Genomic DNA, 55,897 nt, shown 5'->3' on the forward strand with positions numbered 1-55,897 from the left:
GCGAGCGCGTCGAACTGGACCCAGTTCGTCACGGTCCAGACGGTGACCGCGCGCCCCTCGTCGTGGGCCCGCTCGAGTACGTCGATCGCGGACCCGTCGTCCGAAACGCCGGCGGCCGCCGCGGCCGATTCCGGGCCGCGGATCGCGGACCGCGGCGGGTGGATCGCCTCGCAGTCGTAGCGCCGCGCGATCTCGAGGCCGGCCGCCGGATCGTCCCGGACCAGCGGCGCGGCGGCGTACGCGGTCGTCACGTCGCGAAGCGCCGCGATGGCACCCTCGCAGAACGACGAGAAGAGCAGTTTCCCGCCGAAGGCGTCGCAGTCGGCGACGACGCGCTCGACGAACGGCCGCCACGCGTCCCGTCGGCGGTCGCGTTCGGCCGGCTCGAGCGCCTCGCCGACGCGCAGGGACCCCGTTCCGGGGCGCTTCAGTTCGACGGTGACGCCGACCCGCTCGGGAACGGCGTCGAGGACGTCCGCGAGCGTCGGAATCGTCGCGTCGGTGCCGAGTACCCGCGTCTCCCGCAGCGCCTCGAGCGACGTGTCCCGGACGAGCCCGGTGGCGTCGGTGAGCGGGCGACCGTCGCGGACCCCCTCGAGGCGCTCGTCGTGGACGACCACCGGCGTCCCGCAGGCGGCCGGCTGGACGTCGATCTCGATCATCGCGGTCTCGTCGTACGCGGCCGCCCGTTCGACCGCGGCGACGGTGTTCTCGGGGGCGATGCCGGCGTAGCCGCGGTGGGCGATGACGGCGGGGCGGCGCATACCGGATCGACGGCCGGGCGGGTAAAGGAAGCTGCGGGGCGACGTGGCGCTTCCCGGCCGGTCTTTCATCCGTTCGCTCCGCGAACCTCCACTATGACCGACCTCACGCTCGCGGACGTCGAGCGCGCCCTCGACCGCGCGGCCGACCTCGAGACCGAGGAGGCCGTCGCCGTGTTGCGGACCGCCCGCCAGGACGTTCGGAACCTGGCGAACGATCCCGACGTCGACGAGGAGCGGCGACGGGAACTCGAGACCCGGCTCGAGCAGCGGATCCGCGAGGTGAAAGCGCGCGACGCCTACGACAGCGGGTTGGGATCGGCGATGAATCCGACGGAGGACGACGCGCCGTAGCGGGGGTCCGGACGTCGACGCGCCTCCGCCGTCCGCGTCCGAGAACCCGGCGAGAACGGCCGATCTCCGGCCCTTTTATTCGGGTGCCGTCCGGAGGGGTGCGTATGCGAATTGCACTACTGGGCGGCACCGGCGATATCGGCGAAGGACTCGCACTGCGGTTTGCCCGCGATACGGACCACGAGATCCTCATCGGCTCGAGGGACCCGGAGAAGGCCCGCGACGCGGTCGCGGCGTACGAAGACGAGCTGGCGGACCGCACCGACGAGGTCGACATCAAGGGCTTCGCGAACGAGATGGCGGCCGACCGGGCGGACGTCGTGATCCTGAGCGTCCCGCCGTACTACGTCGGCGACACCGTCGAAGCGGTCGCCGACAGTCTGGATTCGGAGACCGTCCTCGTGACGCCCGCCGTCGGCATGCAGGGCGACGAGGACGGACTGCACTACCACCCGCCGAGCGCGGGCAGCGTCACCGAACTCGTCGCACAGCGGGCCCCCGACGAGGTTCCCGTCGTCGGTGCCTTCCACAATCTCGCCGCCGACGCCCTGTCGACCCTCGACAACGAACTCGACCTCGACACGCTCGTCGTCGCCGACGACGACGACGCGGGAGCCACCGTCCTGACGATCGCCAACGAGATCGACGGCCTGCGCGCGCTCGAGGCCGGCCCCCTGGCCAACGCGGCCGAAGTCGAGAGCGTGACGCCGCTGGTCATCAACATCGCGAAGTACAACGAGGAGATGCACGACGTCGGCGTGAAGTGGATCTAGGCGACCCGAGCGCGATCCGTTCCGTCTTCCATCTTCGGTCTTCCGTCGTTCGTCTCTTCTCGGCGTTTCCGTTCACCGACGCCGGCACGCTACGCCGGTACGTTGTACGCTGTTCCTCGCGCACCCGTACTCGAAAGCGGACGCCGGCGCGACAGCGGACGCTCCGCGGACGGGTGAAAAACCGAAAGAAATCGCTGGTGGTCGTCCCTACGCGCCGGCCGACTCGAGCGCGTCCTCGATGTCGTCACGCTGGGTGACGCCGACGAAGCGTTCGACGATGCCGTCGTCGTTCTCGATAACGAGCGTCGGGAGCGACCGAACCTGATACTCGTTGGCGACGTCCTGTTGTTCGTCGACGTTCACTTTCTCGACCTCGAATCGGCCCTCCCAGTCGTCCTCGAGCTCCTCGAGGATCGGGTCCTGGGTCTTGCAGGGGCCACACCAGTCAGCGTAGAAATCCTTGAGTGTGACAGTCATACGGTTCAGCGCTAGTTGCCACGCGCCGCGCATAAGGGTTTCCCACTGGGGTTCGCTTGCCGCAAGCGGGGACACGACCGGCGGGAGCGGCGTCCGTCGGGCCGCAATTCCCGGTGGGTTCTTTCGGGTTCCGGACGCCCCCACACGGAGTCGCCTCGACGAGCCGACCCAGTCGTTCGCAGTCGTTCGTCGACCGCGTCGACGGCACAGACCGCGGTGAATGGAGCCGACGCCGCGTGAGTCCCCGCGGTCCGCATCGCCGAATCGTTCGACGGCCCCTCTTATCGAACCCTCTCCGGCAGTAATTTTTTATCCTAATATGGTAATAACGAAATGCTGTGGCAATTGGTGATAGTCATCCACAACCAATCGAGCGAACGAGACGCGGGCGCGGCCGACGAGTCCTCGCGGTTGGTTCGGGGTGGTTGGAAACCGGACACAGCGATCAGGAGGTAGCTGCAACGAATGAGAGACGGAGCCGATAGACGGACGGAGACAGGAGCAGTGTTCGCGAGCCTCGTATTGGTGCTCGGGCTCGTCAGTATGGCGGGAATCGGCGGCGCGGCCCCCCAGCCGGCGCGGCCGGTCGACGGATCACTCGAGACGAACGGTGTGACCGACGCCGCGTCGGTCCCGTCGGCATCAGCGAGCGATGGGAAGACGATCGGGGTGAGCGACCGACGGTCGGTCCGGGTAGCCGACCGAAACGGGACCGAAATAGTCGATCGAAACGCGATCCGGACGGGCGCTCGCATCGCCGAACTGAACCTGACGCCCACAGCGCTCGATGCGGCTGACGGGACCGCGGGCGATCCGACGGTGTACGTCGGTTCGAACGACGGCAACCTGTACGCGCTCGACACACGGACCGGCGAGATCGAGTGGTCGTTCGAAGCCGAGAGCAAGGTGCTGAGTTCCCCGACTGTGGCCGACGGGACGGTCTACGTCGGCGACGATGAGGGGTTCGTCCACGCGATCGACGCGGCCGACGGGACCGAGCGGTGGAGCTTCGACTCGGAGAAGGAGTTCGGCGAGGTGTTCTCGTCGCCGACGGTCGTGGACGGAACGGTCTACGTCGGAGCGTACGACAGCATCTGGGACGAAGACACGCTGTACGCGCTGGACGCGGAAACCGGCAGCGAGCAGTGGTCGTTCGATACCGGCGGCGACGTCTACTCGTCCCCGACGGTCGTCGACGGGACGGTCTACATCGGTTCGAACGACAACAACGTGTACGCGATCGACGCCGACGACGGGACCGAAGAGTGGCGCTTCGAAACGGGCCACTTCGTCCGATCGGCCCCGACGGTGGTCGACGGGACGGTCTACGTCGGCTCCTACGACGGCTCCCTGTACGCGTTGGACGCGGCGAGCGGCGCCGAAACGTGGTCGTTCGACACGGGCGACGACGTCTACGCCTCGCCGACGGTCGCTGACGGGACGGTCTACATCCGCTCGGACGACGTGTACGCGGTCGACGCCGCCGACGGAGACGCGGAGTGGTCGGCGGGAGCTGGCTCCTGGGGCGGTTCCTCGCCGACGATCAGCGGCGGGACGGTCTACGTCGGCTCGGACGACGGTAACCTGTACGCGCTCGACGCCGAAAGCGGCAGCGAGCGATGGTCGTTCGGAACGGGCGATCGGATTCGCTCGACGCCGGCGGTCTTCAACGAGACGGTCTACGTCGGCTCGCTCGACGGACGCGCGTACGCCGTCGACGCCGACGACGGGAGCGAACGCTGGGCGGCCGAGACGGGATCGTCGATCTACTCGTCACCGACGGTCGCCGAGCGGCCGGCGGACGGCGACTCGAGCGACTCTCGCGTCGCGCTCGGCACGCTCGGTCACCACGAGGGCTGGGACGGAAGTTCCAACTCGCCGGTGAGCGGCACGGTCGTCGACGAGTTCGATCGACCGATCGCCGGGTCAAACGTCGAGGTTCGGAGCGAGAGACGCGGTACCGTCGGGACGACGGAAACGGGAGACGACGGGACGTGGTCGCTGACCCTCGACGAAGGCACGTACGACGTCGTCGCCGCCGCCGACGGAGCCAGCGAGACGCGGACGGTCCGGCACGTCGGAGCAGAAACGACGACGACCCACAGCCTCTCGCTGTGTGACGGGCGGGACGTCAGATACGGTCCCGAATCGCCGTCGATCGTCGAACCGGTCGCCTTCCGATCCTGCGTCGACGGCGATGCCGGTGCCGACGACACCGAGTGGGACTTCGGCGACGGGACGACGGCGAACGGCCACGCCGTCTCGCACCGGTACGACGAACCCGGGACATACAACGTCACGCTGACGACCGACGGAGAGACGGTGACGACGTCGGTCACGGTGGCTGACGCCGATATCGTCATCCGCGAGTATCAGGACGCGTTCGGCGGGCGAATCGTGGAGTCGGTCGTCGAAGAGAACCTCTATCGGATTCGGGTCGGGTCGGTCGAACCGGTCGAATCGGTGACGGTCGAACTCGACGGCGAAACGTACGAGGCGACCCGAATCGACGAAGCGGAAGGCGTCTGGGAGACGGCCGTCAATACGTCGACCCTCGAGGACGACGCGACGGTGACGATCACCGCCACCGACGTCGAGGGCAACGAAGTCACGGAGACCTCGTCGCTCGAGGTTATCACCATCCCGGACGAGTTCGTCTTCCTCCTCGACGTCGGCGACAAGGGGCCGGTACCCGCCATCGCCGAACGGGTCGAATACGAGGGGACGTCCGGCAGCTTGATCCCCGCGACGAAGCTCGGCCTCTTCGAGATCACCGTCGTCGACGACGCGAACGAGTACGACGAACTCGGGCCGCTCACCCCGTGGCGGACGGATCTCGGGTTCAACCTCACGGCGAAGATGGGGATCGGAACGACGATCCCGGCGGGCACGCTGAACGTCGACGGTGATATCAACGGTGAGACGAGCGTCGCCGGCAACACTGTGCGCGGCGGCGGCGGGGCCAAAATCGCCTACGACGGCAGCGGGCTCGCGAACGGCTCCAAGGTCTACTTCTTCGCGGGGCTCAAGCGGTCGATCCCCCTGTCCCCGCCGGCGCTGCCCGACGGCGTCGAGGTCGTCATCGGCGGCGACGTCCGCACCGAATTCACCACCGACGGTGAGGGTGACTGGGACATCACCGCCGGCGCCGGCGTCTCGGGCGAGACGCCGGTACAGACGAACGTTGCACCGGGAGTCGATCTCTCCGCTTCGGCTGGGCTCAAAGTCGACTCGAAGGCGACGTTCGACACCCCGCCGGGACTCGAGTTCAAGCGGGGGACGATCGGCGTCCAGGGGTTCGTCAGAGGAAAACTGGACGCGACGGTCTACTCGCAGAGCGTCGCGATCACCTGGCCGAAAGCCGAGGCCGAGTTCGGCTCGAGTTCCGCGAGCGCCGCGAGCCGTCACTGGTTCGCCGACGACCGGGCCACCGAGACCGAGTTCGGCGACTGGGAGGTCGAGAACAAACGCGGCGAGAACCCGCTCCCGTCGGTCGCGACCGTCGACGAGTCCGCCGGGACGCTCGACGTTGCATCGGGAGCGGAGCGGACCGGTACCGAACGGCTCACCGGTCGACCGTACGAGGACACCGAACCGGCCGTGACCTCGGTCGGTAACGAGACGGTCGTCCTCTGGAGCACGCAGCGGGAGAACCGATCGGTCCTCGAGGGACGAGATCTGGTCGTTCGCACTCACGACGAATCGGGCTGGAGCGAGCCGACGAACCTCACCGACGACGATCGGCACGACGCGTCGCCGACGATCGCGGCGGGCGGCGGCGACGAGCTCCTCGCCGGCTGGACGAGAACCGACGCGGATCTCGAAGACGTAAACGCCTCGGCACCGGAGGAGGTCTATCCCCATCAGGAGATTGCCGTCGCGCACTACGACGGCTCCGGCTGGAGCGAGCAGACGCTCCTGACGGACAGCGACGAACTCACGCACGGCCCGACCGTCGCCGGTCGCGACGGGACGTGGCTGGTCGCGTGGGAACGCGATCCCGACGGTGACGTGTTCACCACCGACAACCGGTCGGTCGAGTACGCCGTGCTCGACGGAACGAACGTGACCGAGCGCGGGGTCGTCGACGACGCGATGTCCCCCGCAGTCGGGTCGTCCGACGGGGGATTCGAGCTCTCGTACTACGAACCGCAGGAGAACGGTACCGAGCGCGGGGCGGTCGTTCGCGGGACCGTCACGGATGACGGCGCGTTCGACGAGCGAGCGCGGTACGACAGCCGGGAGTACATCGACCACGACACTGACGGCGGCCGGCTCGCGTGGGCCGACGGGTCCCTCGACGATCCGAACCTGTCGTACGACGACGGAACCGGCGTCGAGAATCTATCGCTGAGCGCGAACATGAGCGACGTCGAGGAGCTCTCCCTCGAGGTCGAGGGCAACGACACGCTGCTGAGCTACCGCGGCCGTCCGGAGACCGACAGGGCATCGGATCTCGTCTATCGGATCGCAAGAGGCGGCGAGTGGATCGCCGACCGTCGCGTCGCGGGCGGGCAGGACGACGAGCTCGCGCTCTATCACTCCGATACGGACCTCTCGGGGAACTCGTTCGATACGGTCTACGCCGCATCCGAGTTCGGTCCGGACACGAAAAACGACGTGTTCGTCGCGTCCCACGACTTCCGGGCCGACTACACGGTCACGGCTGACGCACCGACCAACGTGACCGCGGGCGACCCGGTCACTGTCGAGTACGCAGTGCGGAACGTCGGCGAAACTGAGAACAACGAGTCGGTCCCCGTCACCCTCTCCACGGACGGTGGCGAGGTCGCGACCGAAGCGGTAGGGCCGCTCGCCCCGAACGAGACGGTCAGCGGAACGTTCAACACGACCGCAGACGACAGCGGGACCTTCGACGTCACCGTCGGGTCGTCGGCGACCGACCGAGCCGCGGCCGAGATCGAGACCGGCCGCGAAGGCTGGCTCCCGCGGACGACGTCGGTAACGACCGGTACGCCGGCCCTCTCCATCGAGGACGCCGACGCGACCGTCGACGCGAACAATTCGAGTCAGGGAACGATCGCGGTGACCGTCGCGAACGACGGGGAGATCCCGGCCGCGGACGTCCCGGTGACGCTCGAGTACGGCAACGAGTCGTACGAACTCGCCGTCGACGACGTCCCCGTCGACGGGACTGGAACGGCCACGCTATCGGTCGATCCGACGACGGTAAACGGGTCTTCCCTCGGCGAATTCGTCATCGACCCCGACGGCGAACTGGACGAGCGGACCGTCGCGGACCCGACCTACCGGACGCAGTTGTTCACCGCCGACCTGGCGCTCGTCGGCTCGCCGAGCTACGTCGAGGCCGACGGGGATCTCGAGGCGACCGTCGACGTCGCAAACCGCGGCGAACTCGCGACGAACGCGACGGTTCGCGCTATCGACGCCGATCCGGGCGGGAACGAAACCGTCGAGTACGGCACCGCGACGGTCGAACTCGACGGGACGGCACCGTCCGAGACGACGTTCGAAACGGTATCGGTTCCGCTCGAGGGCGTCGCGGAAGGCGACGCGATCCGACTCGTCGCCGACTCGTCGGCGATCGATGCCGACCGCTCGTCGGCCGGACTCGAAGACGCCGTCGGACCGATCGTCCCCGAACGCGGTCCGGTCGCGGTCGCCGTCACCGATCCGGCCGGCGATCCGATTCCGAACGCGACGGTCCTGATCGACGACGTGGGCGCGACCACCGACGCGAACGGGACCGCGGCGTTCGAGACGCCGACGGGCGACGGCGAGCTCGCGGTCAACGCGTCCGGCTTCCGGGCTGCGACGGCGAACGTGACGGTCACGGGAGACGAAGTCACGGCCGTGTCCGTTACCCTCGAGCCGATACCGGCCGAACTGACGGCACTCGACGCGCCGGACCGCGTCGCGGTCGACGGAAACGCGACGGTCTCGGTGACCGTCGCGAATCCGGCTCCGATCGAACGGGACGTGCCACTGGCGCTCGCCGCGGCCAACGAAACCGTCGACGAGTCGTCGGTCACGGTGGGTCCGAACGCCACCGCGAATCACACGCTCCGGTGGAACCCGACGTCGAACGCGACCGATCCGGTCCCGATAACCGTTTCCTCGCCCCACGACGAGGCGACGACCGAGATCCGGGTCGAGAACGGGTCGGCGTTCGCTGACGATCTCGCCGTCGCAGGGCTGGCGGTGTCGAACGTCTCCGTCGACGAGGAACACGTCGTCCTCGCGAACAACGGCTCGAGCGAACTCGACCTCGGCGACTGGATGATCCGTGATCGCGAGAGCGGCGGCCAAGTCGCCCGCGGACTTGATCCGTTCGCGTTCCCCACCGACTACACGCTCGAACCGAACGCGACCGTGACCGTCTGGACCGGCGACGGGACGAACTCCGAGACGGACCTCTACTGGGGGTACAGCGTTCACGTGTGGAACGCCGAGGGTGACGTCGTGATCCTCGAGACGCCGGGCGGCGAACGCGTCCTCGAGCACGCCTACGGCGACCAGGCGGACTGAGGCCGACAGGTCACGGGTGCGGTCGCCCGCGGCCCCGGTGTCGGTCCTCCGCCGAATGGGACCTCGAATCGCGCGAAACTGAGCAGTCGCGTCTCGAGAGCGGGCGACGACGGAGTCTCGGTATCGTCGAATTGCGCCCCGGAAGTCCGCCTGTCGAGGCCGCGGGAAGCAGTAATCCGCCCGTCGATGCCGCAGGAAACAGTCAGAGTTCGCGTTCGGCCCACCGATCGAGATCGACGCCGACCAGGGGACGAAGCGCCCGCCGGTCCGCGTCGGGCAACGACCGGCACGCACGTTCGTAGTCACGACGGCAGTCGGTCACGTACTCGAGCGCGTCGGCCGCGTCCGCGAGCGCGAACAGGTTCCATCCGCCGGTCTCGCCGGACGCGTACTGTTCGCCGTCGAGCAGAAACTGCTCGAAGCGGAAGTACGCTCGCCCGAGTTGCTCCGCCCGTTCGACCGTCGCGGGGTGGTCGCCGACGACGGCACAGAGTCCCGTGAGTGCACCGAAGAGGACGGCCTGTCGGTCGACGATCGCGCGGTATCGCTCGAGGGTCGGATCGGTTCTGATCCCGCCGAGGGGCGCTTCCATCAACCCCATCGCGCGATCCGTCCAGTAGTCCACGGCGTCGTCACCGAGGCGGTGGACGAGCCGGGTACAGAGCGGAAACATGACCTGCCAGGTGGCGACGACCGTCCCGCGGGCCCCCTCCGCGACGTCGTCGTCGACGACGTCGTCGAAGATGTCGTAGTACTCGCCGACGCACAGCGAAAATTGGAGGACGGTCTCGCGTCGCTCGTCGTCCATCGTGGACGCGTTCGCGAGTCGGTCGACGAGAAACGCGAGTTCCCACTTCGGCCGGCGCGTCCGCTTCGGCAGCGCGGCGTTCGGCGTGAACGCGATCAGCTCGAGCTGCTCGCGGAGCGGGCCGTGCGGTACTTCGGCGAGCAATTCGGAGACCGCACGGTCAATCGTCTCGTTCAGCCGCTCTCTGTCCGACTCGAGCGTCCGGCGGTCGGCGTCGGAAACGTCCAGTGGGCGGTGTAACATACCGTGATCACGGTCCGTCGGGGAGAGCACCGACGCGATCGGGGCGTCCGCCTCGAGAGGGGAGCGTTACCAACCGCACGTGCCACAACAGAGCGAGCAGTCGCCACACTCCACTCTCCCGTCGCTGCAGACCGTGTGGGCAGTGTACTTGCCGTTCATGTCGTCGTGCTCGGTGCAGACTCGACCGCAATCGCAGTCGTGGTCGGTGCAGATGTCTTCGTGCCCCGAACAGGAGTTACACGACGCCGGCTCGACGGAAGATTGCGGGCGGAAACCGTCGTAACCGGGGCTTAGCACGACCGACTCCCCGTCGCGTTCCGCGGTCGCCCCGGCGACGTCCGCGTCCGGGTACAGACGAACGGTGATGGGGCCGTCGAACGTCTCGTTTTCCAGTTTCGCGACGAACCCGACCACCGCACCCGCCTCATCGTGACGGACTTCGGTGACCGTGATCCAGTCGGTCGAAAACGAACGGGCGGCCGTCACGTCGTCGACGTTCAGCGCGTCGTACGACGCCGACTCGATGTATCCGTGCTTCGAGAGCTCCCGCAAGAGTGCCGTTCCGTCCGCCGTCTCGAAGGCTTCCCGAGCCCGCGTTTCGGTCGCGTTCGAGCGGGCGAGTTGCCCGACGCTGTTGCTCGCTGCACCCGCGGTTCCCGTCGCGCCCGCACCGACCGCCGCGGTCGCACCCGCGGCACCGATCGATCGCAGGATGCTTCGTCGCGCCGGCGTTTGCTGATCTCTACTCCGCTGGCCACTTCCGTCAGATGTCACCATAAGCCATGGTCAATAGTATGCATAATAAACGTTTCGTCGAACTAGACAGTATCGAATGCCGTAATGACTCGTTTTCGTTCACTTCCGTGCGATGACGGACGGTCCATCGCGGCGGGAACCGACGACCGCGACCGGTGAGAGTCGTGGCTTTCGTTGCAGCCACCGTGTGGCTCTCTTCCGACCGATCGGATCGCCCGCGAACCACCACCGCCGGTCGAAAGGTTTAGTTCCGGGGACGCATAGGCACAGGTATGGACAAAGGACAGAACACTGGCGGGCTGATGTCCAGTGCCGGACTCGTCCGGTACTTCGACTCCGAGGACTCGAACGCCATCCACATCGACCCCAAGACGGTCATCGCGTTCGGCGTCATGCTGGGCGTGCTGGTCCAGCTGTTGACGTTCGTCGCGTAACGCGGCCACCGACCTTCTTTCGACAGCGACTCGAGTAGCGGCTGCGCTGGCCGGCGGCCTGACGGCGTGGCGAACGGACATGCGAGTGCCGTGGCGCGAGCTTTTTGACGACACCGTTCATACCGGTGGCCATGTCACTGACTGCGGGCGTCGTCGCGGTCCAGGGCGACGTCGAGGAACACGCGGTCGCCATCGAACGCGCAGCGCGGGCCCGCGGCCGCGACGTCACGATCCACGAGATCCGCGAGTCGGGAATCGTCCCCGACTGCGATCTGTTGGCGATGCCGGGCGGCGAGTCGACGACCATCTCCCGACTGGTCCACAGCGAGGGGATCGCCCCCGAAATCAGGGATCACGTCGCCGCCGGCAAGCCTCTGCTCGCGACCTGTGCCGGCCTGATCGTCGCCTCGAGCGACGCCGGCGACGACCGGGTCGACGAACTCGGGGTGATCGACGTCGGTGTCGAGCGCAACGCCTTCGGCCGGCAGAAGGACAGCTTCGAAGCGCCGCTCGACGTCGCGGGTCTCGACGACGAGCCGTATCCGGCGGTGTTCATTCGCGCGCCGGCGATCGATTCGGTCGGCGACGCCGACGTGCTCGCGACGTGGGACGACCGCCCGGTCGCGGTCCGGGATGGCCCGGTCGTCGGAACCTCGTTCCACCCGGAACTGACCACCGATAGCCGACTCCACGGGCTGGCTTTCTTCGAGAACGAGGCCGCGTCGGTGCCCGCGCTCGAGGACGCGCAGTAGTCGGCTCGAGGAGCGCGGCACGCAGTGAGCGGTGCGGGACGAGAGGGCAGGCGGAGAGGTTCGAGGGTAAGCGACGCCTCGGCCGCCGCTCACGCCCGCAGCCGGGTCGAAACGGGTGACTGTTTTATCCCGCCGCGCGATGTGTGCTGGAGGTGTATGGCGAGCGGACACGACGCGGCGTACGAGATCGCTGCCGACGACGAGACGGTTCACAGCGCGTGGAACAACGACCTCGAGCCGGTGCGGACGGTCGAGCCCGGCACTGTCGTCCGCTTCGAGTGCAGAGACTCGACGGGCGGACAGCTCGACCCGGACTCGACGGTCGCCGACGTCGCCGACCTCGACGTCGAGCGGGTCCACACGCTGACCGGCCCCGTGGCGATCGAGGGGGCTCGTCCGGGCGACGTCCTCGCGGTCGAACTGCTCGCAGTCGAACACCGGGGCTGGGGGTACACGCTGGTCCTCCCGGGCGAGGCGGACCTCGGGCTCCTGGCCGACGAGTTCCCGGAGCCGGCGTTGCACGTCTGGGAGTTCGACGGCGACGTCGCGCGGTTCGCGAACGACATCGAGGTGCCGCTCGATCCGTTTCCCGGCGTGGTCGGCGTCGCGCCGGCCGAGGACGGCACGCACGAGACGTTTCCGCCGAGATCGGTCGGCGGGAACATGGACATCAAACAGCTCACGGCGGGCTCGACGCTGTATCTCCCCGTCGCGGTCGACGAGGCGCTGTTCAGCGTCGGCGACGGCCACGCCGCGCAGGGGGACGGCGAGGTCTGCGGGACCGGCATCGAGGCGCCGACGGCCGTCACCTGCCGATTCGACCTCCGGTCGGACCTGTCGATCGACCAGCCCCAGTTCGAGACCACGGGGCCGTTCACGCCGACCGGCCGGAACGAGCCGATGTACGGGACGACTGGCATCGCGGACGACCTGATGACGGCGACCAGAGCGGCCGTCCGGAACATGATCGACCACCTGCACGACGAACGCGGGCTCGACCGGAACGACGCCTACATCCTGTGCTCGGCGGCCGTCGACCTGAAGATCAACGAAGTGGTCAACGCCCCGAACTGGGTCGTCTCCGCGTACCTCCCGGAGCGTCTCTTTCCGGACGAGCAGCGTCGGGCGGCGTGACGAGCGACCGGTGGTAGGCATTTATTCGTCGGGACCGTATCGACGGTATGCGTCGGTATCGACACACCGAACCATCGGGCGATCGAGGGGCTGAGACATCGGGCGGTCGAGGTCCGGCGACGCCAAGCGATCGCCTCGAGAGGACAGCCCCGCACGTCGAACGGACGATATCGCGATGACGGACCCGTCGGGGGACGGACTTCACGACGGCGAGTCGATCGAACAGGGGACGACCGAGCACGCGTCGCAGGGGTCGCTTCCCGAAGGCCTCTCGCGACGGCTCTTCGAGGCCTATCCGGTCAGTATGCTCGTGATCGATTCGACTGGCGAGATCGTGTCCGCGACCGAGCGCGCGTCGGAAACGCTCGGACTCCCGCACGATGAACTCGTCGGTCGAACGTACGATCCGTCCGAGTGGCCCCTCCACTACGACGACGGGACGCCCGTCCCGGCGGCCGACCACCCAGTTGCGCGCGTCTTCGAGACGGGCGACCCTGCGTTCGGGTTCGAACACTGGATCGAACTCCCGGACGGAACCGAGCGATGGTTCTCGAGTAACGCCGCGCCGCTGTGCGACGCGGACGGCAGCGTCGAGTACGTCGCCTTCGCGTTCGAGGACGTGACGCCGTTGAAACGGCGCGAGAAACGACTGACGAGCGACCACGTCAGGCTGCTCGAGTTCCGCGCGGACGAGCCGGCGGTCCCGCCCTCGCTTCGGGTCGACCGCGGCGAAACGCAGATCGAGATCGACTCCGTCGTCTCGCTGCCGGACGGAACCACCGTCCAGTACATGGGAACGGCGGACCTCGCTGCGAGCGACTTCGTCACCGCGATCGAAGAGGTCCCCCACTTCCTCGACGCGCGGTTGCTCAGTTCGATCGCCGGGCACAATCGCATCGAAGCGCACTCGGAATCCGCGACGGTCGCCCGCGTCTTCTCGGCGCTCGGCGGTCGCCCTCGCGAGATCATCGTCGGGCCCGACGAAGTCAGGTTCCGCGGCGAGCTACCCGGCGACGTGGATCACCGGCAGGCCGCGGACGAGATTCGACGGTTCCACCCCACGGCCGAACTGGTGTCCGAGGAACTCGTCTACTCGCCCCATCTGCTGTACGACATCGTCGCCGACGCGCTCACCGATCGGCAGTCGGCCACGCTCGACGCCGCGTACTTCAGCGGCTACTTCGACACGCCGCGGACCAGCACCGGTGACGAGTTGGCGGAGCGGTTCGGTGTCACCCGGCAGACCTTCAATCAGCACCTCCGCAAGGCGGAGCGGACCGTCTTTCAGCACCTCTTCGAGAAGTCCGGCGCGGAGGGGCGCTGACTAGTCAGCGTCACCCCTTACTAGGCTACCCGCGATACAGAGTCGCAATGAGCAATGACACAGCCCACTCCGGTTCCCCCCCGTCCCGGCCGCTCGGGGAGGACAGTTCCGGATACGACCCCATCACGGACACGTTCCACAGCCGATTCGACGGCGGCTCCGCCGCGGTCGTCGTCGCGATCATCGAAGCCGTTGGCGACGTGACGAACCGCGAACCCGACGCGATGTCGCCACTCTACGACACGGTCGATCCCGAAGCGCTCACCGACCTCGTGACGTCCGCTCGAGACCACCCCGTCGACGTTTCCTTTTCCTACGAAGGCTGTTGGGTGACGGTCTCGAGCGACGGCCGCGTCGTCGTCGAACCGCCGGCGGACTGACGGCGTTCGCGGGACACAGTCGCCGTTTCCGGGTCCACGTCAGTCGTTGGATCGTCGGGTCGACGGGCCGCTGGGTCGTCGGTACCACTGCGCCGTTCGCCCCGACTCGCGCTCGAGGGACGGAGCCGACGGCGTCAACGGCGTCGTGCATGCATTCGCGACCGGACATGTTTTCTCCCTGCCGGTCAACGGTATGGATATGCAGGCATCCATCGACGCGGTTCGCGTCGCAGGGACGCCACAGGGGCCGGTCCCCGTGGTCGTCCTCGCCGTCGAGGGAGAGGACGACGTCGTCCCGATCTTTATCGGCTTCAACGAGGCGACCAGCATCGCCCGGGGACTCGAGGCCGAAGACATCGGACGGCCGCTGACCCACGACCTTCTGCTGGACGTCATGGAGGAACTCGGCAGCCGCATCGATCACGTCGTCGTCAACGAGATCTCGGAGCGCGAAGACGGACAGGGCGGGACCTACATCGCCGACATCCACCTCGAGACGGCCCGCGGCGAGACGGTCGTCGACGCACGCCCGAGCGATTCGCTCGCGCTGGCCGCCCGGACCAACGCGCCGATCGAGATCACCGAAGACGTCTTCCAGGACAGCCGAGACGACAGCGAGAAGTTCGCCGAACTCGAAGACATCCGCAACGTGTCGGGTGACCTCTAGATGGACGACGTGCTCGAGGAGTTGTTCGCCGTGATCGAAGCCCGGAAGGAAACGCTGCCAGAGGGCTCCTACACCGCCTCGCTGTTCACCCACGAGAAAGGCGAGAACGCGGTGCTGGAAAAGCTCGGCGAGGAGACGACCGAACTCGTCCTGGCCGCGAAAGACGACGACCGCGAGGAGATCGCCCACGAGGGGGCCGACATCGTCTACCACCTGCTCGTCCTGCTCGCGATGAAGGACATGGAGCTGTCGGACCTCGAGGCCGAACTCGAGGCGCGGCGGTGACGGTGGCCGCGATCCGACGCCGGTTCTGAGATTTTTTAGTTCTTAGTGGTGGATTCGCGCCCGCGCCCGCTCCCGTGCACGCGAACCCGGGATCGGTCCCCGGTCGGCGGGGCGCGAACGTGTACCTTCTTTGTGGGGTAGGTTCCATACCCACTCGTTGTGATAGCGACAGGTTGGGCCGCCGACCGACCGCGAACGGAGTGAGTACCCGTGTCCGACGACACCACCACCACCGACGAAACGGCCGATGACGCCGCCGGCGGGGCCGATTACCGGCAGGTCTCGTTCGTCGCGCTCGCGGCCCTCGCGCTCGTGCTGGCGGCCGCGTTCGCACCCGGAATGGCCGGCGATAGCGGCTCGAGTCCGGGATTCGACGTCGACTGGGACGGCGGGGACGGAAACGGGCCGGAGTTCGATCTCGACGGCAGGGACGGCGGTGACGGCGGCTCCGGCGACGCCCCCGATATCGAGTTCGACTGGCGGCAGTTGCTCGAGTGGTTCACCGTCGACCGCGACGACACGGCGGTGACCGAGAGCGACCCACAGTGCAGGATCATGCTCGATCGGGAGCCGGTCCCCGGACGCCAGGTCACGGCGATGATCCGATACGAGGGCGAACCGCTCACCGGGACGCCAGTGTGGTTCGACGAGCAGAGAGTCGGCGAAACCGACGAGAACGGGCGGGTAACTGGCGAGGTCCCGTACGTCAAGGAGCTGACGATCCGCGTCGGAGCGGGAACGGACGCGACGTGTCGAGCCGGCACGTCCACGTCGTCGTCGACCGCGACGAAGCACATCGCCTCGACGGGCCTCACGGCGTCGGTCGCGTCGGTCGCGTCCGTCGCACCGACGGAACGAACCGCTTCGAGCGCCGCGCTCGGAGCGGCGACCGCGCAGGCCGACGGGTCGGCAAACGCCTCGAGAACGTACCCGATCGACGCCACGGTCCGGCTCGACGTCGACGGCGATCCCTACCCCGGCGAGCGGATCACCGTCGAGGCGACGATCAGGGACGAGCCGATGCGCGAGGCGACCGTCGCCGTCGACGGGACGACCGTCGGCGAGACGGACGCCGACGGCAGGGCCGCAGTGACGGTTCCCGACGACGGCACCGACTCGTTCGAACTCGAGGTCGCCCGCGGCGACTTCGCGGGGACGACGACCGTCGACGTACTGGCGCTCGAGGTGGCGTTCGTCCCCGACGGGATCGCACCGATTCCCGGCAGCGGCGGCGCCGTCGAAGCATCGATAAACGGAACGCCGGTCGAGGACGCGCAGGTGGCAGTCGACGGCGAACCCGTCGGAACGACGAACGAGGACGGGCGACTGGCGATCGACCTGCCGCGCGATCCGACGGCGACGGTGACGGTCAGTACGGAGCGACAGACCGCGAGCGTGTCGCTCGTCGGCGAGTACGGCGCAGCCGCGCTCGTGCTCGCGGTCGTCGTCGCCGGACTGGCGGCGCTCTCGTACCGCGGGTACGGTCGCCGCGGGCCGATCGCCGTTCTCGGGAGCGCGGCGGCGCTCGTCGCAGTGCTCGTCGCCGAGGCGTTCTACGGGCGAGTCGGCGGACTCGTCGCGCTCGGCGTCGTCGCCCTGCTCGGACTCTGGATCGCTCGCTCGCGATCCGACGGGGGGTGGCTCGACGGCGGCGTCCGCGACCTCCCGTCGATCCGCGACCGACTGGACCGACTCGCGTCGTGGCTCGTCGCCGTCGCGTTGCGATGGGTCGACCGACTCGAGGCGCTGCTCGAGCGCGGGCGAGCGCTGGCCGGTGCCGTCGCCGAGTGGCTTCGATCGATGCCCCGCTCGGGGCGAGCCCTCCGGGAACGGTTCGCGGACTGGCTGCGAACGCTCCCGGGACGCGCGCGGGCCCGACTCGTGGGGACGATCGCGGCCGCGCAGACGCTCCCGCTCCGGGCGGTCGCAGCCGGTCTCGGAGCGGTCGTGCTGATCGCGGGCGGCGCCGTCGTCGACGGTGTCCGCGGGGCCGCGCTCGTCACGGCCGTCCTCGCCGTCGCCGCTGCGGTCGTGTTCCGATCCGACGAGACGGCGACCGAATCGACGGAACCCGCCGGGGACGAGGGCGCTCGAGCGGACGAGGAGCGGACTGCGGCGGGTCGGGAATCGGACGATGCGCTCTCGTTTCGCGAACTGTGGCGATCGTTCGCGCGGCGGGTCGCACCCGGCCGGTGGCGCACGAGCACGCCCGGTGAGATCGAACGACGCGCCCGCGCGGACGGGTATCCCAGCGAACCGGTCCGCGAACTGACGACGCTCTTCCGCGAGGTCGAGTACGGCGGTCGGCCCCGCTCGAGGGACCGTCGCGAACGGGCGGCCGACGCCTACGACGCGGTCGAGCGCGCTCGAGACGCAACGAGCGCCGAGGCCGACGACGAGCGCGAACCGGCGTCGGAGACGACGGAGGGAGAGCCGTGAGACGCCGTCGCCAACTCGTCGTCGCCCTGTGCGGGCTGGTCGTCGTCGCGGTCGGCGCGGTGCTCGGATTCTACGGCGCCGAGGAATCCGGCGGTGCCGGCGGCCTCGTCGTCCTGATCGCGCTCGTCGCGTTCGGCCTCGGGGTCTGGAAGATCCGCGGCACGCCCGGTACGTCCGGCGGGGACCGGGATGCGCCGACGGTTCCCTGGGCACCCGACGAACCGTTCGCGAACCCGGCACCCGAGCGAACCGACCGCGACCCCGCGCTCTCGAGCGACGCGCTCGCCGGCGTGATCGAAGCGGCCGGCGAGGAGGCTCGCGATGCGGGAACCGTCGCCGACGGCCTCGCGGTCGTTCGGCCGCCGCTCCGGGAGGCGTTGCTGGACGCCCTCGAGCGAGGGGGGTGGTCGCGGTCGGACGCCGAGGCGGCGCTCGCGGACGGGAGCTGGACCGACGACCGAGTCGCCGCCAGCGTGCTCGCGGCGGCCGTCGATCCGCCGACTCGGCCGCTCCGCGAGCGCGTTCGGGCGTGGCTGTACCCCGAACGCGTCGTCCGCCGGCGGGCACGACGGGCGACGGGCGCGGTCGCCGAGGTCGCCGACGACGCCCTGCCGACGGTGCCGGGCCAGACCGCGCCGCGGAGCGTCCCCGTCCTGCAGCCGCGACTCGAGGACCTCCAGCGCGGCGCCGACGGCCGGCTGCAGCGCGCCGTCGAACCCCGTGCAACCGCTCGCGGACCGGGGCCGACCCGCCCACGGGTCGAGGACGACGCCGAGCGAACGGACGCGCAACCGGAGGGCGACGAACGGAGCGAGACCGGCCCCCGCGCTGCCGAGCGGAGCGACGACGACCGACCAGCCGACGAACGGTCGGCGAGTCGCGATGGGACGATCGGCCGACAGGTGCGCTGGCGGGGAGCGATCGCGGCGACGGTCGCGCTCGCCGTCGCGGGCGTCGCCGACGGGAATCCAGTCCTGCTGTTCGGCGCGGTTATCCCGCTCGTCTTCGTCGCCGCCGGCTCGCTCTCTCGCGTGCGGCTGCCCGACGGACTCGTCGCGACCAGAACGGTGTCGCCGACGCCCGCGCCGCCGGGCCAGCCGGTCACCGTCGCGCTCGACGTGACCAACCGCTCCGACCGAACGATCACGGACCTCCGGATCGCCGACGGCGTCCCCGCGGATCTCGCCGTCCTCGAGGGGTCGCCGCGGGCCGGCGCGACGCTCCGACCCGGCGAGCGGGTTCGCGTGGAGTACCTGGTGGTGGCTCGCCGCGGCGAGTACGCGTTCGAGTCCCCCCAGTGCAGAGTTCGGGGACTCGGAGCCACCGCGGTGGCGACGACGGCGCTGCCGGTAGCGGGCGATCGATCGGTCGTCTGCCGACTCGACGCCGACGCGCCGCCGATCGCGGAGGACGGGACGGGGCGCGTCGGGCAGCTCACGACCGACGACCCGGGTGAGGGGACCTCGTTTCACTCGACCCGGGAGTACCACCCCGACGACCCCGCGGACCGCATCGACTGGCGTCACTACGCCAAACGCGGGACGCTCGCGACGGTCAACTACGAGCGGCAGGTCTCGGCGACGGTCGTGCTGGTCATCGACGCCCGCGCGCCGAACCGCGTCGTCGCCGGCCGCGGGCAGCCGACCGCCGTCGAGTACGGCACCTACGCGGCGACCCGCGCGCTGTCGGACCTGCTGAAGCGTGGCCACGACGTCGGCGTCGCCGTCCTCGGGCTGGACGGCCCCGGGCCGGCCGGCTGCCACTGGCTCGAACCCGCGAGCGGCCCCGAACAGCGCACCCGCGCGCTCGACCTCCTCCGGTCGGTGACCGACGGCCAGTCGGCGACCGGCTCCGATTCGGGTCCGTACCGATCGGACGTCCGACGCCGAGGGCGGACGAGCGAACAGGTCCGCAAGGTGCTCGAGCTCGCCCCCGCGAGCGCACAGCTCGCCCTGTTCTCGCCCGTCCTCGACGACCCGCCCGTCGGTGCCGTCGAAACCTGGCGCGGCGCGGGACTGCCGGTCGTCGTCTGCTCGCCCGACGTCGTCCCGGAGAACACCGTCAGCGGCCAGTACGAGCAGACACGACGGCGGACGCGGCTGGCCCGCTGTCAGGCCGCCGGTGCTCGCACGGTCGACTGGCGACGCGGGACCCCGCTGCCGCTGGTCATCGAACACGCCTTCGCCGCCGACGCGCGGCTCTCGAGCAGCCGACTGACCGGTGGCGGCTCGAGCGGTGGCGGGAGCCGCGACGGCGCGAGCGGGGCCGAGGCGGCAGCCGACGACCGAGTCGAAACGGGGGGTGTCGAGTAGATGTCCCTCGCCGGCCCTCGCCTCGACCGACCGTCCGCGATCGGCGACGAGGGCCGCCCGCGGGCCGCGAGCCTCTGGATCGCCAGTCTGGCCGTCGTCGCCGTCGTCGGTATCGTCGGCGTCGTGATCGGTGAATCCTCGCTGTTGCCGACGCTCGCCCTCGTCGTCGGGATGACCGTCGCGGGCATCGGCCTGCTCGAGCGCGACGGGTTCGTCATCCAGTTCGTGGCACACGGCTGCCTGCTGACGTTCGGCTCGGCGTTCGCGCTGGTCCTGTTCGCGGCCCCGTTCGTCACCCCGTCCGGGCTCGCGGTCAGCGGCTGTGCGCTCGCCCTCGCGGGAATCGGAGCGGCCTGGGCCGACATCGGCGGCGACGATCTGACGCCGGCCGCGACGGGAACCGGGATAGCGTACGCATCGATGGTGATCGCGGCCGTGGTCCTCGCGATCCTGACTCTCGTCGCCGTCGTCGGGCGGACGGTGCTGACCGGAATCGTCGGCGTCTCGTCGCCGGTCGGGTCCGTCGTCGGCTTCCTCCTGATCGTCGCGGCCACCGGCTGCCTCGTTCGACTGGCACTGCGGTGGCTCCCGGTTCGCCAGATGACCCCGCGGGACCGACGCCCGACGGTCGAACGCCGACTCACCGCCGTCCGGCGAGGCCTGCTGTATACGGTCCTCGGGTCGGTGGCAGCGATCGTCGGGATCGTCGTCCTCTCGGCTACGGGCGTCTTCGACGTGCTGACGGCGCTGCCGCTCCTCGCGGCGGCGTTCGGGGCGCTCTCCTCGCCGATCGTCGTCTGGCCGCTCGTGGCGGTCGGCGGCGTGAGCGTCGGTGCCGGTGCCGTCGCGCTCCTGTTGCGACGGCTGACGCGAGACGTCACCGCGCAGACGACGCGGCGGACCGCCGCGGTCGCGGTCGGCGCGGGCCTCGCGGTGCCGTTCGCGCTCGGGCTGGTCCTCCTCGTCGCGAGCGGCGAGGCGACCGTCGGCCCGTTCCTGATCGGAGCGATACTCCTCGTCGGCCTCCTGCTCGGCCCGCTGGCGTTCAGCCTCGTGGTCGGGAGCGGTGTCGTCGGCGCGGCGCTGGGCCTGCTCCCGGCGCGGGCCACCGGACCGGCGATCGCCGCGACGGGGCTCGTCGTCGCCGCCATCGGACTGGGGCGAGCCAACCCGTTCGTCGTCTTCGGCTGTATCGCCGCGGCGATCCTCGTCTGGGACAGCGCGACGTTCGGACTCGGTGTGACGGCCGAGCTCGGCCACCTCCCCGAGACCCGCCGGCTCGAGCTGTTCCACGGTGCCGTCGCCGTCGGGATCGCCGTCGCGGCCGTCGTCGTCGCGGTCGGCCTCGAACTGCTCCGGGCCGGCCTCTTCGCGAGCGCCGGGGCGGCCGGCGCTGCGGTCGTCCTCGTGTTCGGTGCGCTGGTTCTGGTGCTCCCGTTGCGGGGCTAGCGACGGCGGGAGCCGGGTCGATACCTCCCCGCTCCCGGCCGGGCGTGCGATTCGAGGGGAGGCTTCTTGGTGATCTACTGTCACTGTCGCGTATGGACGAGACGAACGCGGCGGCCGACGACGCCGCACGCACCGTGGCGAGCGTCGTCGAACGCATCGAACAGGCGGCGGTCGTCGACCGAGAAGTCCTCTACGCAGTGTTGTCGACAGTGCTGGCCCGCGGGCACGTCCTGCTCGAGGACGTCCCGGGAACGGGAAAGACGGTCACCGCCCGCGTGATCGCCGAGTCGATGGGACTGGCGTTCAAACGGATTCAGTTCACGCCGGACCTGTTGCCGTCGGACGTGACCGGATCGACGATCTACGACGACGAGACCGGCGAGTTCGAATTCGCCGAGGGACCGGTCTTCACGAACGTCGTCCTGGCCGACGAGATCAACCGCGCCCCGCCGAAGACCCAGGCCGCCCTGCTCGAGGCCATGGAAGAGCGGCAGGTCAGCGTCGACGGAACGACCCACGACCTGCCGGAGCCGTTCATCGTCGTCGCGACCCAGAACCCGATCGAACAGGAGGGGACGTTCCGACTGCCCGAGGCCCAGCGCGACCGATTCAGCGTCAAGACCTCGATGGGGTATCCCGACCTCGAGGGCGAGCTGGGGTTGCTCGAGCGCCGGGCGAACCGGCGGTCGCTCTCGCCGAGTGTCGACCCGGTTCTCCGCCCGGACGCCGTCCGAACGCTACAGGAGCTGACCGAGGACGTCACCGTCGACGAGAAGGTCCGCCGCTACATCGTCGAACTCGCGCGGCGGACGCGGTCTGATCAGCGGGCCGAGATTGGCGTGTCGCCGCGGGGCGTCCAGCGCGTGTTCGAGACGGCCCGCGCCGCGGCGCTCATCGACGGCCGGTCGTACGTGACGCCGGACGACGTCAAGCGGCTCGCGGAGCCGACGATGGCCCACCGGATCGTGCTCACGACCGAGGCGACCGTCGAAGGCGTCGACGGAAGCGCCGTCGTTCGCCACGCGATGAATTCGGTCGACGTGCCGGCGGTCGCGCCGGGCGCGGAGCCCGGGTCCGGCAGTACCACCGCGTCCGAATCCGACACCGAAACCGAGACCGAGTTACGGTCGTCGGAACCGCACGCCGAAGGTCGCGACGGCGGCTCCGACTCGAGTCCGACGCGCGAACGGGGCGAGGAGTCCGGACCCGACGACGGAGCCTGGTGACGGCGATCTCGTCGCGGATCCGCCCCGGACGGTGGCTGCACTCCTCCGGGGGAGTCCGTACCGCCCGTTAGTCGTCGCTGGCAGTGGGTTCCGACTCTTCGTAGGCCGTGAGCGTCATCTACGAGGGTGTCTGGCTCGTTTCACGGTGAGTCGTGGCCGTGTCACAACGGCTCCCGTCCTGTGGCGAGTCATCGCCTGCCTGTTTCCACGGCACGTCGAATGCGCGTGCGTGCCTAGCAGGACTCCTCCCCGTCGCAGTACGTCTCCTGTTGGTTGTAGTCGACGGTCGCCTCTGCGACCGTCTCGGCGTTCAGGGAGAGGGTCACCGTCGCAGTACAGTCTTCCTCGAGTCGGGTCTTGAATCGGGTCGACCCGTTCGCCGCGACCGTCAGTCCGTCGTCCGAGCCGCCGCCGGTATCGTCGTCACCGTCGCCGTCGTCGCCATCGCCGCTCGTCGCGTCGGCGGCGATCGACTGTATCTCTTCGACGCTATCGGCGGCGTTGTTCAGCGCGTCGGTCGCCCGGTCGACCGGCATCTCCTCGGCCTCCGCACGCGCTTCCTCGGGTGTGCTGACCTCGTCGGCGATGTCGGCCCCGATCTGTTCCTGGGCCTGCGCGTTGATCTCCGCGACCACCTGCGTGAAGATCTCGTCTTGCAGGTCGTCGGCCGTCGACTCGGTAAGTTCGTCGATCGTTCCGACGGGATCGACGTTCTCGAGTTTCGCGTTGATGTCCTCGACGATGGCGTTGATCTCCTCGACCGCCGCCGCGTTGTCATTGCCGTCGTCGCCCTCACTGCCGTCGTTGCCGTCGTCGCCGTCGTCCGGTTCGTCTGTACCGCCGGAGTCGTACAGGGGAGTTCCCTCGTGCGTGAGGGTGATCGACCGGTCGGCGTCGTTGTCGACGCGGAACGTCGCGTATTCGCGGTTCGCGTCGACGCACTCGGCCACGAGTCGAATCGCGCTCGGATCGATCTCGGCCGCGTCGGTGTCGTCCGATCCGGAACCGTCGCCGTCGTCTTGCACGGCCGAAACGCCGATCGCACCGCTTCCCAACAGTGCACCGCTGGTCGCGATCATCTTCAAGCTATGCCGCCGTGTGAGTGGGGTTTCGTCTACCATGATTTCTCGCCTCACTGGAGCTACGAGCGCCGCCCAGTCAGGGCAAAAAATGGTATTTGTATTAATATAATTATTATACGTGTATTAAACGATCGGCGTGTTGTTCGTTTTGCGAGCCGAACGAGACAATCCGATATTTCTACCAGCAATAGTATGCTTTTCCGGCGGTATAAAACCGCTATTCCGGGGTGACGGATACCCGCTGTTTCGGTGGAACACCGTTTCTCGGAGATATAAACGGCCGGAAGTAACCGTCAGTAGAAAATATTGCCGGCATATGTGTCCACTATCCGCGCTGGAGGGACGGTTCAAAAAAGTCCAGAATTTTATATATTGGGCGGCCGGGGCGGGGAGACGAACTCCCGTCGTCGGACGGGAACCGGCACGACTCCCGGCCCGCGTTCGTCCCGCCGCTCGCCCGATCGGGTCGCTGGTTCCCGGAACGGTGCCCGATCGGAAACCGACTCGGCTGCTGGCGATCACGGTCCAGCACGGTCCGCGGGGGATCTCACCCCGCCGGTTTCACCGTCTGCCGCGTCCGTCCTGCAGCAATCCTCGGCGGCTACCGCCTCGAGCGACCGGTCGAGTGGCGGCACGAACAGGAGTCGGCGAACTCGGAACGAGCGTTCGGCGGCGCCGTGATCCTCACCCGGACGGCGTTCACGATTGCACAACGATTGTTCGGAACGGAAGAGCCGGATACTACCGGTACCCCAGTAGGTCGGTCGTCTCGGATCGCTCGGTACACCGTCGACGCGCGGTCGACGACGCCGAGCACACGCAGTCGAACGTCTCGTTCGTCGCCGCGGTACCGACGGGGAGAGTCCTTCCACTCGGCGTTGCGAGCCGACCCGCGCTCGCGGCTACCGGCCCGCGAGAACGGACAGCAGTCCGAAACCGTGACCGACGCCATCCCCGGTCGACCAAAGAGGAACGACGCGAACCGCGCGGTCACGTGCCGTCGGAATCGGAGAGCGAGCCCTCGCGGAAACCACGCGTAGCGAACCGAGCACCGACGCCGCCGATAGCACCGAACAGGAGCGGATAGAACGTTCCGGCGAATCCGATGGACAGGAGCAGATCGGGCCGCATCGCCCCCTCGCCGAGGTCGATCGCGAAGCCGATCGAACCGAGAACGGCGAACGGCAAGTAGCCGACGACGACGGTCGTTCCGGTGAAGGCGGCGTCAGCTGTCGATTCGAGGTCGTACCGCACGGCCCTCGTCACCACGGCACCGCCGACGACCAGGACGACGACCGGAACGCCGTACAGCAGCAGGGTGCTCCCACCGTCCGCAGCGATGAAGTCGTGGTTCGACTCGAGTGCTCGCAGGAGGCCGTACTGTGGAACGTCGGCGCTGACGTTGTGCGCGTTGTAGAACAACAGGCCGATCATCTCGACGGTCAGGGACTCGTCGGCCGCCGACTCGAGCAGACGGAACTGCTCGTTCGACCTGACGTCGCCGATCGCGGCCGCGTACGTGAGGAGGTAGCCGACGAGCCACGCGAGTCCACCGGTCAGCGCGCCCGCACCGAGCGCGCGCCTGGTTTCGTCATCGAATATCATGCTACCAACCAGCACAGCACACCGCAAAAACAATTTCGGATGTTTTATTGTGTACAATTATGTTTCGCGGCGGATAAATATATGCAGTTGGACGGTCGCGACAGAGCCTCGAGAACGACGCGGCGAGTCGCACACCGGAACGGGATGTAATTGAAGCACGCCCGATCCCGTCAGGCGCTGACAGCCGCGCCGACGACGCCGGCGACCGCGCTCTCCAGTGCCATCACGAGCGAGATGGCGACGGCGAGCGCGAAGATACCGATCCCTGCGGCACCGGAGACCGCACCACCGACGGGACCGAGCGCGAGGCCGGCGACGCCGACCGCCACGCCGACGAGGAGGCCGCCGATGATCCCGCCGAGCGAGCCGGCGAGCAGCCCGTGCCAGAAGCCGCTTCCGAGTCCGCCGCCGGCCATGTAGCCTGCGACGAAGCCGCCGGCCAGCCCCGCCGCGATCTGACCGAACCCAGGCAGGGCGAGACCGACGATTCCGAGAACAGTCGCGACGACGAACCCGACGAAGACGGCGCGCCAGTTTGTCATGCTAGATCGGAGGACGGCGACGGGGATAAGCCCGCGGCGGACACCTGCCGCCCCGTCGAAACGCGTCCCGAACCGACGGCACGCCCCGAACCGACGACTGGACCGCTCCATAACGAACGCCCTTTATGGTCGGGGACGCTAGCCCTGGACATGATTTTCGAAGACCTTCCGACCACGCCCACGTCGGAAGAGCTGATCGACAAAGCGTTTTCGCGGGCGGCGCGGTCCGGCAAGGCCAAGGGCGGCCTCGAGGCCCAGCAGTCGATGCTCCAGACGGCCGCGAACATCATCTCGGACAACCTCGAGAACGTGGTGACGGCGTGGCCGGACTTCGAGTACGAGGACGACGTCCACCCCTTCTACTACGAGCTGGCCGACGCGATCGTCGACGTCGACAAACTGCGCCAGAGCCTCTCGGAGGTAATGTGGGCCAGCCGAAAGGCCCGCGAGATACACGAGGAGTACCAGCCGCGACTGCGCAAGACTGACGTGGACACCGCACGCAAGCACCGCAAACAGGCCTTCGCCCGGCTCGCGGACATCGTCGAGCAGGTCGACGACGAACTGCTGTACATCAACGAGTCGCGCAACGATCTGCGTGACCTGCCGGAGATCGACCCCGACGAGCCGACGATCGTCGTCGCCGGCTACCCGAACGTCGGCAAGTCGTCGTTCGTCAACGACGTCACGAACGCCCGCGGGGAGACCGCATCCTACCCCTTCACGACGAAGGGAATCGGCGTCGGCCACTTCGAGCGCGACCACATCCGCTACCAGATCGTCGACACACCCGGTCTGCTCGACCGCCCGCCAGCCGAGCGCAACGAGATCGAATCGCAGGCTGTCAGCGCCATCGAGTACCTCGCCGACTGCATGCTCGTCATGGTCGATCCCACCGGCGAGTGCGGCTATCCGATCGGCTCGCAACTCGAGCTTCGGGACTCGATCGCGGCCCAGTTCGAGGAGATTCCCGTGCTCACGATCGCGAACAAGGAGGACCGCTTCGAGGAGGATACCCTGAACGACGCCGTCGCGGCGGACTACGCGATGAGCGTCGAAACCGGCTCGAACGTCGAAACGGTACTCGACGCCGCCGTCGAGGCGATCGACTACCAGCCCAAGCTTCCGTTCGAGGGCTGACCCGGAACGCAGCGACCCCGCTCGAGGGAGCGGTCCCGAACGGAATACTGCTGCCGGTCGACGGGAGCCAGTGGTGGCGCTACCGGTCACCGAACCGGATCAGCGCTCGACGACTTCGATGTACCTGATCTCGACGGTGACGGGCCGATCGGCGTGGCGGCTTATCCGGTCGTTGAGGATATCGGCCAGCTCGGGAGCCGACTCACCCGGCGGGCCGCCGATCGTGACGATCACCCGTTCCGGGTTCCGGAAGGGGTAGTCGTCGTCCATCACGACCCGGAACTCGAGCAGTTGATAGTCCTCGTACTGGTCCTGCGCGAGGACCGACTCCACCTCGTCGCGGGCGTCCTGTTCGAAGGTCCCCGACTCGTAGGAGGCGTAGGTAATCCCGCCGAGAAACACCGCGAAGACGAGGACGATGAGCGCGAGTCCGGCGATCCGCTTTCGAACCCGCTCTTCGGTCTCGCCCAGCGAGAACAGGTTCTCCGGTCGATAGCCGGCGTACCAGAGCGTCAACAGGCCGGCGAGATTCACCGAGAGGAGGTTGACGAGGACCAGCACCGTCGCGCCGATCGCCGACGTCGGTTGGCCCCACGCGAGGGCAATTCCCGCGACGCCGGCGGGGGGAATCAACGCCGCCGCGATCATCACGCCGACGAGCGCGACGGACGTTCCCGTCGCGATGCTCACGACCCCCGCGATACCCGCGCCGAGGGCGATCGCGAGCGACAGCAAGTCCGGTGCGAGGCGCTCCGAGATCTCGCCGACGTTCGAGAGGACGAGGTCGGGCGGGACGATGTTCAGCGATCGGACCAGTACCGCGAAGATCGCCGCCGCCCCGATCGCGACCACGACGCCGAGGATCTGGTACGTGACGCTCTCGACGAACAGCTCCTCGTCGTCGATCACCGTGCCGACGCTGGCCCCGAGCGCCGGCCCGATCAGCGGCGCGATGACCATCGAGCCGACGACGACAGCCGGCGAATCCAGCAGCAATCCCGCGGTCGCGACGACGGCGCTGATGACCGTCATGATCACGTAGACGGGGAAGCTCGGCGTCAGGTCGTCCGCTTCCGCTTGCAGCTCCTGGCGCGAGATCCGGTCCGACCCCACGTCACCGTCTTCGTACTCGTCGCGCAGCGCCTGAAACTGTCGGGAGACGACCGTCTCGGCGTCGACGACCACCGTGTAGGCGTCTTCGTCGATCCCCGCGTCCTGGATCTCGTCGAGCACCGGTTCGACGGCCGCGTCCGGCAGCGGGAAGTAGACGACAGCCGTGTACTTCCGACTGCTCGTCTCGTCGGTCACGACGTAGTCGATCCGGCGCTCGTCGAGAATCTCGAGGATCGTCTCCCGCTTACCCGTCGGAACCGTCAACTGTACGAGCCGCACGTGTCGACAGAGATTCCCCGGGGTCATAATTCCGCGGCATTCGGTCCTCCGTCGCAGGTCGAATTCGGCCCTGTCGGGCGATCGTCTCTCGCGCCACCTTTTTTTGTTTCGCGGAGAAAGCGACCAGTATGAAGCGACGAATCGCCCCGCTGTTAGGCGTCGTCATGCTGGGACTCGTGGGCGTATATCTCGCGGCCTTCGGTCGGCAGGCTCTCACCGGTCCGCTCGCCGGCGCGTTGCTCGTCGGCTTCGTCCTTTCGGCGGTCCTCCAGCTCGCCGGCGGGCTCGTCGACTCGGTCGCGATCGGCGGCCGAACCGTCCCGTGGAACGTCCTCGTCGGCATCGGGGAGGTGGCCCTCGCAGTCGTCGTCACGCTCTCGGCGGTCCGACCCGCAGTCGTCACCGGCGACGAGGGATCGTGGTTCTTCGCCGCTGCGATGCTCGCCGGCGGCACCTCGCTGGCCTGGTTCGGCGTCCAGACCGCCCGCGACAGCCGCCACGTCGACCTCGAGGCATCGCCGTCGAACCGGCGACTCGTGGGTATCGCCCTCCTCGTGGCAGTTTCGTGCGGGATCGGACTGTTCGTCGCGACGAACGTGTAGGCCGTGATTCTCCGGCCGAACGCGACGACCCGACTCGAGTGACGCCCGGAGCGTGGCCGGCGGCAGGGACAACGCGTATAAAAGCGGGAGTGCCGTATGGTCGCGTATGTTCGATACGCGCCCCGACCGTGGGGCCGAAGTCGCCCTCGTCGGCCGCTCGAACGTGGGCAAGTCCACCCTCATGCGCGAACTGACCGGCCACAGCTTCGACACCGGCGGCAAACCCGGCGTCACCCGGTCGCCCAACCACTACGACTGGGCCCCGGAGGATTTCGTCATCACCGACCTCCCCGGCTTCGGCTTCATGAGCGGCGTCGACGAGGACCACCGCGAGCAGATCAAGACCGAGATCGTCCGCTACCTCGAGGAGTACGCCGACAACGTCCTCGTCGCGATTCTGGTCGTCGACGGGAAGAGCGTCGTCGACATCATCGACCGCCACTCGGGTCCCGACGAGATCCCCTACGACGTCGAGATGTTCCACTTCCTGCGGGATCTGGGGATCCCCACCGTCGTCGCCGTCAACAAGATGGACAAGGTCGACGACGAGGACGAGCGCCTGAACGAACTCTGCGACCGCCTTGGCCTCTATCCCCCCTGGAAACAGTGGCAGGAGACCGTCGCCCCCATCAGCGCCAAACGGGGGCAACTCGAGCCCCTGCACGAGGCCGTTCGGAGCCACCTCCACGAGCAGAATCGGGACGACCTGTTCAAGTTCTTCTAACGAACTGTTGCGCTGCGGGCCGCCAAAAGCGGCCCTCGGCAAACTCCTCGAAAGAGCGCGCGGCGCTCTGTTGGACTGGGCGATTCCGTCGGCATCGCTTGCAGTCGGCGCGAAGCGGCGACGACCTCGCGGGCTCTTCGATCCCGCTCTGTTTCGATCAAAAGTACCGGTAGACGCTCCGCATCTTCCGAGCTCCCGTTCACTCCGGTCACGAGAACACGCCTCCCCGTTCCGAGCGCTTCGCGCTCTCCACGTCGGTCGTCGGCCCGCTCGCTCGGCCTTCGGCCTCGCTCGCGGAGAGTCTCGGGTAAACGCCTGCCCTTCCCCGGATCACGCGACTCTCGCAGTTGCTCGAGCCGCGCTCTCGGCCATCTTGCGTCGTGATCGTGCTCAAACGACGCGGTTGTGGAACGGCTCGCCGTCCGCGAGCCGGTCGACGTTCTCGCGGACGATATCGCCCGTGTCCCGGAAGTAGTCCCGCGTGTAGGCCGCACAGTGGGGTGAGACGATCACCTCGTCCATTCCCCACAGCGGCGAGTCCGCGGGCAGGGGCTCCTCCTCGAAGACATCCAGGGCCGCCCCCGCGAGGGCGTCGGCCTCGAGCGCGTCGATCAGCGCCGGTTCGTCGACGACCGCGCCGCGGGCGACGTTCACGAAGTACGCGTCCTCGCGCATGGCCGCGAACGCCTCGGCGTCGAAGAGGTGGCGGGTCTCGTCGGTCAGCGGCACCGTGACCACGACGAACTCGGCGTCGGCGATCGCCTCGAGCAGCCGGTCGTTCGCGTGAATTTCGTCGAATCCGGGGACCGGCTCGCCGGAGCGCCGGACGCCCGTCACGCGGACCCCGAGCCCGCCGAGGGTCTCCGCGACGCCGCGGCCGAGCGTCCCGGTCCCGACGACGCAGGCCGTCGATCCGGGGAGGGTGAAGGCCTCGTCCCACGCGGGGCGGTCCCACCGGCGCTCCTGCTGGTTCGCGACGTGATCGTGCAATCGGCGAGCGAACAGCAGGAGATAGCCCGCGACCGTCTCGCCGACCGTCCGGTCGTGGATCCCCGTGCTGTTCGTGAGCACCACGCCGCGGTCTTCGAAGGCGTCGAACGGGAACCGGTCGACCCCCGCCTGAATCGAGTGGACCCAGTCCACCTCGAGGAAGGCCTCGCGGTGCTCCATCGTGACGACCGCGTCGCAGTCGGCAATGTCGTCGTCGTCGATCACCGCGACGTCGATCGGCAGGTCGGCGAGATAGGCCGCTAACTCCGCCGGCGGGAACACCGCGTCGACTGACTCGTGAACGCCGAGTTGCTCGAGTTCGAACTTCATGGGCGTCGCTACGCACGTACGGTGGTTGAACGTTTGCACAGGGGAGATCGATTCGGGACGTGCCACAGTCGCGATGTGGCAGCCGTCGCTACGGCGATCAGAACGATGGTGGCTCAGTGAACGCTTTCATCACAAGGGGCTAAGCGGGGGTAACTCTCGTCATCGCCACCGTGTCGTCGTAGGCGTGTCGGACGCAAAAACCCCACGAACCGACCGACTCGCCATCGTCCGTATCGGACGCCTCGATAATGGTTAGATTTTTATCCCTATTCGAGAGGAACATTCGTACTGATGTCGACGAACGCTAGTGGTAATTCCCGTCCGGGTGGCGGCCTACTCGAACCATGACGGACGCCTCCGCTGACGGTTCCGGACGGACTGAGGAGTCGCTGGACGATTCCAGCCGGACTGCGGCCGCCGTTCGGGCCGACGCGGGCGACGGCAGTGACGATGAGGGCCACGGCAGTGGCGACGACAGTGACGGGCTTATTCACCACGTTTTGAACGGCGACGACGAGACGGCCATCTACGTCCGGGATATCGCGAGCGTCGTGGCGGTCGTTGCGGTCGTCGGCCTCGTTCTCTTCGGCATTAGCGGCGTCTGGCCGCCGCTGGTCGCCGTCGAAAGCGGGAGCATGGAGCCAAATATACACAAAGGCGACATGGTAGTCCTCGTTCAGGAAGACCGATTCGTCGGCGACGACCCGGTTGCGGAGACGGGACTCGTAACCGCCGAACGCGGTCGGGAAAACGGTCACGAAACGTTCGGGAGGGGCGGCGACGTGATCGTGTACGCGCCGAACGGGAATCCGGCTGAGACGCCAGTCATCCATCGCGTACACTTCTGGGTCGAGGAAAGCGAGAACTGGGTCGAAACCAGTGCCGATCCGGAGTACACGGGCGGTCGCTCCTGTGCGGAGATTCGGTCCTGTCCTGCACCCCACGACGGGTTCATCACGAAAGGTGACGGCAACTCGGGTTACGATCAGCTCGACGGTGAGCCGAAAACGACCGTCGTTCGACCCGAGTGGATAATGGGGAAAGCGACGTTCAGGATCCCCTGGCTCGGCAACATTCGGCTGCTGGTCGAGTCGCTGCTCAGTGTCGGAGCGGTCGGTTCGTAATCACGGCTCCCCCTTCATCTCGAGCCCGCGCAACTCCTCGGCCACGGCCTCGATATCGGCCGGCTCGAGCGCCCCTCGCTCGGTGACGATCTCGGTCACGCAGTCGGCCGGCGTCACGTCGAACGTCGGGTTCAGCACGTCGACCGACGCGTCGCCGTCGTACACCGCGGTTCGGTCGCCGGACTCGAGGTTCACCGCCGCTCGCGTCGAGACTTTGTCCGTCGCGGCGACGACGGACACCGGAACCCCCTCGCGGGCGGCGGCGACCGAGAGCGTTCGCGTCCCGGTCTTGTTCACCACCGAGCCGTCGGGGAGGACGGTATCCGCGCCGACCAGAACGCGATCGACGTCGTCGCTCGCGAGCACGTGCGCGATCGCCGCATCCGTGTGAACCGACACGCTGCCGTCGATCGTCCCGGACAGCCGTTCCGCGACGGTGATCCCCTCGCGGGCCGGTCGGGATTCCGCGACGAACACGCGCGAAGGGTTGCCGCCCTCGAGCGCATCGAGCACGGTCCCCGACCGCGAGAGGGTCGCGACGCTGCCCGCGAGGCGCTCGCTGGCGTTCCCCGCGGCGTCCGCGTCGGCCGCCAGAGCGCGATCGACGTTCGAGAGCGCCGATTCGAGGACGGCCGGCGCGCCGGCGACGGTCCCATCCCCCATCGCGTCGGCCATCACTCGGTTGACCCGGTTTCGGAGGACGGCCATCGACGGCCGCGCCTCGAGCAACCGATCGGCGAGTTCCGCGAGTTCGTCCCACTCGTCGTCGGGATCGGCGCCGAACGCGTCTCGTTCGGCGACGAGCAATCCGGCCCGATCGCGCAGCACCTCGAGCGCGCGCACGGACAGCGACGCGGCGCCGTGCTCGTCGTCGGCCGCGATCGACCGGACCGTCGGCGCGACGCGCTCGTAGGCGGTCCACAGTTCCGGGACCGTCTCCCGATCGTCGCCGACCGCCTCGAGCAGCTCGGTGGGGGCGACCCACTCGGCGGCGTCGTGTTCCTCGCTCAGTTCGACCTCGCGCGTCTCGCAGTCGAACAGGAACGGATGGACGACCCACTCGCGGTCGAGTTCCGGGTCCGTGAACTCGACCGGCCGTCCGGAACGAACGAGAGAGACGGCGTCTCCCTCGAGGCTCGTCTCCTCGCGGATTTCGACGCGAACCTGATCGTCAGGGGTCCCCTCCGCGAAGCCGGAGACGCCGCCCCACTGGCCCGTGTAGGTGCCGACCGAATCGCTCCGGCGGAGCAACAGAATCTCGCCACGATTCCGCAGGAAGGCGGTGACGACGTGGCTTGCACCAGCCTCGTCGCCGGCCTCGTCGCGGTCCGACGGTGAATCACTCATACTCGAGGGCACGACCGCTCGCGGGGAATCGCTTTCGGGACCGGACGCGAACCGGCTGCGCGGCCGACCCTCGGCAGGTAGCAGTGACCGGCTCCTGGCGTCTCGAGTGCGTGAGCTATACCCGTCTCGGGCCCCCTCCTGTCACCATGACACAGCGTGTGACGGTATCGTTAGACGACGACTCGGCCGCGGCCCTCGAGACGCTGGTCGCCGAGACGGGCGACGGCCAAAGCGGGGTCGTCCGCCGCGCACTGACCTTCTACGCCGCGAACGTCGACGCGGCCGACGAACGGCCGAGCGAGAACCTCGGGCGGTACTATCGAATGCTCTCCTCGGGGGAGCACGTCCTGCTCGATATCGACTTCCTGCACGCCTTCCTCGAGCACTGCTACGACGGCGGCGACCCCGACCCGTCGTTCGTCGAGGCGGCCGACCGCGTCTCGGCCTATCACGCCCACGAGTACGGTAGCCGGTTCGACGCGGTCGGCGATCTCCTCGAGTGGCTCTCCTTCTGCGGATTCCTCGACGTCCGCGAGGAGGGCGAGGGGGTCTATCACCTCGTCTTTCCCTCCGAGGCCGTCCGCTGGTTCATGACCCGGTTCATCGAGCGCAGTACCGTCGAGTTGCCGACCGAGATCGAACTCGAGGGCGGCGTCGCGAAAGTGATCGTGACCGAGCGGGCGACCGACTGACGGGCTCCCGGGGCGGAGCCGCGTCGGGGTCGGGATCGCGGCGCGACGATTGCACGAGTTCATACGACTTCATACACCGATCACAGCATCCCGATTCGACTGCGAATCCGTATGTTCGGCTCTTAACAAGCCTTTTGACGACCTTGGCGAGTGGTTCATGTGAATACACATCATGGGAGTCATTGACCGACTGAAGGCGATCGGACCGGGCGCACTCGTCGCGGCGGCGTTCGTCGGACCGGGAACGGTGACGACGGCGAGCGTGATCGGGGCGGAGTACGCCTATCTGCTCGTGTGGACGATCGCGTTCTCGATTCTGGCGACGATCGTGCTCCAGGAGATGAGCGCGCGACTGGGACTGATCACGCAGGAGGGGCTGGGAGAGGCGTTTCGAAACGAATTCGAGAATCCGGTTCCGCGGGCGATCACCGTCGGGCTCGTCGTGAGCGCGATCGGGATCGGGACGGCGGCGTTCCAGACCGGCAACATCGTCGGCGGTGCCGCCGGCCTCTCGACGATCACCGGCGTCAGCGAGAACGTCTGGGGCCCAGTCATCGGGCTGGTCGCCGCGGGACTGCTGTGGACGGGAAGCTACAAACTGATCGAACGAGTCTTCATCGGCCTCGTCACGGTCATGGGACTGGCGTTCGTGCTCAACGCGATCATGGTCCGGCCGGATCTCGGCTCGCTGGCAGGCGGACTCGTTCCGACCGTCCCCGAGGGATCGGCGTACCTCATCGCCGGCCTCGTCGGGACCACCGTCGTCGGCTACAACCTGTTCCTGCACGCGAGCACCGTCCAGGAGCGGTGGGACGGTGCCGACGATCTCGCGGAGTGTCGCACGGATACGATCGGGATGATCGTCGTCGGCGGGATCATCACGACCGCGATCGTCGTCACGGCCGCCGCGGTGTTCCCCGAGGGCACCTCGATCGCTAACGTCGGCGAGATGGCCGACCAGCTCGAGCCCGTCTTCGGCGGCTACGCGCTCACGTTGTTCGCGATCGGCCTCTTCGCGGCCGGCTTCACGAGCGCGATGAGCGCGCCGCTGGCCGGGGCCTACGCCACCGCCGGCGCGCTGGGCTGGGAACGAGACCTGACCTCGACCCGGTTTCGGGCGATCTGGATGACGATCATCGGCGTCGGCATCGTCTTCTCGGCACTGGATTACAACCCCGTGCAGGTGATCGTCTTCGCGCAGGTGGCGAACGGACTGCTGTTGCCGATCCTGGCCGTGTTCCTCATCTACGCGATGAACAACGACCAGCTGTTGGGCGAGTACACGAACAGCACCCTCCAGAACGCCCTCGGCGGGATCGTCACGCTCGTCGTGGTGGGTATCGGCCTTCGAACGCTCTACGACGTCCTGCTGCTCTGACTGACGAACTGCATGACCGATTTAAACACGCACGGAACGAATTCGGACGTATCGATGCCCAGTCACGGCTCGCCGGAAGACGGGGACGGGACGCGAATCGGCGTCGACGTCGGCGGCACCTTCACCGACGTGGCGCTCACCGTCGACGACCGGCTGATCACCGCGAAGGTCCCGACGACCGATCCGCAACACGTCGGGGTCCTCGAGGGAATCGACAAGGCCTGCGACCGCGCCGACATCGACCCCGCGGCGATCGACGGCTTCGCCCACGCGATGACCGTCTCGGTCAACGCCCTGCTCGAGCGCGGCGGCGCGGAAACCGCGCTCGTCACCACCGACGGGTTCCGGGACGTCCTCGAGATCGGCCGGCAGGACCGGCCGGCCCTCTACGACCTCGAGGCCGAGAAACCGGCGTCGCTGGTACCGCGCGACCTGCGGTTCGAGGTCGACGAGCGGACGACCGCCGACGGCGTCGAACGGCCGGTCGACACGGCCGAGGTCCGCGAACTCGCGGCGACGCTGCGCGAGCGCGACGTCGAGGCGGTTGCAGTCTCCCTGCTGCACGCCTACGCGGACCCCGCGAACGAGCGGGTCGTCGCCGAGACGCTGCGCGAGGAACTCGAACTGCCGGTTTCCGCGTCCCACGAGGTGCTCGCGGAGTTCCGGGAGTTCGAACGCACGTCGACGACGGCGGTCGACGCCTACGTCCGGCCGGCGATCGACCGCTACGTCGGCCGGCTGGTCGACGAGGCCGAGAGTGCGGGGATGCCGGCACCGCGAATCATGCAGGCCAACGGCGGCATCGCGGACCCCGAGACCGTTCGCGAACGCGCCGTGACGACGACGCTGTCGGGGCCCGCCGCCGGCGTCGTCGGCGCGGCGGCGACCGTCGACGATGCCGACACCGACGGGCTCGTGACGTTCGACATGGGCGGGACCTCGAGCGACGTGAGCCTCGTCCGGGACGGGCAGGCGGAGCGGACGACCGATGCGGAGATCGACGGCCTCCCGATCCGGACGCCGATGGTCGACGTAAACACGGTCGGCGCAGGCGGCGGCTCGATCGCCTGGGTCGACGCCGGCGGTGCGCTCCGAGTCGGCCCGGAGTCGTCGGGTGCCCGACCCGGCCCCGCCTGCTACGGTCGCGGCGGCACGGCACCGACCGTCACCGACGCCAACGTCATGCTGGGCTACATCGGCCCCGAGACCGCACTCGGCGGCGAGATGACGCTCGACGTCGAGGCCGCTCGCGACGCGCTCGAGCGGCTGGCGGACGACGCGGGCGTCGACGGCGCGCTCGAGGCGGCCCGCGGGGTCTACCGCGTGGCGAACGCGACGATGACGCGGACGATCCGTTCCGTCACCGTCGAGCGGGGGCACGATCCCCGCGAGTTCGCGCTCGTAGCCTTCGGCGGCGCGGGACCGATGCACGCCGCGGCGCTGGCCGACTCGCTGTCGGTCGATCGCGTCGTCGTCCCGCGACCGGGCGGCGTCCTCTCCGCGTTCGGCCTGCTGGCAGCCGACGAGAGCTACGACGCCGTCCGCACCGTCGGGGTCGACCTCGAGAACGCCGATACCGAGACCATCGAGGCGGTCTACGACGACCTCGTCGCCGACGTGCTCGCGGACGCCTCCGATCGGGACGCGGCGAGCGTCGAGCGCGCGGCCGACTGTCGGTACGCGGGCCAGAGCTTCGAGTTGACCGTCCCCGTCGACGAGGCGTTCGACGCGGCGGCGGTCGCCGATCGCTTCCGCGACGTCCACGAGCGGACGTACGGCTACGCGATGGACGAAGCGATCGAGGTCGTCAACGTTCGGGCGACGGCGACGGTTCCGGGATCGGAGCCGACGATCCGTCACGACGGCGAGGGCGACGCTCGTATCGGTACCCGCGAGGCCCACTTCCCCGGCGCCGGCGCGCGAGAGACGGCCGTCTACGACCGGGACCGCCTCGCGGCGGGCGCGACCGTCACCGGGCCGGCGGTCCTTGAGCAGGCCGAGAGCACGACCGTCGTGCCGCCGACCTGGATGGGAACGATCCTCGCCGACGGAACGCTCGACATGACGCGAACGGACGGTGATTCACGATGACACGAGAGGCGACGACCGACGCGGACGACGGCATCGATCCGGTGACACTCGAGGTCCTTCGCAATCAACTCGAGAGCGTCGCCGAGGAGATGGGGCAGACCCTGATCCGCGGGGCCTACTCGCCGAACATCAAGGAACGGCGCGACTGCTCGACGGCGCTGTTCGACGCCGAGGGCCGGATGATCGCACAGGCCGAACACATCCCGGTCCACCTCGGCGCGATGCCCGCCGCGGTCGACGCCGTGCGCGAGTACGACCCGAAGCCGGGCGACGTGTTCGTTCTCAACGATCCGTTCACCGGCGGGACGCACCTGCCCGACGTGACGATGGTCTCGCCCATCGCGCCCGGGCACGACGATGGCGACGGGAGCGATGCCGACGGAGCCATCGTCGGCTACGCGGTGTCTCGAGCCCACCACGCGGACGTCGGCGGGATGACCCCCGGCAGTATGCCGGCCGGCGCACAGGAGATCTATCAAGAGGGGCTCCGGCTCCCTCCGATTCGGCTCGTCGATGGCGGCGAGCCCCGGACCGACGTTCGCTCGCTCGTGCTCGCCAACGTCCGCAACCCGCGCGAGCGCCGGGCGGACCTCCGGGCACAGCAGGCGGCGAACGAACGGGCCGAGGACCGACTCGCGTCGCTGTTCGACGAGCACGGCCGCGAGACCGTGCTCGAGGGATTCGACGCTGTGATCGACTACTCCCGCGAGCGGATCACGGCGGCGATCGCGGCGCTTCCCGACGGTACCTACGAGGCGACCGACGTCCTCGAGGGCGACGGCGTGACCGACGACGACATCGAGATCGCCGTGACCGTCACAGTCGACGGCGAGACGATCGACGTCGACTTCTCGGGGACCGACGGCCAACTCGCGGGGAACTGCAACGCCCCGCTCGCGGTCGCGACCAGCGCCGTCTACTTCGTCGTCCGCTGTATCACCGACCCCGAGATCCCGCCGAACCACGGCTGCTACGAACCGGTGAGCGTCAGCGCGCCCGAGGGCACGCTCCTGAACCCGGAGCCGCCGGCCGCCGTGGTCGGCGGGAACGTCGAGACCAGCCAGCGGGTCACGGACGTGGTCTTCACCGCGCTGGCCGACGCCGCCCCCGACCGCGTGCCGGCCCAGGGGCAGGGAACGATGAACAACCTCACCGTCGGCGCGCGGGACGGCTCCTTTACCTACTACGAGACCATCGGCGGCGGCTTCGGCGCGCGCGCCGACCGCGACGGCATGGACGGCGTGCAGGTCGGCATGACCAACACGCTCAACACGCCCGTCGAATCGCTCGAGACCGAGTACCCGCTCCGGGTCGAGCGCTACGCACTCCGCGACGACAGCGGCGGACGCGGGCGGTTTCGCGGCGGACTGGGGCTCGAGCGCTCGGTCACCGTCGAAACGGACGCGACGGTGTCGTTGCTAACCGAGCGCCGCCGCCACGCGCCGAAGGGCGTCGCCGGCGGCGGGGACGGCGCGACCGGCGAAAACCTGATCGACGGCGAGGCCGTTCCGGCGAAGACGACGGTCGACGTAGATGCCGGAACGACGGTCACCGTCAAGACGCCCGGCGGTGGCGGGCACGGTGATCCTGATGAGGGGAACGAGGCGGAAAACGAAGACGAGCGTGCCGCGACGGCCGTCAGGGACGACTAGGAGCGATCGGGCGTCCTCGAGAGACGGTCAGTCCCGCAGATAGCCGACGAGTCGGTCGACTGCGTCGTTTAACGGCTCGGATTCAACTCGCCCGAACCAGTCGAGAATATCGTCGTGAGACAGTGAGACGACTCCCCAAGGGACGAGATAGCTCTCCTTCGGCAATCCGCCATCGAGGAAGTCGTCGTCAGTGATCGGGATCGTCTCGTCGTACCACGTTCGCGTCGTCAACGTGACTGCGACGTACTGTTCCCCGTCGAACGGGTGAGCGGCCGTGTTGACGATCGCGAACGGACGACTCGGTTTCGATTCGTCGAACGGATCTCCGGCCTCGACGACGTCTCCGCGCTCGTATTTCATTTGCCGTCAGTCCCCCGCTCACCCGGATGTTGCTCGTCAGCACCCGCCTCGCGCCACGCGTCCATCTCTTCCGTACCGAGTTGCTCGTTGAGCGAGTCGAGGCTGCGGCTCAAGTCGGTGGCGGACCGGATTCGGTCCGGATCACCGGCCGCCCAGTACGGCGGCTTGTGTCGCACCAAATTTCGCTCCTTCAATCGGCTCAGTACCGCACTGACGGCGTTCGGTTCGATCCCTGTCGAATCGGCGATCTCCCCCCGTCTGAACGCCTTATCGTCGTTCGAAACGAGAAAAGAGAACACTCGCTCCGCTTGGGTTCGTTCCTCTTCGAACTCCGTCTCCCGTTCGAAGGTGTCGATATCGATCGGCATACGCTCGTTTTCGTGTTTGGGACGTATGGCTATTTTCCTCGTTTGGACCGTGTTTCACAGAGCGGACTGACAGTCCCTGTTCGAGTCGGCCGACGGTGACTCCATTCTCCGGTGACGGAGCGCTTTTGGCGCCGGTGCCCCACCCTCCGGTATGGAACTCAACGGCGTGGCGGATCTGCCCGAGATCCGCCCCGGCGACGACATCGCCGCGCTCGTCGCGGATCGGGCCGCCCTCGAGCCGGGCGACGTGCTCACGGTCGCGAGCACCATCGTCTCGAAGGCCGAGGGTCGCACGGCCGACCTCGAGGACTACCCGGTCAGCGGCCGCGCACAGGAGATCGCCGACCGCATCGCGGACCTGGCCGGCGAGGAGAAAGACCCGCGGTTCGCACAGGCCGTGCTCGAGGAGAGCACGGAACTGCTGATCGACGCCCCGTTCCTGCTGACCGAGACGAGGTTCGGTCACATCTGCGTCAACGCGGGGATCGACCGCTCGAACGTGCCCGACCACGACCTGCTGCTCCTGCCGAAACGACCGGCCGAAAGCGCCGAGCGGATTCGCACGGGGCTCGAGCAACAGGGGATCGAGGACGTCGCGGTGATCGTCACCGACACCTGCGGCCGCCCGTTCCGCCACGGGCAGCGCGGCGTCGCGCTCGGCTGGGCCGGGATGCCCGCGAGCCGCGACTGGCGGGGCGAACTCGACCGGGACGGCCACGAACTCGGCGTCACCGTCCAGTCGGTCGTCGACGAACTGGCCGCCGCCGCGAACCTCGTCACCGGCGAAGCCGCCGCCGGGACGCCCGCCGTGGTCGTCCGAGAGTGGGAGTTCGGCGACCTCGAGGGCAGCGACGAACTCTTTCGATCCGTGGAGGACGACCTCGTCCGGCAGGCGCTGCGGGAGTGGAGGGTCGACGGATGACCGATCAGACACCCTCGAGCGGCGAACCGACCTGGGGCATCGAACTCACCCCCGAGCATCCGCCGGACCGGGTCGCCGATCTGGCCGCGCTCGCCGAGGACGAGGGGTTCGACGTCGCGTTCGCGAGCAGCCACTACTTCAACCGCGACCCGTTCGTCGTCTGCTCGCGGATGGCCGACGCGACCGACGCCATTCGGCTGGGACCGGGCGTCGTCAACCCCTACGAAACCCACCCCGTGAAACTCGCCGCCCAGACGGCGACGATTGACGAGATCAGCGGTGGACGGGGAGTCTTCGGCGTCGGTGCCGGCGACCGCTCCTCCCTGTCGAACCTCGGAATCGATCGCGACAGACCGCTGCGACGCGTCCTCGAGACGTTCGACCTCGCCCGTGCGCTCTGGGACGGCGAGACGATCACGCACGAGGGCACCTTCACCGCGCGGGACGCGGCGCTCAACCTCGAGCCGCCGTCCGACCGGATTCCGGTCTACGTCGGTGCGCAAGGACCGCACATGCTCCGGATGAGCGCGAAACACGCCGACGGCGTACTCGTCAACGCCGCTCATCCGCGGGACCTCGAGTGGGCGGCCGACCAGCTCGAGCAGGGCGTCGCCGAGCGACCGGACGAGCGCGGCGCGTTCGAGTCGCTCGCCTTCGCGAGCGTCAGCGTCGCCGGCGACGAGACCGCGGCGCGCGAGGCGGCCCGACCGCCCGTCGCGTTCATCGTCGGCGGGGCCGCGGAGCCGGTCCTCGAGCGACACGAGATCGATCGCGAGGCGGCGAGCGCGGTCAGCGACGCGCTCGAGCGGGGCGACCTCACCGAGGCCTTCGGCCGCGTGACGCCCGCGATGATCGACGCGTTCTGTATCGCGGGGACGACGGCGACCGTCGCGGATCGGTTCGCCGCGGCCCTCGAGCACGTCGACGGGATCGTCGTCGGCTCGCCGCTCGGCCCGGACCTCGAGGACGCGGTGGAGCGAGCGAGCGAAGCGCTCGTTCGGGCGAGCGGGGTGTGACCGGAGAAACCGCAAGACCGGGCGTCAGTTCGCGGTGAAGAGGTCGCCGACGGCACCGAGGGTGAGCAGGCCGAAGACGCCCAACGAGAACACGACGAGGATCGTCCCCATCAGGACGAGCAGCGGAGCGAGTCCCGCACCCGCGGCGACATCCCCGAAGAGGCTGGTCATTTCGGTAAGATTGTCCACGATGACGTTCAGCGGTACGATGGCTTCCATATTTGGGGGTTGTTAGCGGTGCTACTTGGCCGTGCCGGTCCACCGTCAGCGGAGCGATTAAGCCGCCGGCGGTCCTACCGCCGCCCGTGACCGACGACGCGACGCTCTCGGACTTCGCTTCCGACGACTCCGCCGCCGGCGATTCGGCCGTCGACGACTCGAGTGTCGACGGCGGCGACGGAACCGACTCCCCGGACGGCCGCGGCCCGGCATCCGCGGACGACGCGACCGACGATCCCGCGACAGCCGACGAGCCCCGCGGGACGCCCGGCGATTCGGGAGTCTCCACGTACGCGTGGGGCGAGTACGCCTGCAGTCGGTGCGATCGCGCGGTCGACCGCGTCTGGCGGGCCGACGGCAGTCTGGTCTGTCCCGACTGTAAAGAGTGGTAATCGGCAACTGATGGCGGTAACAGCGGACTTCTCGAGGGGACCCTGCGAGTGTGCTCCCGAAGCTTTATATTTTCGTCGCGGCTTTGTTCACCTGCAATGGCGAAAGGTACGGTCGCATTCTTCAACGACACTGGCGGTTACGGCTTCATCGAGACTGACGACGCGGACGAGGACGTGTTCTTCCACATGGAGGACATCGGCGGTCCTGACCTCGAGGAGGGGCAGGAACTCGAGTTCGACATCGAGGAGGCCGAGAAAGGGCCACGCGCGACCAACGTCGAGCGGCTCTAGGCTGTTCCGGTAAGGGGTATCGTTTTCCGACTGCGACGCCGGTAGCGGCGGCACCGTCACTGCTGGCGCGAACGAGGCTGTTCTCCGGTTCTCGACGCGAAATGTCCCCGAGGACGAGTGATTCGTATGACACAAAACATATGGTCCGGAGACCCGGATGACGAAGTAATGGACGGTTCGTCCGGGTCCCCACAGCGAACTACGAGACTATGACCGATGCCAATCCGATACCGGAAGCGAGTACCGAACAGACCGCCGACGGTGATTCCCTCCAGATTTCGACAGTCGAACAGTTGTGCGCCGACATCGAGGCGAACGTCTCGCGCGTGATCGTCGGCCACGAGGACGTGATCGAGCACGTCATTACCGCCGTTCTCGGGCGCGGACACGTCCTGCTCGACGACGTCCCTGGCGTCGGCAAGACCATGCTCGCGCGCTCGATCGCCAGATCCGTCGACTGTTCGTTCAGCCGCGTCCAGTTCACGCCCGACCTCCTGCCGACCGACGTCACCGGCGTGAACGTCTTCAACCAGAAATCCCGCGAGTTCGAGTTCCAGTCCGGTCCCGTCTTCGGCAACATCGTCCTGGGCGACGAGATCAACCGCGCCCCGCCGAAGACCCAGGCCGCCCTGCTCGAGGCCATGGAGGAGGAGCAGGTCACCGTCGACGGGACGACGCGCGACCTCCCGAACCCCTTTACCGTCATCGCGACGCAGAACGCCGTCGAGCCGAACCAGACCTACGACCTGCCCTTCGCGGAGGTCGACCGGTTCATGAAGAAACTCCACCTCGGCTATCCCGACCCCGACGAGGAGGCCGAACTGCTCGGTCGCACGGTCGGCGACCACCCCATCGAGTCGCTCGAGCCGGTGACCGACCGCGAAACGCTCGTCGCCGCCCGCGAGACCGTCTCGGCGGTGCAGGTCGCGAGACCGGTCCGAGAGTACGCGACGCGGCTCGTGGCGTACACCCGGGAGAACGCTCACATCGGCGTGAGCCCCCGCGGGACGATTTCGTTACTCAGAGCGGCGCAGGCCCGTGCCGTTACGAACGGTCGGGAGTACGTCATTCCGGACGACGTGCAAGTCGAAGCGCCGGCCGTCCTGAGCCACCGGATCAAGACGAGCGGGCGCGACCGGGACGGCACCGCGGTCGTCGAGGACGCGCTCGAGCACATCGCCGTCGAATGAGACTCACGCGCCGCGGTTGGGCCGTCGTTACCGTCGTCTGCGGGGCCGTCCTGCTGAGCTGGCAGTTCGGCCCGCGAGCGCTGAACGCCGTCGTCGTCCCGCTGGTCGTCGTCCTCCTCGCCGGACTGGTCACGGCCGGGCGGACAACCCGCCCGCGCGTCACCCGCCATTCCGTCGCCGAGGGCTTCATCGGTGAGGAGCGGCGGGTCGAGATCGCGATTTCGACCGATCGAGCCGTCGCCGCGACCGTGACCGATGCCGTCGGCGACGGGCTGTCGGCGACCACGGACCCGGTCATCGAAACCACGCTCGACGGCGACGAGACGGTCGCGTACGACGTCCGACTCGAGCGACGAGGCGAACGGCGGGTCGGTCCGCTGTCGATCACCGTGACGGACGTCGTCGGCCTCGTCGAACGGCGATTCGAGTACGAGGCGTCGACGCCCGTTCTCGTCTATCCCCGCGTTCGCGACCTGGGACGCGGGCCCGCCACCGACATCCAGGCACTCGCCGGCGTTGCGGATCGCCACGTTCACGACGAGTTCGACCACCTCCGGGAGTACCGCCGCGGCGATCCGCTGCGCGACGTTCACTGGAAGAGTGCGGCCAAACGCCCCACCGACGACCTGGTCGTCACGGAGTACGCCGACGACGAGGAGGTGGGGGCCGTCACGGTCGCTGCCGAGTGTCGCTCCGACCGCGACGACGAGATGGCGTCGGCCGCCGCCAGCGTCGCGACGTATCTACTCGAGTTGGGTGCCACGGTCGGGCTCGTCGTTCCCGACGGGACGCTGCCGCCGGAGTCCGGCCGAAACCACCACCGCGAGCTCCTGGGGCTGTTGGCCGTCACCACGCCCGGCGAACTCGAAACGCAGACGAAACGGGACGCTGACGTCCTCGTTCGAACCGATGCGGACGGGACGACGGTCGTCGTCGACGACCGCGACCTGCCCTTCGATCGACTCTGCGGTCGCGGACGACGTCGATCGGCACGGGACGAACAGGGCGAATCCGCAAGCGAGCGCGACGGCCGAGCCGACCGCGAGACCGATAGTCGACGGGGGACGGCCGCATGAGCACGGACTCGTCCAGCCACACCGGAAAGCGAACGATCTCGTTCGACGCGGACGAGCCGCTCGGCCCCACCGCGATTCGCGCTCTCGCGCTGGGATGCGTACTAGTTCTGACCGGATCGTACGTGAGCGTCCTGTACGAGATCACACAGGTCGTCGGCGGCAGCGAATTGCTGTTCGCGCTCGTCGGACTCATGCTGCTCGCGGCGACGATACTCGCGCGGCTGATCCGTCCCCGAACCGCGGGACTCCTCGCGCTGTCGGTGACCGCGTTCGGGTTCGCCTACTACCTCACCGCGGCCGGCGTCGAACTGGGAGTCGTCTTCACGGGGACCGACGCCATCATCTCCGACACCGTCGCGCTCGCGACCGGCCTCCCGTTGCTCCGGATGGTCCAGGCAGGCCTCTGGACGCTCGGGTTCGTGCCCGCCCCCGTCTTCCTCTCGTGGTATCTCGCCGTCCGCGGACGGTACGGACTCGGCGTCCTCCCCGGCGGGTTTGCGCTCGGCTTTCTCGTCCTGACCAGCGACGCCGGGACGCTCGTCACGCTGACCGGGATCCTCGCCGCCATCGGTGCCGTCGCCCTCGGCGACCTCGAGCGACGGGGCGACTCGATCGCGCAGGCGGATCTGCTCGCCGCCCTGTTCGCCCTGATCATCGTCCTGTCGCTGTCGGTCACCGTCGTCCCCGGCAACCCGACGGGGCCGACCCACCTCGTGCAGGGCGAAGCCGGTACGCTCGAGGCGACGATCGATTCCGCACCGGACCGGTCCGGCATCTCCGGCCAGGTCGACCTCTCGCCGGAGGTACGGTTCACGGTGAAATCCGATCGACCGTCCTACTGGCGCACGGGCGTGTACGACCGATTCACCGGCGATGAGTGGGTCAGGACCGGACAGGACCGTCGGTACGACGGACGGCTCGCGAACCCGCCCGGCTCCCACGAGCGGATCAAACAGACCGTCACCGCCGAGACGCAGCTGGGGATCATGCCGGTCGCGCCACAGCCCCTCTCCCTCGACGGCGATCTGAGCCGGCAGACGACCGTCTCGAGACACAACCAGCCCCGACCCGAAACCCCGATCCAGACGGGAGACAGCTACACCGTCGAAAGCGCGGTCGTCGACCCCGATCCGGCCGCGCTCCGGGCTGCAGGGACCGATTACCCCGACGAGGTCACCGACCACTACCTCCAGACGCCGGAAGACACCTCGAGCGAGTTCCGGGACCGAACCGCCGAGATCACGGCGGACGCCGACACGCCGTACGGGACGGCCGTCGCGATCGAGCGCCACCTCCGCACCTCGAAGGAGTACTCGCTCGAGGTCTCCCAGCCCGCCGGCAACGTCGCCGAAGGCTTCCTCCTGGAGATGGACGAAGGCTACTGCGTCTACTTTGCGACGACGATGGTGCAGATGCTCCGCGAGGAGGGCGTCCCCGCCCGATACGTCACCGGCTACACGACCGGCCAGCGAGTCGACGAGGACACGTACGTCGTTCGCGGACTCGACGCCCACTCCTGGGTCGAGGCCTACTTCCCCGGCCACGGTTGGGTCCGGTTCGACCCGACGCCCGGCACCGCACGCAGCGAGGTCCACACCGAGCGCCTGCAGGAGGCCCGCATGAACGGTAACGAGGACGCCGATACCGACGAGAGCGAGGACGTCCCGATCCGCGACGGACCCGACGAAACACCCGTCGACCCGCCGTCCAACCCCAACGATCCGAACGGATCGAACGAGGACCGGAACAACGGGACCGATCCGTCCACCGATCCGAACAACGGCTCCGACCCGTCCACCGATCCGAACAACGGCTCCGGCCCGTCCGACCCCGGGGGACAAGCCGCCGGCGACGCGGCCGACGACGGCGAGTCGCTGCTCGATCGACTGCTCGCGATCACACGCGAGACGGCGCTACTCGGCTTCGTCGTGCTCGTCGGACTCGCCGCTGGCGCACGGCGGACGGACGCGACGATGCGGCTCCGTCGCGAGGTCGGGGTCTACTGGCACGGGTTCCGGTCCGATCCCGATCGGGACGCCGAACGCGCCTTCCGTCGCCTCGAGCGCCACCTCGGACACCGGTACCGGCCGCGCCGCCGCTCGGAGTCGGCGCGCGCGTATCTGACGGCGCTGTCCGCCGCGGCCGAGACGGACGGTGACCCACCGCTCGATCCGCGGGTCGACCGGGTCCTCGAGTACTACGAACGGGCGACCTACGGCGACGGCGTCGGCCGGGCGGAGGCCGACGAGGCGATCGAGATCGTCGACGACCTCGCCCGGAGCCGGCTTCCGGTGGTCCGTCGCTTCCGGAACCAGTGAAGGGCGCCGCGAGGAGTGCCGCTCGGCTGACGGAAAGTCGTCCGTCGACCACGATCCGATCGGCGGGACGACCCCGGGCCACTGAAAAAGGACCGCGCGAGGGCATGCGGGTCCCGATAGTGTTTAATATGCCCGTTTCATAGCTACGAACGTAATGTCGGAAGTCTGCTCGACGTGCGGGCTGCCCCAAGAACTCTGCGTCTGCGAAGACGTGGCCAAGGGCCAACAGCAACTCAACATCCGCATTGACGAGCGCAGATACGGGAAAGAGGTAACGATCGTCGAAGGATTCGATCCGAAGGACGTCGATCTGGACAGTCTCTCGTCGGACCTCAAGTCAAAATTCGCCTGTGGTGGGACCGTCGAGGACGACCAGATCGAACTCCAAGGGAACCACACCGGCCGCATCGAAGAGTTCCTTCGGGACCGCGGCTTCAACGTCGCCTGATGCCCGCAATGCTCTGAGACGACTTCCGAACCCCACGACCGCGTCGCAACTTCGCGTCCGTTTTTTCAGTGCCGCAATCGGTCAGTGACGTCACCGTCGGCCGGCTCGCGTCCGGCCGCGTCGCTGGCGGTCGACCTCGGCTGCCGTTCGATTCGCGTCGCGACGAACCCGCGACCGGCGCGGTCAGAACGGTGACTCCCGTTCGGCCGGTTCGTCCGCGTCGTCGTCGTCGCGGACGAGCCCGAACTTCATGCCGTACTTGTCGAGACCACCCTCCATGCTCTCGACGCGTGCGTCGGCGGTTCCCTCGTACGAGCCGATGAGCTGTGCGGCCTGCACGCTCGCCTTGCCGTGGGGACAGACGGTAACGATGTGATCTTCGCCATCGAGTTCGTCGATGCGGTCCATGAGTTCGTTGAAGGGGATGTTCTCGCTGTCCGGAATGTGGCTGTGTTCGAAACTTCGCTCGTCACGGATGTCGACGATGCGAACGTCGGCATCCTCCTCGAGGAGTTCCTTGACCTCGTCGGTGGAAATTTCGCCGTCCATTACCGGAATGGTGGGCATCGACGCGAATAAGATCAGGGGTTTTGATCGGTCACAGACGCTGCCGTCGGGCCGCCTCCGAGTCGTTCCACTCGCCAAATACGAGTCCGCGTAGTCAGAACGAAAGACCCATGTGTTAGTTATCTAACTATTACGACGATGGCCCTCACGACTGCCGTATTCCCGATGCAAACCGCTGGAGGTGCCCTCTTCATCTTCCTGCTGGTACTGTTCGTCCTCTATCTCGCGGCACTGGTGTGGGTGTATGCCGATGCCCAGACGAACAGCCCCCACAGTGCGGTACTCTGGACGCTCGTCGTGTTCTTCGGTGGGTTCCTGGGGCTTTTGCTCTATCTGCTCATCGGCAGAGGGGGAACGGGCGGACGAGCCGGTCGCCAAACCCAGTTCTAGATCGGTACGTCCGTTCTCCACCGCCACGGACCGACCGTGCCCGCCGATTAGACGAGCCCGTCTTCCTTCGCCAGCAACAACCCCGACAGCGTCGCGTCGTTGGTCGGCTGCGCTCGAGCCCGCTCGAGCGCCTCGTCGACGGGGACCGTCCGCACCTCGAGGAACTCGTTGCTATCGAGTTCGCGCTCGCCCGGCTCGAGGCCCTCCGCGTAGACGATGGCGCGGTCGTGGCGCAGGACACCGGTCGCGACGGCGTACTCCTGGAGGAGCGCCGTGCTCGTCGGCCGGAAGCCGGTCTCTTCCTCGAGTTCGCGCGTCGCCGCCCCCGTATAGGATTCGCCGTCCTCGACGATTCCCGCGGGGAGTTCGAGGTGCGTCTCGCGGATCGTGGGCCGGTACTGTTCGACGAACAGGATACGGTCGCCGCCGGTGTCGCTACCGTCGTCCCCGTCCCCATCCCCGTCCGCGAGGACGTCGCCGGCGATCCGCGCGACCACGACGACCGCGGGCGGCAGGTCCGCCCAGTAGTATCGCTTCTGGCTCCCGTCTGGCTGTTCGACCAGATCGTAGCCGCCGTCGTACCAGCCCGTCTCGTACTCGGTGCGCTCCTCGAGTAAGTCCCACTCGTCGGGTGCAGTCATCGTGAGAGACGTGGGTCTCGAGGCTGTAATAGATGGCCGTTTCTTGACTCGGGGATCACCGCTCGGGGAAGGCGGCCGCGGGATCAGGATTGCTCGACGAGTTCGCGATACAACCGCCCGAACGCCTGTCGCCGAAGCGTCGCGACCGCCGCGTCTTCCTCGTCCTGGAAGGTCGCCGCGACGGCCTCGTCGTCCGGTCCCGCGTGCCAGGCGACGTGGTCGACCGCCTCGTGACCCACTTTCGTCACCTCGCCGTCGTAGGAGTGACGCCAGTCCTCGAACTCCTCGCGGCTCCCGACGCGGACCTCGAGCAGGCTCGCGAAGAGGGCGTCGCGGGCGGTCTCGACGACGTCTCCGGTGATGCGCTCGTCGTACTCCTCGCGGTCGAACTCCATCGCCGTCGCGACTTCGCGGACGACCGTCTGGGCTGCGGGGCCGACCGACTCGTACTGTTCCCGCGCGTCTCCCGCGGACTCGAAGGTGAACGTCCCCACCGTGTGCATACCGGGACAGTCGGCGGACTGGCAGTTACGCGTTTCCGTTCCCGTCGCCGTCCGCGTCTTCCCCGCCGCCCGTCGATTCCGTCCCGTCGTCCGCGTCGGCCTCACTCGAGGACTGCATCTGACGGGTCAGCGCCGCCGCCTCCCGGAGGACGGTCTCGGTTTCGGCGGTCATCGATCCCCGGCCGGGCTGGCGGCTCTGGCGGGCGATACCGTCCTCGAGCGAGCCGGGACGGCCGGGTTCGTGACCGTGGTCGTGGCCGTGCCCGCGCCCCTCGAACTCGGGCGTGTCGATTTCCGCCGCGTGCGGACTGACGAGCTCCCCGAGTTCCTCGGGACTGCAGTCACCCCAGTCGGGTGCGTGTTCCTCGAGCCACTCCCGGTGGTCCTCGCGGCCGAGCGACGCGGTGATCGCGAGATGATTCGCGAGGTGTACCGCGTCGGCCTCTTCGGCGTCGCAGACGGGGCAAGCGTATCCCATGGATGGGAATACGGTCGCGAACGGTAAAACGTCCCGCAACACCGCAACACCGTAACATCGCTACGTCGCTACTCCAGCTTTCGGATCATCACGATCGCGTCCTCGCCGTTGCCGTAGTACTCGGGGACCCGCCGGAGGGGATCGAAGCCAAACTCCCGGTAGAGCCGCTTCGCTTCGTCGTTCGAGCGTCGAACCTCGAGCTTGACCGTTCCGGCACCGCGGGCCGCGAGCACGCCGAGCGATCGGGACAGGAGCGCGGAGCCGACGCCATCCCCACGATGGTCGGCGTGGACGGCGATGTCTTTGACGTGACCGAGCGCGCGGCCGACCTGCTGAGTCACGTCGGCGACGACGTACCCGGCGATCGCGCCGTCCCGTTCGGCGACGAGAAACCCGGGTTCGCCGAGGAACCGCTCGAAGGCGTCGTACGGCCAGGGCTGGGAAAACGAGTCGTTCTCGATACGGACGACCGCGAGCAGGTCCGCACGCTCCGCGGGCCGGATCGACACCTCCTCGCCGTCCTCGGGCGCGGGCGTTGTCACACGCGAGAGTAACGAGTCGAACAGTAAAAGCCGTACGCGTCCCGGCAGCCGTCCGGGATCGCTCGCGTCGCCGAGGCGAGCGACCGGGCGGTCACACCTGCTCGAGGCGAGCGATCTCCTCGTCCGACCAGTCGTAGAAGTGCCTGTCCGTCCGTCGGAGGACCGTCACGCACTCGTTGTGCTGGCGGCGAGCCACGTCGACCAGCGGATCGTCGGGATTGTTCTCGATCCACTCACGCAGTTCCGCGAGCGCCCTGGGAGAGTAGGTGTCCATCCGATCCTGATGCTCGAGGATGTCGACCTTTCGGCGTTCCTGCCGCAGCGTCCGAATCAGCGCCCAGCCGGCGACGCCGTAGAAGGCGACCAGCGTGAACGCGAGCATTCCGAGCACCTCGAGCGAAAGCGCGGCCATCAGTCGTCACCCCCGGGGACTTCGTCTCCCTCCGGTCGACCGCCGCCACTCTCGAGGACGGACATGATCGCGTAGCCGATGGCGGGAAAGGTCACGAGGACGACCATCCCCCCGATCATCTCGGGGCTCCCGAAGTTCTCGTAGGCGAAGTAGGCCACGATGAACACCATGACGGCCGGAACGACGTACCGGATCACGGGATTCCACCAGCGGCCGACGTAGACGCCGGCATTGCGGTTGACTGCGAGCAGACGGAGACGCTGCGGTCCCATCACCCACCCGATGACGCCGATGATGGCGAGCGTCGCGAGCGGCAGCCCCCAGTTCCCGAAGACGAAGTCGAGGTAATCGAGGACGGCCACGGAGTAGGCGCTCGGGAGCCCCAGCAGCCAGATCGCGCCACAGACGCCGAGCGTCGTCTGGGTTCGATCGAACCGGGTTTCCTCGCTGAGCGTCGTGACGCTCACTTCGGTGATGAGCAATCCCGACGTAAACGTCGCGAGGAAGAAGCCGACGAAAAAGAGAATCGCGACCAGCCCGCCGAGCGGAATCTCCGGGAAAACCTGCACGAGCGAGACGAACGCGAGTCCGGCGCCAGCGTCGGGTTCGACGCCTTCGACTGCGAAGACGACCGGGAAGATCGCCAGTGCCGCGAGGATCCCGACGCTCGATTCGCCAATCGCAGTGAAGATGCCCCCGCCCAGCGGAACGTCGTCGTACTCCCGGAGATAGCTACCGACAGTCAGGGCGATCCCCCATCCAAGACCGGTCGAGAACAGCGCTTGCCCGAGTGCGGTAATCCAGGTGTCGCTCTCCACCAGGTACTCCCACTGGATACCGAACGCGAAGGCGAGTCCCTCGCTCGCACCGGGTAAGGTGAGCCCCCTGATGGCCATGACGACCAGCGAGAGCACGAGCGCCGGCACCGCGTAGACGACGATCCGTTCGACGCCGCGACGGATACCCAGCACCAGAATCGCTGCGATCGAGGCCATAACGATCGTATGGAGACCGATCACGAGCAGCGAGTTCGCGAAGAACTCGTTCATGAACGGCTCCGCCTCGAAGCCGCTCGCAGTGAAGGTGAACAACAGCGAGTGAACGGCGTAGTACAGCGTCCAGCCGACCACCGGGGAGTAGTACGACATGAGCGCGATATTCACCAGCAACACGACCACGCCGAAGCCGACCACCCCTCTGGAGCCGACGACCGACCGGAATGCACCGATGACTCCCTCGTTCGCGTACCGACCGAGCGCGACCTCCGCCATCAGCCCCGGCACTGCGAGGACGAGTAACAACGTGAGAAACGCGAGAACGAACGCGCCACCGCCGTTGCTCCCCATCACGTACGGGAACCGCCAGATGTTCCCGGCACCCACCATGGCACCGATCATCGCCATCAGGAACCCGAATCGGGTTCCCCACTCCGCTCGAGCCGTTTTCGCCGGTCCGTCATCCATCGTTGGATCACCACGAACACCACGATCCGTAGCGGCCTATAATCCCAGTATACAGTATCGAGAATGACACCCGTACGAAGCGATTTCCCGGTTCGGCTGCCCATCGCGAAACCCGTACAACGGGGTTACTCGTCGGTATCCGACGCCGCCTCGTCGTCGGTATCGCCGTTCTCGTCGATATCGGTCGTCGGCTCTTTCTCCTCCGTCCCGCCGTACTGGGTCTGTTCCTCGTCGTCCTCGGTATCTGTGTCGGTCACGCGAATCACTCGGCCGGGATCGCGTCCATCTCGAACTCCTCGGTCAGTTCTATCAGTTCTTCGAGAGCCTCCTGCTCCTCCCGGAGGTTCTCCTCGAGGAGATCCGCCGCCTTGTCCATTCCCAGCTGATCAGCCAGCGGAATCAGATTGCCGTAGGCCGCGATCTCGTAGTGCTCGGTTTTCTCCGCGGCAGCCATGTTGTGGTAGTCCATCACCGCCTGACTCGGCTCCATCGATGCGAACTCCTCGTACTCCTCGAGCAGCCCCTCGATACCTTCACACTCCTCTTTCTCCGGCGGCTCGCCGAACTCGTCGAAGACCGCCTCGAGCCAGTCGATCTGCCCCTGCGTTTCCTCGCGGTGGTCCGAAAACGCCTGCGAAATCTCGTCGCGCTCGGTGTTGCGCTCGAGCTCCTCGAGCGCGTCGAGCAGCTGGTGCTCCGCGTGATAGATGTCCTCGAGACCGTGCTCAAACAGGTCCTGAATAGTGTCCAGACTCATGGGTATCCGGTCGAACGTCCAGCGCTCGAGTCAAAAAGCCGGAAGCCTGCGACGGCAGGCGCCAGTGTCCACAACAACACCGTGCCGTGCTGTCGCAGCTACTTCTCGGCGTCCTCGACGCGGTCGGCGTGTTTCTCGAGGTCGGCAGCCAGCGCGCGGGCCTGGGTCGGCGTCAACTCGAGGTCGATCATGTGCTTCGGCAGGTACTCCTCGGACAAGTTGTCGAACTCGACCTGCAGGTGTACATCCTCGGGTTCCTCACGGGCAGCGGTCGCGTTCACGACCGCGATAGACTCCCATTCGAACGCCTCGCCGATCGCGTTCCCCTCGACGTACTCGAGCGTGCTGTCGGCGGTGACCGGCATCAGTCGATCGGACATTTCAGTTCGACTCACACGGTGCGATCACTTATACCGCTGGCTGTCACGAGCACCGAACCGCCGCCGACCGCAGGATCGGACGTGGTCACTGACTGCCGGCAGTGTCTGCGATCGCGATCCGCTGTTCCGACCGCGCTCTCGAAGCCCCTGTCCATGCGCGTGTCCCACATCACTCGGCCGACGCTACGAGTTCGAGCACCTGTCCAACCGCGACCAGTGACCCGACGTCCCGCGAAACGGCGACGAAGCCGGACGACGCGATACGTGATCGGCCGAGACTCGAGCGAGGGGTTGCACGGATAGCTGTCGGACCACCGTTCTCGCCGACCGTAACGATCACCGTGAATTGCATGAAACGAGCGCCACACGTACCGGCTGTTTTTGCCACAAGTGGATCGCGGGGCCGATTTCACGGGCCCGAAGAAACAGCCGAAACAACGGTCCGAGAAGAGAGCGACTCGAGCCACAGTGCCACCGATCGTCGCCGGGCGTTAGTCCGCGTGCCGTGTCGCTCGTGTCTCCCGCCCGCAGAAGCGGCTATTATAAGCGACATATGGCCGCTTCTCGAACATAATTGGCCACTCATTCCCGGCAGACCGGGTTTACTGGCAGTATACTCGAAATACAGGTTCGTTCGATCGAGCAATCTCTCGTAACTATTCCTCGAACGAGAGTTCTACTTCCGACGGACGGTTGGCATCGATTCGTCTCCTGGTACCCACCCGGTTATAGCTGGCCTGATACAACCCCAGTTAGCACTCCCCATCCGAACCCTCGATCCCTCGGCGGCAGTATCCGTCAGAGATAGCGGCATAATCCACCCATAAGACAGAGCACGGGTATCGTTTGCAGCCGAAGCGATACTTATGCATCCGTGGTTCGAAAGGTCGCCAATGACTGATACAGCCGAATGCAAACCAGAGCCGGTCGAGCAGGAAGCGGAGGAGCGCGACGACGCCCACCTCGACGATATCGAAGAGGGAGCCGGCTGTACGGAAATCTGGGAACACCTCGCCGAACAACGCGAGGAGTAAGGCGATAATTTCGCCCCGGCAACGACCTTTTTGACGGCGAGACCCGTACCGAGTTTCATGACCGACAACCGACCCGGTGATCGTTCGTACCGCCGCGGCGAGAACGGTCGATCGATCCCGACGGATCGCGAATCGCCCGTCGGTGCACCAGTTATCCGGGGCGACGAATCGGTCGCCGGAACCCGTGCCCGCGAAGCCGTCCAGTTCGATCCCGACGATCCCGAGAGCCTGGCGGACGCTGCCGAGACCGTCCATCAGTTCGCCACCGGCGAAACCAACGACGATCACCTGTACATGCTTCGCGGCGCGGCCGCTTGTGCCGCGCTCGTCCGCGGCGAAGGCTCCTACAAGGCCG

The 55,897-nt window shown here is 67.8% G+C and carries 56 protein-coding genes (2 of these 56 only partly in view); 33 read left to right on the top strand and 23 right to left on the bottom strand.

Annotated features, from left to right (window positions below):
* Positions 1–764, bottom strand: partial view of a glycerophosphodiester phosphodiesterase gene (locus BMX07_RS16575; RefSeq protein WP_090619725.1) — the 5' portion only. It extends 67 nt beyond the left edge of the window; 764 of the gene's 831 nt are visible here — the first part of the coding sequence; the start codon lies at positions 762–764; the stop codon falls past the left edge of the window.
* Positions 765–857: 93 nt separating this feature from the next.
* Between BMX07_RS16575 and BMX07_RS16580 the strand changes: the two genes are divergently transcribed.
* Together BMX07_RS16580 and npdG are read left to right on the top strand one after the other, a co-directional pair.
* Entirely contained in the window at positions 858–1,115 is a 258-nt protein-coding gene (locus BMX07_RS16580; protein ID WP_090619727.1) for a hypothetical protein, read from the top strand.
* Positions 1,116–1,219: 104 nt separating this feature from the next.
* Positions 1,220–1,888: an NADPH-dependent F420 reductase gene (gene npdG, locus BMX07_RS16585; RefSeq protein ID WP_090619729.1), complete on the top strand. Its 669-nt coding sequence runs from the start codon at positions 1,220–1,222 to the stop codon at positions 1,886–1,888.
* 207 nt (positions 1,889–2,095) lie between these two features.
* On the opposite strand, the gene BMX07_RS16590 is transcribed toward npdG, so the two are convergent.
* Positions 2,096–2,398, bottom strand: a complete 303-nt coding sequence (locus BMX07_RS16590) for a thioredoxin family protein (protein WP_090619732.1) — start codon at positions 2,396–2,398, stop codon at positions 2,096–2,098.
* 432 nt (positions 2,399–2,830) lie between these two features.
* On the opposite strand from BMX07_RS16590, the gene BMX07_RS16595 reads away from it, so the two are divergent.
* Positions 2,831–8,875 carry an outer membrane protein assembly factor BamB family protein gene (locus tag BMX07_RS16595; RefSeq protein WP_090619735.1) on the top strand — a complete coding sequence of 2,015 codons (6,045 nt, stop codon included), beginning with the start codon at positions 2,831–2,833 and terminating at the stop codon, positions 8,873–8,875.
* A 202-nt stretch (positions 8,876–9,077) separates the two neighbouring features.
* Here the strand turns inward: BMX07_RS16595 and BMX07_RS16600 are convergent, their stop codons facing one another.
* Entirely contained in the window at positions 9,078–9,926 is an 849-nt protein-coding gene (locus BMX07_RS16600; protein ID WP_090619738.1) for a hypothetical protein, read from the bottom strand.
* Between the two features lie 66 nt (positions 9,927–9,992).
* Entirely contained in the window at positions 9,993–10,703 is a 711-nt protein-coding gene (locus tag BMX07_RS16605) for a hypothetical protein (RefSeq protein WP_090619741.1), read from the bottom strand.
* Between the two features lie 251 nt (positions 10,704–10,954).
* Here BMX07_RS16605 and BMX07_RS16610 point away from each other — a divergent pair, with 251 nt between their 5' ends.
* The 11 genes from BMX07_RS16610 to BMX07_RS16665 all read left to right on the top strand — a co-directional run bounded on the left by BMX07_RS16610 (position 10,955) and on the right by BMX07_RS16665 (position 23,084).
* Positions 10,955–11,116, top strand: coding sequence for a preprotein translocase subunit Sec61beta (locus tag BMX07_RS16610; RefSeq protein ID WP_090619744.1), 162 nt, complete (start codon positions 10,955–10,957; stop codon positions 11,114–11,116).
* A 131-nt stretch (positions 11,117–11,247) separates the two neighbouring features.
* Positions 11,248–11,868, top strand: a complete 621-nt coding sequence (gene pdxT, locus BMX07_RS16615) for a pyridoxal 5'-phosphate synthase glutaminase subunit PdxT (protein ID WP_090619746.1) — start codon at positions 11,248–11,250, stop codon at positions 11,866–11,868.
* Between the two features lie 156 nt (positions 11,869–12,024).
* Complete coding sequence (locus BMX07_RS16620; protein WP_090619749.1) at positions 12,025–13,002, top strand: acetamidase/formamidase family protein; 978 nt, start codon at positions 12,025–12,027, stop codon at positions 13,000–13,002.
* A 175-nt stretch (positions 13,003–13,177) separates the two neighbouring features.
* Positions 13,178–14,326: a bacterio-opsin activator domain-containing protein gene (locus BMX07_RS16625; RefSeq protein WP_090619752.1), complete on the top strand. Its 1,149-nt coding sequence runs from the start codon at positions 13,178–13,180 to the stop codon at positions 14,324–14,326.
* 47 nt (positions 14,327–14,373) lie between these two features.
* On the top strand, positions 14,374–14,706 hold the full coding sequence (locus BMX07_RS16630) for a HalOD1 output domain-containing protein (RefSeq protein WP_090619755.1): 333 nt from the start codon (positions 14,374–14,376) through the stop codon (positions 14,704–14,706).
* Between the two features lie 199 nt (positions 14,707–14,905).
* Positions 14,906–15,373 (top strand): bifunctional nuclease family protein, encoded by a 468-nt coding sequence (locus BMX07_RS16635; RefSeq protein ID WP_090619996.1) that lies wholly within the window; start codon positions 14,906–14,908, stop codon positions 15,371–15,373.
* Complete coding sequence (hisE, locus tag BMX07_RS16640) at positions 15,374–15,658, top strand: phosphoribosyl-ATP diphosphatase (protein WP_090619758.1); 285 nt, start codon at positions 15,374–15,376, stop codon at positions 15,656–15,658.
* Positions 15,659–15,868: 210 nt separating this feature from the next.
* The gene (locus BMX07_RS16645; RefSeq protein WP_090619761.1) at positions 15,869–18,097 is read left to right on the top strand and encodes a DUF4129 domain-containing protein; all 2,229 of its coding nucleotides are present in this window, start codon (positions 15,869–15,871) and stop codon (positions 18,095–18,097) included.
* A complete protein-coding gene (locus BMX07_RS25200; protein ID WP_245742140.1) occupies positions 18,094–20,409 on the top strand; it encodes a DUF58 domain-containing protein in 2,316 nt (771 codons plus the stop codon). The genes BMX07_RS16645 and BMX07_RS25200 overlap by 4 nt, the downstream gene beginning before the upstream one ends.
* Complete coding sequence (locus tag BMX07_RS16660; protein WP_090619764.1) at positions 20,410–21,858, top strand: hypothetical protein; 1,449 nt, start codon at positions 20,410–20,412, stop codon at positions 21,856–21,858. It begins immediately after the preceding gene.
* A gap of 92 nt (positions 21,859–21,950) precedes the next feature.
* The gene (locus tag BMX07_RS16665; protein WP_090619767.1) at positions 21,951–23,084 is read left to right on the top strand and encodes an AAA family ATPase; all 1,134 of its coding nucleotides are present in this window, start codon (positions 21,951–21,953) and stop codon (positions 23,082–23,084) included.
* Positions 23,085–23,317: 233 nt separating this feature from the next.
* On the opposite strand, the gene BMX07_RS16670 is transcribed toward BMX07_RS16665, so the two are convergent.
* The 3 genes from BMX07_RS16670 to BMX07_RS16685 form a co-directional block, all read right to left on the bottom strand.
* Positions 23,318–24,205: a hypothetical protein gene (locus tag BMX07_RS16670; protein ID WP_139210931.1), complete on the bottom strand. Its 888-nt coding sequence runs from the start codon at positions 24,203–24,205 to the stop codon at positions 23,318–23,320.
* A 951-nt stretch (positions 24,206–25,156) separates the two neighbouring features.
* Positions 25,157–25,771: a DUF7978 family protein gene (locus tag BMX07_RS16680; protein ID WP_090619774.1), complete on the bottom strand. Its 615-nt coding sequence runs from the start codon at positions 25,769–25,771 to the stop codon at positions 25,157–25,159.
* 170 nt (positions 25,772–25,941) lie between these two features.
* Complete coding sequence (locus BMX07_RS16685; protein ID WP_090619777.1) at positions 25,942–26,313, bottom strand: DUF5518 domain-containing protein; 372 nt, start codon at positions 26,311–26,313, stop codon at positions 25,942–25,944.
* Between the two features lie 150 nt (positions 26,314–26,463).
* Here BMX07_RS16685 and BMX07_RS16690 point away from each other — a divergent pair, with 150 nt between their 5' ends.
* On the top strand, positions 26,464–27,453 hold the full coding sequence (locus BMX07_RS16690; RefSeq protein WP_090619780.1) for an NOG1 family protein: 990 nt from the start codon (positions 26,464–26,466) through the stop codon (positions 27,451–27,453).
* A gap of 99 nt (positions 27,454–27,552) precedes the next feature.
* On the opposite strand, the gene BMX07_RS16695 is transcribed toward BMX07_RS16690, so the two are convergent.
* Positions 27,553–28,845, bottom strand: a complete 1,293-nt coding sequence (locus BMX07_RS16695; protein WP_090620002.1) for a TIGR00341 family protein — start codon at positions 28,843–28,845, stop codon at positions 27,553–27,555.
* A gap of 128 nt (positions 28,846–28,973) precedes the next feature.
* Between BMX07_RS16695 and BMX07_RS16700 the strand changes: the two genes are divergently transcribed.
* On the top strand, positions 28,974–29,447 hold the full coding sequence (locus tag BMX07_RS16700; protein ID WP_090619783.1) for a DUF7994 family protein: 474 nt from the start codon (positions 28,974–28,976) through the stop codon (positions 29,445–29,447).
* Positions 29,448–29,553: 106 nt separating this feature from the next.
* A complete protein-coding gene (engB, locus tag BMX07_RS16705; protein WP_090619785.1) occupies positions 29,554–30,171 on the top strand; it encodes a GTP-binding protein EngB in 618 nt (205 codons plus the stop codon).
* Positions 30,172–30,561: 390 nt separating this feature from the next.
* Here the strand turns inward: engB and ddh are convergent, their stop codons facing one another.
* Entirely contained in the window at positions 30,562–31,491 is a 930-nt protein-coding gene (ddh, locus tag BMX07_RS16710; RefSeq protein WP_090619788.1) for a D-2-hydroxyacid dehydrogenase, read from the bottom strand.
* Positions 31,492–31,835: 344 nt separating this feature from the next.
* On the opposite strand from ddh, the gene BMX07_RS16715 reads away from it, so the two are divergent.
* Positions 31,836–32,615: a S24/S26 family peptidase gene (locus tag BMX07_RS16715; RefSeq protein ID WP_090619791.1), complete on the top strand. Its 780-nt coding sequence runs from the start codon at positions 31,836–31,838 to the stop codon at positions 32,613–32,615.
* On the opposite strand, the gene BMX07_RS16720 is transcribed toward BMX07_RS16715, so the two are convergent.
* A complete protein-coding gene (locus BMX07_RS16720; RefSeq protein WP_090619793.1) occupies positions 32,616–33,962 on the bottom strand; it encodes an eIF2B alpha/beta/delta subunit family protein in 1,347 nt (448 codons plus the stop codon).
* A 146-nt stretch (positions 33,963–34,108) separates the two neighbouring features.
* On the opposite strand from BMX07_RS16720, the gene BMX07_RS16725 reads away from it, so the two are divergent.
* The 4 genes from BMX07_RS16725 to BMX07_RS16740 all read left to right on the top strand — a co-directional run bounded on the left by BMX07_RS16725 (position 34,109) and on the right by BMX07_RS16740 (position 39,775).
* Positions 34,109–34,654: a ribbon-helix-helix protein, CopG family gene (locus BMX07_RS16725; RefSeq protein ID WP_090619797.1), complete on the top strand. Its 546-nt coding sequence runs from the start codon at positions 34,109–34,111 to the stop codon at positions 34,652–34,654.
* Positions 34,655–34,826: 172 nt separating this feature from the next.
* The gene (locus BMX07_RS16730; protein ID WP_090619800.1) at positions 34,827–36,032 is read left to right on the top strand and encodes an Nramp family divalent metal transporter; all 1,206 of its coding nucleotides are present in this window, start codon (positions 34,827–34,829) and stop codon (positions 36,030–36,032) included.
* A gap of 54 nt (positions 36,033–36,086) precedes the next feature.
* The gene (locus tag BMX07_RS16735) at positions 36,087–38,123 is read left to right on the top strand and encodes a hydantoinase/oxoprolinase family protein (protein WP_245742141.1); all 2,037 of its coding nucleotides are present in this window, start codon (positions 36,087–36,089) and stop codon (positions 38,121–38,123) included.
* Positions 38,120–39,775 carry a hydantoinase B/oxoprolinase family protein gene (locus BMX07_RS16740; RefSeq protein ID WP_090619806.1) on the top strand — a complete coding sequence of 552 codons (1,656 nt, stop codon included), beginning with the start codon at positions 38,120–38,122 and terminating at the stop codon, positions 39,773–39,775. The genes BMX07_RS16735 and BMX07_RS16740 overlap by 4 nt, the downstream gene beginning before the upstream one ends.
* A 27-nt stretch (positions 39,776–39,802) precedes the next feature.
* On the opposite strand, the gene BMX07_RS16745 is transcribed toward BMX07_RS16740, so the two are convergent.
* Both BMX07_RS16745 and BMX07_RS16750 read right to left on the bottom strand, forming a co-directional pair.
* Positions 39,803–40,135 carry a growth inhibitor gene (locus BMX07_RS16745; RefSeq protein ID WP_090619808.1) on the bottom strand — a complete coding sequence of 111 codons (333 nt, stop codon included), beginning with the start codon at positions 40,133–40,135 and terminating at the stop codon, positions 39,803–39,805.
* Entirely contained in the window at positions 40,132–40,503 is a 372-nt protein-coding gene (locus tag BMX07_RS16750; RefSeq protein WP_090619811.1) for a helix-turn-helix domain-containing protein, read from the bottom strand. Before BMX07_RS16750 ends, BMX07_RS16745 begins: the two co-directional genes overlap by 4 nt.
* A 151-nt stretch (positions 40,504–40,654) precedes the next feature.
* On the opposite strand from BMX07_RS16750, the gene BMX07_RS16755 reads away from it, so the two are divergent.
* Both BMX07_RS16755 and BMX07_RS16760 read left to right on the top strand, forming a co-directional pair.
* Complete coding sequence (locus tag BMX07_RS16755; protein ID WP_090619814.1) at positions 40,655–41,425, top strand: coenzyme F420-0:L-glutamate ligase; 771 nt, start codon at positions 40,655–40,657, stop codon at positions 41,423–41,425.
* Positions 41,422–42,441, top strand: coding sequence for a 5,10-methylenetetrahydromethanopterin reductase (locus BMX07_RS16760; protein WP_090619817.1), 1,020 nt, complete (start codon positions 41,422–41,424; stop codon positions 42,439–42,441). Before BMX07_RS16755 ends, BMX07_RS16760 begins: the two co-directional genes overlap by 4 nt.
* Positions 42,442–42,465: 24 nt before the next feature.
* On the opposite strand, the gene BMX07_RS16765 is transcribed toward BMX07_RS16760, so the two are convergent.
* The gene (locus BMX07_RS16765) at positions 42,466–42,660 is read right to left on the bottom strand and encodes a DUF8024 family protein (RefSeq protein WP_090619821.1); all 195 of its coding nucleotides are present in this window, start codon (positions 42,658–42,660) and stop codon (positions 42,466–42,468) included.
* Between the two features lie 86 nt (positions 42,661–42,746).
* On the opposite strand from BMX07_RS16765, the gene BMX07_RS16770 reads away from it, so the two are divergent.
* The 6 genes from BMX07_RS16770 to yciH all read left to right on the top strand — a co-directional run bounded on the left by BMX07_RS16770 (position 42,747) and on the right by yciH (position 48,375).
* The gene (locus BMX07_RS16770) at positions 42,747–43,052 is read left to right on the top strand and encodes a DUF7573 domain-containing protein (protein ID WP_090619823.1); all 306 of its coding nucleotides are present in this window, start codon (positions 42,747–42,749) and stop codon (positions 43,050–43,052) included.
* A 96-nt stretch (positions 43,053–43,148) separates the two neighbouring features.
* Positions 43,149–43,343: a cold-shock protein gene (locus tag BMX07_RS16775; protein ID WP_008010533.1), complete on the top strand. Its 195-nt coding sequence runs from the start codon at positions 43,149–43,151 to the stop codon at positions 43,341–43,343.
* A gap of 209 nt (positions 43,344–43,552) precedes the next feature.
* Positions 43,553–44,533, top strand: coding sequence for an AAA family ATPase (locus BMX07_RS16780; RefSeq protein WP_090619826.1), 981 nt, complete (start codon positions 43,553–43,555; stop codon positions 44,531–44,533).
* On the top strand, positions 44,530–45,609 hold the full coding sequence (locus BMX07_RS16785) for a DUF58 domain-containing protein (RefSeq protein WP_090619829.1): 1,080 nt from the start codon (positions 44,530–44,532) through the stop codon (positions 45,607–45,609). Before BMX07_RS16780 ends, BMX07_RS16785 begins: the two co-directional genes overlap by 4 nt.
* Positions 45,606–47,927: a transglutaminase TgpA family protein gene (locus tag BMX07_RS16790; protein WP_090619831.1), complete on the top strand. Its 2,322-nt coding sequence runs from the start codon at positions 45,606–45,608 to the stop codon at positions 47,925–47,927. The genes BMX07_RS16785 and BMX07_RS16790 overlap by 4 nt, the downstream gene beginning before the upstream one ends.
* A gap of 154 nt (positions 47,928–48,081) precedes the next feature.
* A complete protein-coding gene (gene yciH / locus BMX07_RS16795; RefSeq protein ID WP_006183677.1) occupies positions 48,082–48,375 on the top strand; it encodes a stress response translation initiation inhibitor YciH in 294 nt (97 codons plus the stop codon).
* Positions 48,376–48,558: 183 nt separating this feature from the next.
* On the opposite strand, the gene BMX07_RS16800 is transcribed toward yciH, so the two are convergent.
* On the bottom strand, positions 48,559–48,924 hold the full coding sequence (locus BMX07_RS16800; protein ID WP_090619834.1) for a rhodanese-like domain-containing protein: 366 nt from the start codon (positions 48,922–48,924) through the stop codon (positions 48,559–48,561).
* 183 nt (positions 48,925–49,107) lie between these two features.
* On the opposite strand from BMX07_RS16800, the gene BMX07_RS16805 reads away from it, so the two are divergent.
* The gene (locus BMX07_RS16805) at positions 49,108–49,332 is read left to right on the top strand and encodes a PLDc N-terminal domain-containing protein (RefSeq protein WP_245742142.1); all 225 of its coding nucleotides are present in this window, start codon (positions 49,108–49,110) and stop codon (positions 49,330–49,332) included.
* 47 nt (positions 49,333–49,379) lie between these two features.
* Here BMX07_RS16805 and BMX07_RS16810 read toward each other — a convergent pair whose 3' ends face one another.
* From BMX07_RS16810 to BMX07_RS16845, 9 genes are all read right to left on the bottom strand, one after another.
* Positions 49,380–49,973: an NUDIX hydrolase gene (locus BMX07_RS16810; RefSeq protein WP_090619840.1), complete on the bottom strand. Its 594-nt coding sequence runs from the start codon at positions 49,971–49,973 to the stop codon at positions 49,380–49,382.
* 83 nt (positions 49,974–50,056) lie between these two features.
* Complete coding sequence (locus tag BMX07_RS16815; RefSeq protein ID WP_090619843.1) at positions 50,057–50,476, bottom strand: DUF5809 family protein; 420 nt, start codon at positions 50,474–50,476, stop codon at positions 50,057–50,059.
* A 25-nt stretch (positions 50,477–50,501) separates the two neighbouring features.
* Complete coding sequence (locus BMX07_RS16820; protein WP_090619846.1) at positions 50,502–50,954, bottom strand: DUF5810 domain-containing protein; 453 nt, start codon at positions 50,952–50,954, stop codon at positions 50,502–50,504.
* Positions 50,955–51,022: 68 nt separating this feature from the next.
* Entirely contained in the window at positions 51,023–51,496 is a 474-nt protein-coding gene (gene rimI, locus BMX07_RS16825) for a ribosomal protein S18-alanine N-acetyltransferase (RefSeq protein ID WP_090619849.1), read from the bottom strand.
* A 91-nt stretch (positions 51,497–51,587) separates the two neighbouring features.
* Positions 51,588–51,908 (bottom strand): DUF8026 family protein, encoded by a 321-nt coding sequence (locus BMX07_RS16830; protein ID WP_090619852.1) that lies wholly within the window; start codon positions 51,906–51,908, stop codon positions 51,588–51,590.
* On the bottom strand, positions 51,908–53,371 hold the full coding sequence (locus tag BMX07_RS16835; protein WP_090619854.1) for a sodium-dependent transporter: 1,464 nt from the start codon (positions 53,369–53,371) through the stop codon (positions 51,908–51,910). Before BMX07_RS16835 ends, BMX07_RS16830 begins: the two co-directional genes overlap by 1 nt.
* Before the next feature lie 125 nt (positions 53,372–53,496).
* Positions 53,497–53,628, bottom strand: a complete 132-nt coding sequence (locus BMX07_RS25480) for a hypothetical protein (RefSeq protein WP_281246977.1) — start codon at positions 53,626–53,628, stop codon at positions 53,497–53,499.
* Positions 53,629–53,633: 5 nt separating this feature from the next.
* Positions 53,634–54,128, bottom strand: coding sequence for a DUF892 family protein (locus tag BMX07_RS16840; RefSeq protein WP_090619857.1), 495 nt, complete (start codon positions 54,126–54,128; stop codon positions 53,634–53,636).
* Positions 54,129–54,226: 98 nt separating this feature from the next.
* Entirely contained in the window at positions 54,227–54,508 is a 282-nt protein-coding gene (locus BMX07_RS16845; RefSeq protein ID WP_090619860.1) for a DUF6360 family protein, read from the bottom strand.
* A gap of 893 nt (positions 54,509–55,401) precedes the next feature.
* On the opposite strand from BMX07_RS16845, the gene BMX07_RS24585 reads away from it, so the two are divergent.
* Positions 55,402–55,542, top strand: coding sequence for a hypothetical protein (locus tag BMX07_RS24585; protein ID WP_175480179.1), 141 nt, complete (start codon positions 55,402–55,404; stop codon positions 55,540–55,542).
* 57 nt (positions 55,543–55,599) lie between these two features.
* Positions 55,600–55,897: the 5' portion of a DUF7119 family protein gene (locus tag BMX07_RS16855; RefSeq protein ID WP_090619866.1), read on the top strand. Its footprint extends 398 nt past the window's final position; only the first 298 of its 696 coding nucleotides appear in the window; its start codon is at positions 55,600–55,602; its stop codon lies off the right edge, out of view.

This window comes from Natrinema salaciae (genome assembly GCF_900110865.1).
Classification (GTDB): domain Archaea; phylum Halobacteriota; class Halobacteria; order Halobacteriales; family Natrialbaceae; genus Natrinema; species Natrinema salaciae.

What these genes read in the sequence shown, in the direction of transcription:
- BMX07_RS16580 (WP_090619727.1), top strand. Translation starts at nt 858, where the DNA reads ATGACCGACCTCACGCTCGCGGACGTCGAGCGCGCCCTCGACCGCGCG.
- npdG (WP_090619729.1), top strand. Translation starts at nt 1,220, where the DNA reads ATGCGAATTGCACTACTGGGCGGCACCGGCGATATCGGCGAAGGACTC.
- BMX07_RS16590 (WP_090619732.1), bottom strand. Translation starts at nt 2,398, where the DNA reads ATGCGCGGCGCGTGGCAACTAGCGCTGAACCGTATGACTGTCACACTC.
- BMX07_RS16595 (WP_090619735.1), top strand. Translation starts at nt 2,831, where the DNA reads ATGAGAGACGGAGCCGATAGACGGACGGAGACAGGAGCAGTGTTCGCG.
- BMX07_RS16600 (WP_090619738.1), bottom strand. Translation starts at nt 9,926, where the DNA reads ATGTTACACCGCCCACTGGACGTTTCCGACGCCGACCGCCGGACGCTC.
- BMX07_RS16605 (WP_090619741.1), bottom strand. Translation starts at nt 10,703, where the DNA reads ATGGTGACATCTGACGGAAGTGGCCAGCGGAGTAGAGATCAGCAAACG.
- BMX07_RS16610 (WP_090619744.1), top strand. Translation starts at nt 10,955, where the DNA reads ATGGACAAAGGACAGAACACTGGCGGGCTGATGTCCAGTGCCGGACTC.
- pdxT (WP_090619746.1), top strand. Translation starts at nt 11,248, where the DNA reads ATGTCACTGACTGCGGGCGTCGTCGCGGTCCAGGGCGACGTCGAGGAA.
- BMX07_RS16620 (WP_090619749.1), top strand. Translation starts at nt 12,025, where the DNA reads ATGGCGAGCGGACACGACGCGGCGTACGAGATCGCTGCCGACGACGAG.
- BMX07_RS16625 (WP_090619752.1), top strand. Translation starts at nt 13,178, where the DNA reads ATGACGGACCCGTCGGGGGACGGACTTCACGACGGCGAGTCGATCGAA.
- BMX07_RS16630 (WP_090619755.1), top strand. Translation starts at nt 14,374, where the DNA reads ATGAGCAATGACACAGCCCACTCCGGTTCCCCCCCGTCCCGGCCGCTC.
- BMX07_RS16635 (WP_090619996.1), top strand. Translation starts at nt 14,906, where the DNA reads ATGCAGGCATCCATCGACGCGGTTCGCGTCGCAGGGACGCCACAGGGG.
- hisE (WP_090619758.1), top strand. Translation starts at nt 15,374, where the DNA reads ATGGACGACGTGCTCGAGGAGTTGTTCGCCGTGATCGAAGCCCGGAAG.
- BMX07_RS16660 (WP_090619764.1), top strand. Translation starts at nt 20,410, where the DNA reads ATGTCCCTCGCCGGCCCTCGCCTCGACCGACCGTCCGCGATCGGCGAC.
- BMX07_RS16665 (WP_090619767.1), top strand. Translation starts at nt 21,951, where the DNA reads ATGGACGAGACGAACGCGGCGGCCGACGACGCCGCACGCACCGTGGCG.
- BMX07_RS16670 (WP_139210931.1), bottom strand. Translation starts at nt 24,205, where the DNA reads ATGGTAGACGAAACCCCACTCACACGGCGGCATAGCTTGAAGATGATC.
- BMX07_RS16680 (WP_090619774.1), bottom strand. Translation starts at nt 25,771, where the DNA reads ATGATATTCGATGACGAAACCAGGCGCGCGCTCGGTGCGGGCGCGCTG.
- BMX07_RS16685 (WP_090619777.1), bottom strand. Translation starts at nt 26,313, where the DNA reads ATGACAAACTGGCGCGCCGTCTTCGTCGGGTTCGTCGTCGCGACTGTT.
- BMX07_RS16690 (WP_090619780.1), top strand. Translation starts at nt 26,464, where the DNA reads ATGATTTTCGAAGACCTTCCGACCACGCCCACGTCGGAAGAGCTGATC.
- BMX07_RS16700 (WP_090619783.1), top strand. Translation starts at nt 28,974, where the DNA reads ATGAAGCGACGAATCGCCCCGCTGTTAGGCGTCGTCATGCTGGGACTC.
- engB (WP_090619785.1), top strand. Translation starts at nt 29,554, where the DNA reads ATGTTCGATACGCGCCCCGACCGTGGGGCCGAAGTCGCCCTCGTCGGC.
- ddh (WP_090619788.1), bottom strand. Translation starts at nt 31,491, where the DNA reads ATGAAGTTCGAACTCGAGCAACTCGGCGTTCACGAGTCAGTCGACGCG.
- BMX07_RS16715 (WP_090619791.1), top strand. Translation starts at nt 31,836, where the DNA reads ATGACGGACGCCTCCGCTGACGGTTCCGGACGGACTGAGGAGTCGCTG.
- BMX07_RS16720 (WP_090619793.1), bottom strand. Translation starts at nt 33,962, where the DNA reads ATGAGTGATTCACCGTCGGACCGCGACGAGGCCGGCGACGAGGCTGGT.
- BMX07_RS16725 (WP_090619797.1), top strand. Translation starts at nt 34,109, where the DNA reads ATGACACAGCGTGTGACGGTATCGTTAGACGACGACTCGGCCGCGGCC.
- BMX07_RS16730 (WP_090619800.1), top strand. Translation starts at nt 34,827, where the DNA reads ATGGGAGTCATTGACCGACTGAAGGCGATCGGACCGGGCGCACTCGTC.
- BMX07_RS16735 (WP_245742141.1), top strand. Translation starts at nt 36,087, where the DNA reads ATGCCCAGTCACGGCTCGCCGGAAGACGGGGACGGGACGCGAATCGGC.
- BMX07_RS16740 (WP_090619806.1), top strand. Translation starts at nt 38,120, where the DNA reads ATGACACGAGAGGCGACGACCGACGCGGACGACGGCATCGATCCGGTG.
- BMX07_RS16745 (WP_090619808.1), bottom strand. Translation starts at nt 40,135, where the DNA reads ATGAAATACGAGCGCGGAGACGTCGTCGAGGCCGGAGATCCGTTCGAC.
- BMX07_RS16750 (WP_090619811.1), bottom strand. Translation starts at nt 40,503, where the DNA reads ATGCCGATCGATATCGACACCTTCGAACGGGAGACGGAGTTCGAAGAG.
- BMX07_RS16755 (WP_090619814.1), top strand. Translation starts at nt 40,655, where the DNA reads ATGGAACTCAACGGCGTGGCGGATCTGCCCGAGATCCGCCCCGGCGAC.
- BMX07_RS16760 (WP_090619817.1), top strand. Translation starts at nt 41,422, where the DNA reads ATGACCGATCAGACACCCTCGAGCGGCGAACCGACCTGGGGCATCGAA.
- BMX07_RS16765 (WP_090619821.1), bottom strand. Translation starts at nt 42,660, where the DNA reads ATGGAAGCCATCGTACCGCTGAACGTCATCGTGGACAATCTTACCGAA.
- BMX07_RS16775 (WP_008010533.1), top strand. Translation starts at nt 43,149, where the DNA reads ATGGCGAAAGGTACGGTCGCATTCTTCAACGACACTGGCGGTTACGGC.
- BMX07_RS16780 (WP_090619826.1), top strand. Translation starts at nt 43,553, where the DNA reads ATGACCGATGCCAATCCGATACCGGAAGCGAGTACCGAACAGACCGCC.
- BMX07_RS16785 (WP_090619829.1), top strand. Translation starts at nt 44,530, where the DNA reads ATGAGACTCACGCGCCGCGGTTGGGCCGTCGTTACCGTCGTCTGCGGG.
- BMX07_RS16790 (WP_090619831.1), top strand. Translation starts at nt 45,606, where the DNA reads ATGAGCACGGACTCGTCCAGCCACACCGGAAAGCGAACGATCTCGTTC.
- yciH (WP_006183677.1), top strand. Translation starts at nt 48,082, where the DNA reads ATGTCGGAAGTCTGCTCGACGTGCGGGCTGCCCCAAGAACTCTGCGTC.
- BMX07_RS16800 (WP_090619834.1), bottom strand. Translation starts at nt 48,924, where the DNA reads ATGGACGGCGAAATTTCCACCGACGAGGTCAAGGAACTCCTCGAGGAG.
- BMX07_RS16805 (WP_245742142.1), top strand. Translation starts at nt 49,108, where the DNA reads ATGCAAACCGCTGGAGGTGCCCTCTTCATCTTCCTGCTGGTACTGTTC.
- BMX07_RS16810 (WP_090619840.1), bottom strand. Translation starts at nt 49,973, where the DNA reads ATGACTGCACCCGACGAGTGGGACTTACTCGAGGAGCGCACCGAGTAC.
- BMX07_RS16815 (WP_090619843.1), bottom strand. Translation starts at nt 50,476, where the DNA reads ATGCACACGGTGGGGACGTTCACCTTCGAGTCCGCGGGAGACGCGCGG.
- BMX07_RS16820 (WP_090619846.1), bottom strand. Translation starts at nt 50,954, where the DNA reads ATGGGATACGCTTGCCCCGTCTGCGACGCCGAAGAGGCCGACGCGGTA.
- BMX07_RS16830 (WP_090619852.1), bottom strand. Translation starts at nt 51,908, where the DNA reads ATGGCCGCGCTTTCGCTCGAGGTGCTCGGAATGCTCGCGTTCACGCTG.
- BMX07_RS16835 (WP_090619854.1), bottom strand. Translation starts at nt 53,371, where the DNA reads ATGGATGACGGACCGGCGAAAACGGCTCGAGCGGAGTGGGGAACCCGA.
- BMX07_RS16840 (WP_090619857.1), bottom strand. Translation starts at nt 54,128, where the DNA reads ATGAGTCTGGACACTATTCAGGACCTGTTTGAGCACGGTCTCGAGGAC.
- BMX07_RS16845 (WP_090619860.1), bottom strand. Translation starts at nt 54,508, where the DNA reads ATGTCCGATCGACTGATGCCGGTCACCGCCGACAGCACGCTCGAGTAC.
- BMX07_RS24585 (WP_175480179.1), top strand. Translation starts at nt 55,402, where the DNA reads ATGACTGATACAGCCGAATGCAAACCAGAGCCGGTCGAGCAGGAAGCG.